Origin of the sequence: Amycolatopsis jejuensis, from assembly GCF_000717335.1 — a bacterium.
GTDB classification, from domain to species: Bacteria; Actinomycetota; Actinomycetes; order Mycobacteriales; family Pseudonocardiaceae; genus Amycolatopsis; species Amycolatopsis jejuensis.
Genome location: NZ_JNYZ01000001.1, coordinates 286,490 through 344,160, shown reverse-complemented (window position 1 = coordinate 344,160; position 57,671 = coordinate 286,490). Strand labels below are relative to the sequence as shown.

44 protein-coding genes and 2 pseudogenes (2 of these 46 running past the window's edge) are annotated in these 57,671 nt (G+C 69.0%); 29 read left to right on the top strand and 17 right to left on the bottom strand.

From position 1 onward, the window contains the following. The 5 genes from OO71_RS01525 to OO71_RS01505 all read left to right on the top strand — a co-directional run. Positions 1-672, top strand: the 3' portion of a protein-coding gene (locus OO71_RS01525) for a ketopantoate reductase family protein (protein ID WP_211260418.1). Its footprint begins 342 nt before the window's first position; the window shows 672 of its 1,014 coding nt (coding positions 343-1,014); the start codon falls outside the window, past its left edge; the stop codon is at positions 670-672. Positions 673-705: 33 nt separating this feature from the next. Next, entirely contained in the window at positions 706-1,467 is a 762-nt protein-coding gene (locus OO71_RS01520) for a helix-turn-helix transcriptional regulator (RefSeq protein ID WP_051790895.1), read from the top strand. Then, the gene (locus OO71_RS01515; protein WP_033287707.1) at positions 1,464-3,065 is read left to right on the top strand and encodes a M61 metallopeptidase family protein; all 1,602 of its coding nucleotides are present in this window, start codon (positions 1,464-1,466) and stop codon (positions 3,063-3,065) included. Before OO71_RS01520 ends, OO71_RS01515 begins: the two co-directional genes overlap by 4 nt. A 181-nt stretch (positions 3,066-3,246) precedes the next feature. After that, positions 3,247-4,644 carry a S10 family serine carboxypeptidase-like protein gene (locus tag OO71_RS01510; protein WP_033287706.1) on the top strand — a complete coding sequence of 466 codons (1,398 nt, stop codon included), beginning with the start codon at positions 3,247-3,249 and terminating at the stop codon, positions 4,642-4,644. Beyond that, positions 4,637-6,007, top strand: coding sequence for a S10 family serine carboxypeptidase-like protein (locus tag OO71_RS01505; protein ID WP_084144638.1), 1,371 nt, complete (start codon positions 4,637-4,639; stop codon positions 6,005-6,007). The genes OO71_RS01510 and OO71_RS01505 overlap by 8 nt, the downstream gene beginning before the upstream one ends. Before the next feature lie 175 nt (positions 6,008-6,182). Here OO71_RS01505 and OO71_RS01500 read toward each other — a convergent pair whose 3' ends face one another. The 8 genes from OO71_RS01500 to OO71_RS01465 form a co-directional block, all read right to left on the bottom strand. Next, positions 6,183-7,223: an NAD(P)-dependent alcohol dehydrogenase gene (locus OO71_RS01500; RefSeq protein ID WP_033287705.1), complete on the bottom strand. Its 1,041-nt coding sequence runs from the start codon at positions 7,221-7,223 to the stop codon at positions 6,183-6,185. Positions 7,224-7,230: 7 nt separating this feature from the next. Next, a complete protein-coding gene (locus OO71_RS01495; RefSeq protein ID WP_033287704.1) occupies positions 7,231-8,895 on the bottom strand; it encodes a flavin-containing monooxygenase in 1,665 nt (554 codons plus the stop codon). 250 nt (positions 8,896-9,145) lie between these two features. Then, positions 9,146-10,747 (bottom strand): glycoside hydrolase family 13 protein, encoded by a 1,602-nt coding sequence (locus tag OO71_RS01490; protein ID WP_033287703.1) that lies wholly within the window; start codon positions 10,745-10,747, stop codon positions 9,146-9,148. A 31-nt stretch (positions 10,748-10,778) separates the two neighbouring features. Next, the gene (locus OO71_RS01485) at positions 10,779-11,648 is read right to left on the bottom strand and encodes a carbohydrate ABC transporter permease (RefSeq protein ID WP_033287702.1); all 870 of its coding nucleotides are present in this window, start codon (positions 11,646-11,648) and stop codon (positions 10,779-10,781) included. After that, positions 11,645-12,604, bottom strand: coding sequence for a carbohydrate ABC transporter permease (locus OO71_RS01480; protein ID WP_033287701.1), 960 nt, complete (start codon positions 12,602-12,604; stop codon positions 11,645-11,647). Before OO71_RS01480 ends, OO71_RS01485 begins: the two co-directional genes overlap by 4 nt. Beyond that, positions 12,582-13,931: an ABC transporter substrate-binding protein gene (locus OO71_RS01475; protein ID WP_033287700.1), complete on the bottom strand. Its 1,350-nt coding sequence runs from the start codon at positions 13,929-13,931 to the stop codon at positions 12,582-12,584. Before OO71_RS01475 ends, OO71_RS01480 begins: the two co-directional genes overlap by 23 nt. Positions 13,932-14,084: 153 nt before the next feature. Further along, positions 14,085-15,101, bottom strand: a complete 1,017-nt coding sequence (locus tag OO71_RS01470; protein ID WP_033287699.1) for a LacI family DNA-binding transcriptional regulator — start codon at positions 15,099-15,101, stop codon at positions 14,085-14,087. Between the two features lie 202 nt (positions 15,102-15,303). Next, positions 15,304-17,502: a discoidin domain-containing protein gene (locus OO71_RS01465; RefSeq protein ID WP_033287788.1), complete on the bottom strand. Its 2,199-nt coding sequence runs from the start codon at positions 17,500-17,502 to the stop codon at positions 15,304-15,306. A 190-nt stretch (positions 17,503-17,692) separates the two neighbouring features. Here OO71_RS01465 and OO71_RS01460 point away from each other — a divergent pair, with 190 nt between their 5' ends. Continuing rightward, a complete protein-coding gene (locus tag OO71_RS01460) occupies positions 17,693-18,112 on the top strand; it encodes a hypothetical protein (protein ID WP_156096111.1) in 420 nt (139 codons plus the stop codon). On the opposite strand, the gene OO71_RS51885 is transcribed toward OO71_RS01460, so the two are convergent. The 3 genes from OO71_RS51885 to OO71_RS01445 form a co-directional block, all read right to left on the bottom strand. Further along, entirely contained in the window at positions 18,113-18,403 is a 291-nt protein-coding gene (locus OO71_RS51885) for a hypothetical protein (RefSeq protein WP_245633534.1), read from the bottom strand. It lies immediately after the preceding gene. A 231-nt stretch (positions 18,404-18,634) separates the two neighbouring features. Then, complete coding sequence (locus OO71_RS01450) at positions 18,635-20,572, bottom strand: potassium transporter Kup (protein WP_033287787.1); 1,938 nt, start codon at positions 20,570-20,572, stop codon at positions 18,635-18,637. A 994-nt stretch (positions 20,573-21,566) separates the two neighbouring features. Further along, positions 21,567-22,514 carry a LysR family transcriptional regulator gene (locus OO71_RS01445; RefSeq protein ID WP_051790892.1) on the bottom strand — a complete coding sequence of 316 codons (948 nt, stop codon included), beginning with the start codon at positions 22,512-22,514 and terminating at the stop codon, positions 21,567-21,569. A gap of 176 nt (positions 22,515-22,690) precedes the next feature. Between OO71_RS01445 and OO71_RS01440 the strand changes: the two genes are divergently transcribed. Genes OO71_RS01440 through OO71_RS01420 form a run of 5 tightly spaced genes read left to right on the top strand, consistent with a single transcriptional unit; the run spans position 22,691 to position 30,740 of the window. Beyond that, positions 22,691-24,328, top strand: a complete 1,638-nt coding sequence (locus OO71_RS01440) for a flavin-containing monooxygenase (RefSeq protein ID WP_033287696.1) — start codon at positions 22,691-22,693, stop codon at positions 24,326-24,328. Between the two features lie 52 nt (positions 24,329-24,380). Further along, positions 24,381-26,393, top strand: a complete 2,013-nt coding sequence (locus OO71_RS01435) for a hydantoinase/oxoprolinase family protein (protein ID WP_033287695.1) — start codon at positions 24,381-24,383, stop codon at positions 26,391-26,393. Continuing rightward, positions 26,390-28,066, top strand: coding sequence for a hydantoinase B/oxoprolinase family protein (locus OO71_RS01430; RefSeq protein ID WP_033287694.1), 1,677 nt, complete (start codon positions 26,390-26,392; stop codon positions 28,064-28,066). The genes OO71_RS01435 and OO71_RS01430 overlap by 4 nt, the downstream gene beginning before the upstream one ends. Continuing rightward, positions 28,063-29,739: a hydantoinase B/oxoprolinase family protein gene (locus OO71_RS01425; protein WP_033287693.1), complete on the top strand. Its 1,677-nt coding sequence runs from the start codon at positions 28,063-28,065 to the stop codon at positions 29,737-29,739. The genes OO71_RS01430 and OO71_RS01425 overlap by 4 nt, the downstream gene beginning before the upstream one ends. Continuing rightward, on the top strand, positions 29,736-30,740 hold the full coding sequence (locus OO71_RS01420; protein ID WP_051790891.1) for a dipeptidase: 1,005 nt from the start codon (positions 29,736-29,738) through the stop codon (positions 30,738-30,740). Before OO71_RS01425 ends, OO71_RS01420 begins: the two co-directional genes overlap by 4 nt. Before the next feature lie 95 nt (positions 30,741-30,835). Here OO71_RS01420 and OO71_RS01415 read toward each other — a convergent pair whose 3' ends face one another. Next, positions 30,836-31,369, bottom strand: coding sequence for a cupin domain-containing protein (locus OO71_RS01415; protein ID WP_051790890.1), 534 nt, complete (start codon positions 31,367-31,369; stop codon positions 30,836-30,838). A 429-nt stretch (positions 31,370-31,798) separates the two neighbouring features. On the opposite strand from OO71_RS01415, the gene OO71_RS01410 reads away from it, so the two are divergent. The 3 genes from OO71_RS01410 to OO71_RS01400 are packed head-to-tail and all read left to right on the top strand — an operon-like array spanning position 31,799 to position 34,832. Continuing rightward, on the top strand, positions 31,799-32,080 hold the full coding sequence (locus OO71_RS01410; RefSeq protein WP_033287692.1) for a DUF3311 domain-containing protein: 282 nt from the start codon (positions 31,799-31,801) through the stop codon (positions 32,078-32,080). After that, positions 32,077-33,585 carry a sodium:solute symporter family protein gene (locus tag OO71_RS01405; RefSeq protein ID WP_156096110.1) on the top strand — a complete coding sequence of 503 codons (1,509 nt, stop codon included), beginning with the start codon at positions 32,077-32,079 and terminating at the stop codon, positions 33,583-33,585. The genes OO71_RS01410 and OO71_RS01405 overlap by 4 nt, the downstream gene beginning before the upstream one ends. Positions 33,586-33,623: 38 nt before the next feature. After that, positions 33,624-34,832: a pyridoxal phosphate-dependent aminotransferase gene (locus OO71_RS01400; RefSeq protein ID WP_033287691.1), complete on the top strand. Its 1,209-nt coding sequence runs from the start codon at positions 33,624-33,626 to the stop codon at positions 34,830-34,832. 533 nt (positions 34,833-35,365) lie between these two features. Here the strand turns inward: OO71_RS01400 and OO71_RS48370 are convergent. Beyond that, positions 35,366-36,350 (bottom strand): annotated as a pseudogene (locus OO71_RS48370) (IS110 family transposase). An 823-nt stretch (positions 36,351-37,173) separates the two neighbouring features. Here OO71_RS48370 and OO71_RS01385 point away from each other — a divergent pair. Genes OO71_RS01385 through OO71_RS01375 form a run of 3 tightly spaced genes read left to right on the top strand, consistent with a single transcriptional unit; the run spans position 37,174 to position 39,316 of the window. Further along, positions 37,174-37,836, top strand: coding sequence for a DJ-1/PfpI family protein (locus tag OO71_RS01385; protein ID WP_169776508.1), 663 nt, complete (start codon positions 37,174-37,176; stop codon positions 37,834-37,836). 23 nt (positions 37,837-37,859) lie between these two features. Next, positions 37,860-38,159, top strand: a complete 300-nt coding sequence (locus OO71_RS01380; RefSeq protein WP_033287688.1) for a hypothetical protein — start codon at positions 37,860-37,862, stop codon at positions 38,157-38,159. Next, entirely contained in the window at positions 38,156-39,316 is a 1,161-nt protein-coding gene (locus OO71_RS01375; protein WP_211260417.1) for an MBL fold metallo-hydrolase, read from the top strand. Before OO71_RS01380 ends, OO71_RS01375 begins: the two co-directional genes overlap by 4 nt. 395 nt (positions 39,317-39,711) lie before the next feature. Here OO71_RS01375 and OO71_RS51880 read toward each other — a convergent pair whose 3' ends face one another. Then, positions 39,712-39,939 (bottom strand): SDR family oxidoreductase, encoded by a 228-nt coding sequence (locus tag OO71_RS51880; RefSeq protein WP_033287687.1) that lies wholly within the window; start codon positions 39,937-39,939, stop codon positions 39,712-39,714. A gap of 91 nt (positions 39,940-40,030) precedes the next feature. Continuing rightward, positions 40,031-40,135: pseudogene (locus OO71_RS51875) on the bottom strand (hypothetical protein); the annotation flags it as partial. Between the two features lie 875 nt (positions 40,136-41,010). Here OO71_RS51875 and OO71_RS01365 point away from each other — a divergent pair. The 12 genes from OO71_RS01365 to OO71_RS01305 all read left to right on the top strand — a co-directional run bounded on the left by OO71_RS01365 (position 41,011) and on the right by OO71_RS01305 (position 53,941). Then, a complete protein-coding gene (locus tag OO71_RS01365; RefSeq protein ID WP_033287686.1) occupies positions 41,011-41,871 on the top strand; it encodes a MurR/RpiR family transcriptional regulator in 861 nt (286 codons plus the stop codon). 152 nt (positions 41,872-42,023) lie between these two features. Further along, positions 42,024-43,136 carry an ABC transporter ATP-binding protein gene (locus tag OO71_RS01360; RefSeq protein ID WP_033287685.1) on the top strand — a complete coding sequence of 371 codons (1,113 nt, stop codon included), beginning with the start codon at positions 42,024-42,026 and terminating at the stop codon, positions 43,134-43,136. A 22-nt stretch (positions 43,137-43,158) separates the two neighbouring features. Beyond that, positions 43,159-44,526, top strand: coding sequence for an ABC transporter substrate-binding protein (locus tag OO71_RS01355; RefSeq protein ID WP_033287684.1), 1,368 nt, complete (start codon positions 43,159-43,161; stop codon positions 44,524-44,526). Beyond that, entirely contained in the window at positions 44,523-45,260 is a 738-nt protein-coding gene (locus tag OO71_RS01350; protein ID WP_033287683.1) for a tyrosine-protein phosphatase, read from the top strand. Before OO71_RS01355 ends, OO71_RS01350 begins: the two co-directional genes overlap by 4 nt. Positions 45,261-45,274: 14 nt before the next feature. Beyond that, the gene (locus OO71_RS01345) at positions 45,275-46,111 is read left to right on the top strand and encodes a metallophosphoesterase (protein WP_033287780.1); all 837 of its coding nucleotides are present in this window, start codon (positions 45,275-45,277) and stop codon (positions 46,109-46,111) included. 5 nt (positions 46,112-46,116) lie between these two features. Continuing rightward, positions 46,117-47,073, top strand: a complete 957-nt coding sequence (locus OO71_RS01340; RefSeq protein WP_245633533.1) for a carbohydrate ABC transporter permease — start codon at positions 46,117-46,119, stop codon at positions 47,071-47,073. A gap of 9 nt (positions 47,074-47,082) precedes the next feature. Continuing rightward, the gene (locus OO71_RS01335) at positions 47,083-47,955 is read left to right on the top strand and encodes a carbohydrate ABC transporter permease (protein WP_084144633.1); all 873 of its coding nucleotides are present in this window, start codon (positions 47,083-47,085) and stop codon (positions 47,953-47,955) included. A 51-nt stretch (positions 47,956-48,006) separates the two neighbouring features. Then, entirely contained in the window at positions 48,007-48,276 is a 270-nt protein-coding gene (locus tag OO71_RS01330; protein WP_033287682.1) for a hypothetical protein, read from the top strand. A 447-nt stretch (positions 48,277-48,723) separates the two neighbouring features. After that, complete coding sequence (locus OO71_RS01320) at positions 48,724-49,851, top strand: NAD(P)/FAD-dependent oxidoreductase (RefSeq protein ID WP_033287680.1); 1,128 nt, start codon at positions 48,724-48,726, stop codon at positions 49,849-49,851. 46 nt (positions 49,852-49,897) lie between these two features. Then, positions 49,898-51,517, top strand: a complete 1,620-nt coding sequence (locus OO71_RS01315; protein ID WP_033287777.1) for a PucR family transcriptional regulator — start codon at positions 49,898-49,900, stop codon at positions 51,515-51,517. A gap of 165 nt (positions 51,518-51,682) precedes the next feature. Beyond that, a complete protein-coding gene (locus OO71_RS01310; protein WP_084144632.1) occupies positions 51,683-52,945 on the top strand; it encodes an MFS transporter in 1,263 nt (420 codons plus the stop codon). A 114-nt stretch (positions 52,946-53,059) separates the two neighbouring features. Further along, positions 53,060-53,941 (top strand): alpha/beta fold hydrolase, encoded by an 882-nt coding sequence (locus OO71_RS01305; RefSeq protein ID WP_033287775.1) that lies wholly within the window; start codon positions 53,060-53,062, stop codon positions 53,939-53,941. A gap of 2 nt (positions 53,942-53,943) precedes the next feature. On the opposite strand, the gene OO71_RS01300 is transcribed toward OO71_RS01305, so the two are convergent. Both OO71_RS01300 and OO71_RS01295 read right to left on the bottom strand, forming a co-directional pair. Continuing rightward, positions 53,944-55,524, bottom strand: a complete 1,581-nt coding sequence (locus OO71_RS01300; RefSeq protein ID WP_033287679.1) for an N-acyl-D-amino-acid deacylase family protein — start codon at positions 55,522-55,524, stop codon at positions 53,944-53,946. Positions 55,525-55,641: 117 nt separating this feature from the next. Beyond that, positions 55,642-57,671: the 3' portion of an alpha/beta fold hydrolase gene (locus OO71_RS01295; protein WP_033287678.1), read on the bottom strand. The gene runs 193 nt beyond the window's last position; only the last 2,030 of its 2,223 coding nucleotides appear in the window; its start codon lies off the right edge, out of view — the gene reads right to left on this strand; its stop codon occupies positions 55,642-55,644.

Below are 57,671 nucleotides of genomic sequence, written 5' to 3'. Positions count from 1 at the left end.
CTGCAGAACGGCATCGACAGCGAGCGGACAGCGTTACGCCGGTTCACCACGGTCGTGGGGGCCAGCATCGCGGTGCGGGCGACGTTCCTGGAGCCGGGCAAGGTGTCTTCGCACGGCGAATCCGCCGGACGCATCTGGCTGGGGAAATACCCGGCCGGGATCGATGCGGCCACTGCCGGCATCGCTGCCGATCTCGCGCGAGCGGGCTTCTCCGTCCGGCCCGTACCGGACATCCTCGGCTGGAAGGCGGCCAAGCTGCTGACGAACCTGATGAACATCCTGGTGGCGCTTTACCGCGCCAGTGAACTGCGCGAGCAAGTCGCTCATCAGGCCGTGCAGGAGGCGCGGGAGGTGTTCGCCACCGCAGGTATCGGGCTGGCCGAAACGGCTGCGGCGGAACGGATCGGCTTGTCGGCGGTGTCCGGCACCGCGGACTCGGGGCGCGACGGCTGGCAGGGCAACTCGACCTGGCAAAGCCTGGCAAGGGGCGCCTCGGTCGAGACGAACTACCTCAACGGTGAGATCGTCCTCCTCGGGAGGATGCACGGAGTACCGACGCCCGTGAACGCCGCACTCCAGCGGGTCGCCGCGCACGCCTGCACCGCCGGACCCGGGCCGGCGAGCCAGGGCGACGACGAACTCAGGGCCGCGCTCGGCCTTCCACGGTCGTGACGAGCACCACATCGGACAGGGAAATGGGGACGGATGTCGAGGACGAACCACAACAGGGACAAGCCGGCGGAACCTGATCGCGGCCCACGCCGTTCGGGATACACCACCGCCGAACGGGCGCACGCGGCGCTGGTGGTCGGGCTTCTCGGGCCGATCGTGCCGGTACTCGCCCAAGCACTCGAACCCCGGACCGAAGTGGTTCTCCACGACCTCACGCGCATGCCCGCGACGATCGCCGCGATCGGGGGCACGATCACCGGCAGGGAAGTCGGCGGGCCGGTCACCGACCTCGGGCTGCGTGCGTTCCGCCCCGGACGAGTCGAGCACCTGATCCGGTACCGGACGGAAATGGACGGCATGGCGATGCGTTCGTCGAGCATCTTCTTCGACGCTCCATCCGGAAATCCGGTCGTGTGCTTGTGCATCAACACCGACATCGCCGCTTTCGAAGAGGCACAGCGCATGCTGAGCGCCGTCACCGCGATCGCCACGCCGGGAAAGACTCGCAGCCCGACTCCGATCGATGCGGAGACCTTTCCCGGTTCGATCGACGCGCTCGCCGAAGGATTGATCCAGGATGCCATCGCGGGGGTCGGCGTGCCGGTCGAACTGATGAAGAAGACCCACAAACTGGACGTCGTCCGCGAACTCGAAAGCCGCGGGTTCTTCACGATTCGCGACGGGATCAACCTCGCGGCTCAGCACCTCTCGGTCAGCCGTCCCACGATCTACAACTATTTGAACGAAGTGGCGGCCGATGAGCCCGGCAGCGCCCTCGGAAGGGACCCAGCATGACCCGACGCAGGCTCGACCTGGTCCTGCAACCCGTGATCGACGCCCCCCGCAGCGGAGTGGCCGTCTCGTACACCGTTGCCGGGGTGAGCTTTGCCGCCGGTGCGACGATCTGCCGGCTGCCCAAGGTGATCGTCGGTATCCCCGGCGCCGAGATCAGGCGGCTGCGGGTCGCCGACCGGGGTGGCACTGTCCCGGTGTCCGAAGCAGCCGGTGCCGCCAACTCGTCCTACACCTATCGCAACTGGATCGCCCGCAAGGAGACGGACGGGGATCTCCACGTAAGCTATTTCGCGCCGGTGCGTGCCGTCGACGCGTGGACCGTGAATGGACCGCTGTTCGACCTGCGCGGTGACTCCGCCGGGATCGAGGGCTCCGGGATCACCTTCCTGGCACTGCCCGAACTGGACGACGAGTTCGCCCTGACCGTGTCCTGGGACCTCACCCGGATGCCGCCCTCGGCCCGTGGCGTGTCGAGCCTCGGCGACGGCACTGTGCTCACCCAGGCGCCGTTGACCCGGCTGACGGAGTGTTTCTACATGGCGGGTGAAGTGTCGCAGTGGCCTGAGCCCGGGCCGGAGCAGGCGGCGGTCATGCACTGGCTGAGCACTCCGCCGTTCGATGCGGCGGCGGTCGCGGACCACGTCGACCGGATCTTCCGTGCGATGAGCGAGTTTTTCGACGACCGGGAGGAGGGTTACCGCGTCTTCGTGCGGCGGCATCCCTACGACGGTGACGGCGGTACCGGGTTCCACCGGTCGTTCGCTTTCGGCTACGGCCCGCACGGGAAGCCGACCGTCGAAAGCCTGTCCGCGCTGCTCGCCCACGAAACGGCGCACACCTGGCCGCGGATGGACGGCGGCCACGGCGAAACCGCTTGGTACACCGAGGGAACTGCGGAATACTACTCGCTCGTCATCCCGTACCGCGCGGAGATCATCTCCGCCGGGGAGTTCGCCCGCCTGGTGAACGAGCGGATCCGGGCGTACTGCACGAACCCGTTGCGGGCCTTGGGAAACGACGATGCCGAAGGGCTTTTCTGGACCGACAGCCGAGCCCTGCGGCTGCCCTACGGGCGCGGCCTCGCGTACTTGCTCAACCTCAATGCACAGCTGCTGGAGGCCAGCGGTGGCGAGCGGGGTGTCGACGACTTGGTGCTCGAGGTCCTGCGCCGGCACCGCGCCGGAGAGGCGGTGACCACCTCCGATTGGGTCGAGCTCGTCGTCCGCGAGCTCGGCGAGCGGGGGAGCGCCGACTTCGCCGCCATGACCGACGGCGAGCCGCTGACCATCCGGCCCGATGCGCTGGGCGACGAGTTCACCGCCGCCGAGGTCGAGGTGCGTGGCACCGAGCTCGGATTCGACTTCACGAGCCTCACCGGCGGCGTGGTCTCCGGCCTGGTACCCGGGTCCCCGGCGGCGAAAGCAGGCGTCCGCGACGGCGACCGGATCGTCTCGGCACCGGCCAGGACAGAGCTCATGGAGAACCCGGGTGGACTCGTCGACCTGACGCTGGAACGCGGCGGGGAGCAGGTGCTGGTGCAGTACGCGGGGGAGGGACCGCCGATCCATGTCCTGCAGTGGCAGGAAAAACGCGGATGAGCTCGCTTCGCCGCGCTGCCTCGCCGGTGAGAGCCACCCGGTGAACCTGCCGACCGGGGGACAGCGTCCCGAAACGGCGTCATCCTGCACCAATCCCAGGTTAGAGGTGAGCATGTCAGAGCCGGTTTCGTCAACGCATACCGTCCACATCGGAGGGACCGGGCAGTCCTATACGGCGCGAGTGCGGGCAGTTCCGCTGGTCGACGACACGGGTGAACTCCAGGGGCACCTCCATGCTTATGCCTATCTCCTGCACGACGACCGGCCCGGCGACCGCCCCGTCGTGTTCCTGTTCAACGGCGGTCCCGGCTCCAGTTCCCAATGGCTGCATCTCGGTGGTCTCGGCCCGCGCCGGGTCGCGCTGCCCGGACCCGGTTCGGGCTCGCTGCCCGGCTACCACCTCGAGGACAGCCAGTCGTCGCTGCTCGGGGTCGCCGACCTGGTTTTCCTCGATCCGCTCGGCACCGGGTTGAGCCGTGCGGTCGACGAAGACGCACAGCGGAGGGTCTACTCGATCACCGGCGACGCACGGGCGTTCGCACAGGTGGTCCACACCTGGCTCGCCGAGGAAGGCCGGATCGGCTCGCCCAAGTACCTTCTCGGCGAGAGCTACGGGACGGTGCGGGCCGCGTTCCTTGCCCGTGAGCTTCTGCACGGCCGCAGTCCCATTGCGATCAACGGCATCATTCTGCTGTCGCAGGGGGTCAACCTTCAGGAAACAGTAGGGCGCGCGGGCAACATCACCGCGCGGGTCACGGCGCTGCCGTTCATGGCGACCACTGCCTGGTACCACGGAGTCGGCTCGCGCGGCCACGACACCGCCGAGAGCGCCACGAAGGCGGCACTGGATTACGCCTACGGCGACTATGCGTCAGTGCTCCTTCGCGGCAGCCTCGCGACAGACGGCGAGGTGGCCACCGCAGCCGCCCGGTTGGCGGAGATCACCGGCGTACCCGCGGATACGTGGAAGCGAAAGCGCTTGCAGCTCACCAAAGCCGAGTATCGCACCCTCGTCCTCAAGGAGCGCGGCCAAATTGTCGGCACGATGGACGCCCGATACGTCGCCGACGCCGAAGACCGAGCTTTCAACGAGCGGACGATCGATCCTGCGCACGCGCGTACCGCACCGGCGTTCGTGGCGGCTGTCGAGCAGTACCTGCGCGAGGAGCTCGGAGTGCCGACCGACGGTGGGTACCGGAGCTTCGACCAGCGTGCGTTCGGCGAGTGGCGATGGTCCGACGAAGGGGTTTCGGCCGGCGGGTACGGCAGCCGTAACCCGTCGCCGTTCAACGCGTTCGAACACGTCGGAGTGCTTTCCTCGTACTTCAAGGAGATCGCGGACTGCCGGTTGTTCGTCGGCACCGGGTGTTACGACACGCTCACGACGGTCGGCGCGGCCAACCACCTGGTGACCCAGTACGGCCTCCCGGCCGACCGGATCACGCAACGGTGGTACGAAGCCGGGCACCTGATGTACACCGACAAGGACGCCGCACTCCGGCTGGCCGGTGATCTGGACGACTTCATCACCGGACATTCCGCGGACAGCCGCCGGGACGGGAAGGCAAAACATGGCTGACCGTCATATGTGTGTCACCGCAACCGGAAAACCCATCGACTACACCGCGCGGTGGACGTCGTACCCTGTTCTCGGCGCTGATGGTGAGGCGATCGCCACTGTTTCCGCCACTGCGTATGTTGCGGAGCCGGTTGACCCTGCCCGTCCGGTCACGTTTCTGTTCAATGGGGGGCCGGGAGCCTCTTCGTCACCGTTGCACATGGGGGCGTTCGGACCGAACATCTTCAGCACCACTGTGGACGGTGGCCGGGAGATAGTGCCCAACCCGCACACGTTGCTCGACTGTAGCGACCTCGTCTTCGTCGACCCGGTGGGAACGGGCTTCAGTCGCGAGCTCGCACCCGACGGTGGGGCGCCGTACCTGACCGTCCACGGCGACGCGGCCAGTGTGGAGGGCCTGATCCGGCGGTGGCTCACCGAGCACGGCCGTGCTCATTCGCCGCTGCATCTGGTCGGCGAGAGTTTCGGCGGGTTCCGGCTCGCGACGCTGTGTGCGAGTATCGCCGATCTGCCGGTGGCTGGGCTGGTATTGATCTCACCGTTGCTCGACGCCACGGCGACCGCACCGGGCAACGACCTCACGCACGCGCTGGAGCTGCCGACGATGGCCGTTGCCGCGTGGTTCCACGGGTTGGCGTCTCCGAATGCCGCCGATGCCGCGGAAGTGTTCGACACTGCTGAGGTGTTCGCACGGGATGACTACCTGCGTGCGCTGCACCAAGGCTCAGCGCTCGACCCCGCGGAGCGGCACCGCGTCGGCGGGCGGCTCGCGGCGTTGCTGGGACTGCCGGTCGAGGTTGTGCTCGACGCGGATCTGCGGGTGGACAGCGAGGATTTCCTGCGTCGCCTGCTCGCCGACCGGGACGAGCTGGTCGGCCGGTTGGACGTCAGAGTCACCGGGCCGATGCCGCCACCGCCGGACCCTGACGGGCCGCCCACTGTCGACGACCCGGCGCTGGGCATGATCGACACCAATGTCAGGCACTCCGACGCGCTCGCCGACTACCTCCGCACCCACGCCGGCGCGACAGCCGAAGGACCGTACGTCTCGCTGTCGCTCGAGCTCGGCTTCCGCTTCGACTGGCGCAGCGCCGACAGAGAGGAGGCGTTCTATGTCAACCAGACCACGCACCTGGTGAAACTTCTCAAGGAACGGCCGCAGGCAAGGGCCCTCCTCATCGGCGGCTACTTCGACCTCGCCACCGTGCTGAGTGGCACCATCCATGCGGCCACCCATTCGGGCATGCCCACCGACCGGACCGAGGTGCTGACCCTCACCAGCGGTCATTCCCTTGAGCCCTCGGTACTTCCGGCCGTCACGGCGGCGGTCCGCAAGCTCATCACCCACGCACCCGGACATTGACCCAGCGCCGTTTGCCCGTCGAGGGCAGGATGGCGAAAGCCGGCTCGTTCTCCGAGCGGCGAGGCCCGCAGCCACCCGAGGTCGCGCGGGCGGTCTCCCCGTCCCCGGCCATCGTCCAGAACCATGTCCCGCAGTTTCCGACCGGGACGCCTTGACGAGGTGCGCCCCCGAACGGTCAGCCGTTGGGCAGGATGACGGCGCGGCCATGGACCTTTCCGGCGTCCAGCCGCTCGTACGCGAGCGGGGCCTCGTCGAGGGGGTAGGTCTCGGTCCGGACGGTGATCGCGCCTGCCTCGGCGAGGGCGATCACCTCGATGAGGTCGCCACGGGTACCCCAATACGGGGCGTACGCGCTCATCCCGGGTGGAACCAGCAGGAAGCCCATCGGCATCGCGCCGCCGCCGAGCCCGACATTGAGCACTCGCGCCTCCGCGGCGGCGGATGCGACGGCGATCCGGCCGGTCGCTTCCACCCCGACGAAGTCGAACACGGCCGCGGCGCCGAGGCCACTGGTGAGCGCGCGGATCGCCGGTGCCGCGGACTCATCGGATACCAGCGTCTCATGAGCGCCGACTTCCCGGGCGAGCGCGAGTTTGCCCTCGTTCACATCGAGCGCGACGACTCGCGCCGGGGTGAGTGCGCGCAGCAGCTGGATCGCGATGTGGCCGAGGCCGCCGACGCCGATCACCGCGGCGGTCGATCCCGGGGCCAGCGCGGGCAATGCCCACTTGACGGCGTGGTACGGGGTCAGGCCGGCATCGGTCAGCGACACCGCGGCGACCGGGTCGAGCCCCGCGCAGGGGATCAAGTGGCGCGCGTCGTCGACGAGCAGGTACTGCGCGAGGGCTCCGGGGGCGCCCAGCCCCGGGGAACGGATTCCCAGCCGCCGGGCGTGGGGGCAGTAGTTCTCCCGGCCCGCCGCGCACGCGGGGCAGGCACCGCAGCCCCAAGGCCCATAGACAGCGACCTGATCGCCGACCGTCACTCCGGTCGCGCCCTCGCCGAGCGCTGCCACGGTGCCCACGCCCTCGTGGCCGAGGGTCATCGGCAGCGGGAACATCAGCTGCTGCGCGGTCATGCGCATCAGCGAGAGGTCGGAGCGGCACAGGCCGGCCGCGGTGACCTTCACCAGTACCTGGCCGGGACCCGGTTCGGGATCGGGGATCTCGACGATCTCGGGAGCCAGGCCGATCGTGCGATACTGCAGTGCTTTCAAGACAATTTCACCTTACCTGGTGGGAGCGAGCCGGACCGCCGGTCAGGACGAAACCTTCGTAGCCGGCCGCAGCAACCGAGTCGCACCGCTTGCGGTATGCGCCGACGCCCCCGGCGTAGGGCATGAACACGCGCGGCTTGCCGGGCACATTGGCACCCAGATACCAGGAGTTCGCCTCGGAGTAGAGCAGTGCCGCGCTTACCTCGTTGACGTGGCGCACCCAGTCCTGCTCGGCTTGTCCGGTCGCCTCGACCGAGATCACGTCCCGTTCGCGGGCATAGCCGATGCACCCGGCGATCCATTCCACGTGCTGCTCGATCGACAGCACCATGTTGCTCAGCACGGATGGACTGCCCGGCCCGGCGACGAAGAACAGGTTGGGGAACCCGGCGCTCTGGAGGCCGAGACAGGTGATCGGCCCTGCCGACCACTTGTCGCGCAGGCTGCGCCCGTTGCGGCCACGGATGTCGATGGCGGCCAGGCTGCCGGTCATCGCGTCGAACCCGGTGGCGAACACGATCACGTCGGCCTCGTGCTCGGTGCCGTTGACGACCACCCCGTGTTCGCTGAGCCGATCGATCGGGTTCTCGCTCACGTCGATCAGGTGGACGTTGCCGCGGTTGAAGGTCGCGTAGTAGCCGGAGTCCAGGCAGACGCGCTTGGCCGCGAACGGGAAGCCGCGAGGGCACAGCAACTCGGCGGTGTCCGGGTCGTCGACCATTTCGCGGATCTTGCCGCGGACGAAGTCGGCGACCCGGTCGTTGGCCACCCGGTCGGTCATCACGTCGCGGTAACTGGTGACCAGGCCGAACAGGGTGCCTGCCGCCCAGGCACGGGCGAAGACCTCCTGCCGCTCGTCGGCGGTCGCCTCCAGCACGCTCGAGCGTCCGATCCGGACCCTGGACACGCCGGCCATGCTGCGGCGGGTGTGGTCGCGCAGCTCGGGGTAGCGGTTCTTGATTTCCTCGACCTCGCCGGGTTCGAGGGCGCGGTTGTGTGCCGGAACCGCGAAAGAGGCAGTGCGCTGGAAGACGGTGAGCCGAGCGGCCTGCTCGGCGATGACCGGAATGGACTGGATGCCGGAGGAGCCGGTGCCGATCACCGCGACGCGCTTGCCGGTGAAGTCCACGCCCTCGACCGGCCAGTTCGCGGTGTGGTACGAGTCGCCGGAGAAGGAGCCGATGCCGTCGATGGCGGGCAGCTGGGCGGACGACAGACAGCCGGTGGCCATGACGCACCAGGTGGCCCGGTATTCCTCGCCCCGCTCGCAGCGCACCGTCCACCGCGCCGCCGCCTCGTCGTAGTGTGCGGCCGTGACGCGGGTGCCCAGCCGGATGTCGCGGCGCAGATCGAAGCGGTCGGCGACGTGGTCGAGGTAGCGCAGGAGTTCGGGCTGCGCGGGGTAGCGCTCGGTCCACTCCCACTCCTGCTGCAGTTCCTCGCTGAAGGAGTACGAGTAGTCGAAGCTTTCGACATCGACGCGTGCGCCGGGGTAGCGATTCCAGTACCAGGTGCCGCCGACTCCGTCACCGGCTTCCAGTACCACCGTGTTCAGACCGGCGCCGCGAAGCTTGTGCAGCAGGTACATCCCGGAAAAGCCGGCGCCCACGATCACGGCATCGACCTGGGTCACCGCCGCAGCTTCCCGGCTGCCGGCGGGCATTTCGGACATGGGGTCTCCACGGTAACCGGGGGTATCAGCTAGATGCCGACTCTTCGTGCCAGCGATGTCGTCGCCTGAAACGCATTCATCGGCTTGCCGTCACCGGATCGACCGGCTGATCCACTCTTGCAACATATCGCGCCGGCCACGAACCATGCGAGGTTCATCAGTGCGCCTTGACTGCACAATCGGGCACGTTGACGTGCCGCCGACGTCCTGAGAAACACCGCCCGAGGGGCACCGAAGCGATCTGCGCGGGTCAGCCTCGCAACCAGACTGCGGTGTCGGACGGCAGCCTGCCGTCGGCAAGTGGAGCGCTCGCCAGCAGCAGCTCTTCGTGGGCGGGCAGCGGAAGGGGTACCGCGCCGAAGTTCAGGATGAAGGTGAATTCCGGTTCTCGCCGGAATGCCAGGATGTCGGGCGCGAAGTCGAGCCACGTCAACGCTGCGGCGCCGAGACCGGGCCGCAACCGCAAGCCGGTCCGGTACAGCGTGAGCATCGAGTCCGGGTCGTCCGCCTGCGCCTCGGCGCTCAGGTCCGCCCACGATGCCGGCTGCGGCAGCCATGGGGTGCCGGTCCCGAATCCGAACGGTGGTGCCGATCCCGACCACGGCAGCGGTACCCGGCAGCCGTCGCGGCCCGGGTCGGCGCCTGCGGTGCGCGTGAACACCGGGTCCTGCCTGAGCTCGTCGGGAAGATCCTCGATTTCCCACAGACCCAGTTCTTCGCCCTGATAGAGGTAGACCACCCCCGGCAGGGCCAGTGTCAGCAAGGCCGCCGCCCGGGCGCGGCGGGTGCCCAGCAGGCGATCCACCGGCGTGCCGTGCCGCCGGTCGGCGAAGGAAAACCCTGTCTCGCCGGACCGTCCGTAGCGGGTGACGTGCCTGGTCACGTCGTGGTTCGACAGTACCCAAGCGGCCGGTGCGCCGACCTCCTCGTGGCTCCGCAGCGTCCGGGTCACGATCTCGCGGAACCGTCCCGCGGTCCACGGGCACACCAGGAAGTCGAAGGTGAAGGCCGAATGCAGCTCGTCGGACCGGAGGTGGCGGGCCACGCGGGTCATGTCCGGCAGCCACATCTCGCCGACGAGGATCTTCCCGCCCGGATAGGAGTCGGCGATCTTGCGCCACGATCGGTAGATGTCGTGCAGCGCCTCCTGATCGGAGTACGGCGTTTCGTCGCCCGGCGCGGTGTCCGGCAGCGCCGGATCCTTCACGAGCCCGTCCGCGACGTCGATGCGGACCCCGTCGACGCCGCGGTCGAACCAGAACCGGAGCACGTCTTCGAACTCGGTGCGGACGTCCGTGCTGTCCCAGTTGAAGTCCGGCTGGTGCGCACCGTAGAGATGCAGGTACCACTCACCGGGGCGGCCGTCGGCCTCGGTCACGCGGGTCCAGGCGGATCCGCCGAACCGGGACGGCCAGTTGTTCGGTGGCTCGTCCCCGTCCGGGCCCCGGCCCGGACGGAACCAGAACCGTTGCCGCTCAGGCGATCCCGGTCCGGCGGCCAGTGCGTCGCGGAACCACCGGTGCGTGTCGGAGCAGTGGTTCGGTACCACGTCGATGAGCACCCGGATTCCGCGTTCGTGCGCTTCGGCGATCAGGTGCCCGGCCTCGGCGAGCGTGCCGAAGACCGGTTCGATGTCGCGGTAGTCGGCCACGTCGTAGCCGCCGTCGTCCATCGGCGACGGGTACCAAGGGGTGAACCAGAGCGCGTCCACTCCCAGGTGCGCCAGATGACCGAGGCGGGACCGGACCCCGGAGAGGTCGCCGACACCGTCCCCGTTCCCGTCGGCGAAGCTGCGAAGGTAGACCTGGTAGATCGCCGCGCTGCGCCACCAATCGGCTTCCGAAACGGTCACTGTGTTCGTCCCTTCGCTGGGGATGGGTGGTTCAGCCCTTCACCGATCCCGCGCCGAGCCCGGCCAGTACCTGCCGCTGGAACACGAGGAAGAGCACGATCATCGGGACGCTCGCCAGCACCATGCCTGCGACGAGCAGATTGAGCGGCAGGTCGGGGGCGACCCGCTGCAGCATCACGCTGAGCGTTTGCCTGCCGGGGTCGGGGAACATCAGCAGCGGCCAGAGGAAGTCCTTCCACGCCGCGACGATCGCCAGAATCGACACCACGGCGAGGATCGGCCGGGAGATCGGCAGGATGATCTTCACGAGGGTCCGCACGGGACCGGCGCCGTCGATGCGCGCGGCTTCCACCAGTTCGTCCGGGATCTGGTCGAAGAACCGCTTGAGCAGATAGATGTTGAAGGCGTTCGCCGCGGCAGGCAGCCAGATCGCGGCCGGTGAGTTGATGAGGTTGACGTGCAGGAGCGGCAGGTCGGTCACCGTCACATAGGTGGGCACGAGCAGCGCCGCGGCCGGCAGCATGAGGGTGACGAGCATCAGCCCGAGTACCACGTTGCCCAGCTTGGGCCGCAGCTTCGACAGCGCGAACGCGGCCGGCACGTCGACGGCAAGCTGGACCAGCCACGCGCCGCCCGCGACGAGCACGGTGTTGAGGAAGTACCTGCCGAGGTCCATCCGGTCCCACGCCTGTCCGAAGGATTCCGGATGCCACTCGCGGGGGACCAGCGTGGCCGGTGACTGGGCCAGCTCGGCAGGGGATTTCATCGCACCGGTCACCGCCCAGTAAAGCGGGAACAGGAAAGCGAACGTGAAGACCACGAGCGTGCCGGTGAAGACCACGGCGTACGCGATCTTGCCGCGGCGGGTGCGCAGGGCGCCGGGGGAGACGAGGGTTCTCACGCGTCCCCCCGATTCGTCAGCCGCACGTACATCACCGAGAAGACTCCGAGAGCCGCGAACAGCAGCAGGCTCATGGCACTGGCCGAGCCGAAGTCGTTGTAGACGAAGGCATAGCGGTACAGCAGGAGGAGCACAGTCACCGTCGAGTCGTCGGGCCCGCCACCGGTCATGACGTACGGTTCGGTGAAGACCTGCATCGTCGCCACGATCTGCAACAGCAGGAGGACGAGCAACACGAACCGCGTGTGCGGAAGGGTCACGTGGCGCAGCCGCCGCCACAATCCGGCGCCGTCGAGTTCCGCCGCCTCGTACAGTTCTCCCGGGATGGTCTGCAGCGCGGCGAGGTAGATCAGCGTGGTGCTGCCCATGTTGGCCCAGGTGGACACGAGGACCAGCGACAGCATGGAGGTCGTGCTGGAGTCGAGCCACGGCAGGCCGGGGAGGCCGGCGACGCCGAGCGCGGAGTTGAACAGGCCGGGACCCGGGTCGTAGAACCACTTCCACATCAACGCGGTGACCACCGGCGGCAACATCACCGGCAGGTAGACGGCGAGGCGGAAGAAGGCTCGCGCGTGCCTGATCTCGTTGAGCAGTACCGCGGTGAAGAACGGTACGGCGAAGCCGAAGACCAGCGCGAACCCGGTGAACAGGAGGGTGTTGCGCCACGCGACGCCGAACAGCGGGTCCGCCAGCAACCGGCTGAAGTTGGCGAAACCCACCCACGACGGCGGGTTCACGAAGTCGACTTGCTGGAAGCTCAGCACTACTCCGCGGACGATCGGGTACCAGGAGAACAACGCGAACACCACGAGCGCCGCGGACAGCAGTCCGTACGCCGTCACGTTCTCCCGGACCGTCCGCCGGAGCCGCGAACGCTCCCGCGCTGCGGTGCTTCGACTGGCTTTCGCGGACGCTGCCGGCCAGTCGAGCACGCTACTTGACCTGCGCGAGGACACCGTCGACCTTTGCGCTGGCCGAAGAAAGCAGCTGATCGATGTTCGCCTCGCGATCGGTGAGCACCGCCTGCATCACGCTGTCGAGTGCAGCGTAGACCTGTTGCGCGGCGGGGGGTTCGACGCTGCCTTTGATCCGGTTCGCAGTGTCCACATAGGACTGGTAGTTCTCGGCGGGTACGTTGGCGTACTTCTTCTTCACCGCCAGCTGCCGGTCGCGTACCGCACCCTGCCAGATGTCGGGCGTCGGCTCGGCAGGCAGACCGACCGGCTGGTTGCCCTCGGCGTACTGTTTGACGTGCTGCTCGAAGCGATCCGGGTTGAGGTACTTCCACTGGATCCAGGTGAGCCCGGCCTTGATCTTCGCCGGCGACGCCTTCGGGTTGACCATGTAGCCCTCACCCCCGAGCAGGGTGCCCCGTCCGCCGGGCATGCCGGCGATTCCGTAGTCCTCGTACTTCCCGTTGAACTGCTTGACGAGTACCGGAACATTGTCCGGCGCCGCCAGGTACATGCCGAGCTGCCCGGCGCCCATCATGCGCTGCACGTCGACGTCCTGCAGCAGTTGCTTGCTGCCCATGGAATTGTCGTCCCAGCGCATGGCGTGCAGCCGGTTCAGCGCAGCCCGGCCTTTGTCGTTGTCGAAATCGGCACGCCACTTGCCGTTGTCCTGGCGGGCGACATCGCCGCCCATCGAGTAGAGCCAGGCGGTGAGGTGCCAGCCGCCCTGGTTGTTCTTGCTGTAGTCGGCGTACCCGGTGATGCCGTTGCCCAGCGCGGCGATCCTCCTGGCGGCCGAGCGGACCTCGTCCCAGGTCGTGGGCGGCCGGTCGGGGTCGAGGCCGGCTTGCCGGAAGAGCTTGCGGTTGTAGACGAGACCCATCGTGTAGTTGGCGGTGGGCAGGCCGTAGAGCCGGCCCGCGGCGTCGCGGAAGGTGTCGAGGAGTTCCGGCCGGATGTCCTTGACGGCGGGCAGGTTCCCGGCTGCCGTGGTCAGGTCGGCTGCCTGGTGCCGGGCGATGAGCTGGGCGGGGTCGGTGAAGTACACGTAGTAGACGTCCTCGAGCTGCCCGCCGGCGAGCTTCGCGGAAAAGGTCTTCGGGTCCATGAACCCTTCGTGCGGCACGATGTCGATGTCCGGATGGGCTTTCTCGAACTCGGCGACGTCCCGGTCGAATACCGCGCGCTCGAACTGCTGGGTGAGGGGCGGTTGCCCGGTGACGGTGATCTGGACTTTGCCACCGGCCTGATCGACGCCGGGGCTCCCGCAGGCGACGAGCCCGCCCAGGACAGTCAGGGCAAGCATGGTTCTGGACCAGTGGTTGCTCATCTCAAGCCTCTCCTCGCGATCGCGGGGGCTTACGGGGCGACGGCAGTCACTCTAAAGTGTGAGACGAACCACTGCAAGATTTGAACGTGATTATGCAACTTTCGGATGCTTCCCTGGCCGCCCGGCTGTTTTCGCCGCGGGGCTCCTGGAGGTTCAGCTTGTCGAGGGCGCCCGCCGCGCGGTCGACCCGCGGACGACCAGTTCCGGCGCGAACAGCAGCTCCTCCGCAGCCACCTCGCCCCCGTTGATGCGTTTCACCAGGAGCTCCACCACGGCACGGCCCATCGCCTCGATGGGCTGGCGGGTGGTCGTCAGCGGCGGTTCGGTGCAGTTCATGAGTGCGGAATCGTCGTAGCCGACCACCGAGATGTCGCCCGGAACTGCGAGGCCCTGCCGGCGTGCCGCCCGGATCGCGCCGAGGGCCAGTAAGTCGCTCGCGCACAGCACCGCCGTCGCGCCTCTCGGGTACAGCCGAGCCGCGGCCGCGTGGCCGCCCTCGATGGAGAACATGCCGTGTTCCACCAGTTCGTCGCGCACCGGCAGCCCCAGCTTCGCCGCGTACGACTGGAACGCCGCCAGTTTCCGCCGCGACGGAACGTGGTCGGACGGCCCGAGTACCAGCCCGATCCGTTCGTGCCCGAGCGAAACGAGATGTCCGACCGCCTGCTCGACCGCCACTGCGTCGTCACACGACACCTGCGGCAGGCCCAGGTGGTCGACGGCGGCGTTGATCAGCACCGTCGGCAGCTTCCGCTCCACGAGGTGGTGGTAATGGGTGTGCACCGCGTCCGCCTGCGCGAACAGTCCACCGGCGAAGACGACGCCGGACACCTGCTGCTGCAGCAACAGCTCCACGTATTCCGCCTCGGACACCCCGCCCGCGGTGCGCGTGCACAGCACCGGGGTGAACCCCTGCTGCGCCAGTGCGTTGCCCATGACCTCGGCCAGTGCGGGGAAAATCGGGTTCTGCAGCTCGGGCAGCACGAGCCCGACCAGCCGGGCCCGGTCGCCGCGCAGCTGGGTCGGCCGCTCGTAGCCCATCACGTCCAGCGCGGTCAGTACCGCGGTGCGAGTGCCTGCCGACACCCCGGGACGGCCGTTGAGCACCCGGCTGACTGTGGCTTCGCTGACCCCCACCTGGCGGGCTACTTCGGCAAGTCGACGCGTCATGGCCGAAATTTTACGGTAAGCCGCTGCAAAAAGCTGATCAGGGGCGGACAGGTCAGGGAATCGGCTCGCAGCAACGACGCACCTGGTGCCGGTCGCCGCACCGGCCCCGGGCGAAACAGGTGGTCCCAGTGCATGGCTTCGATGGCAGCGAACGAGGTGGAGCCGGGTGGCCCGCTCCGGGACACGGGCCGGGCCACCCGGGTCATGCCGCGGCGACCTCCAGTTCGCCGACCTGCCCGGCAGGCCAGCCGGTGTTGGCGGTGACGGTCAGGCGCACGTAACGGGCCGCCGTCGTCCCGAAGCTGGCCGACGCGGTGTTGCCGGAGGCCGGGTCGAACTTCCATCCGCGCGACGGCACGAGGGTCGTCCACGTGCTGCCGTCGGTGCTGCCCGCCACCTCGAGCGTCTGGGTGCGGCCGGTCCACGCCGGGGAACCCGGGAGTTTGATCGTCACCTTGTTCACCGCGGACGGGTCGCCGAGGTCGACGGTCAGGGACTGCGGGAACGCGTTGTTCGTGCTCTCCCAATAGGTACCGGGGTCGCCGTCGACCGCGTTCGCCGGGGGGAACCCACCTTGCGAACCGGTCGCCGCGATGGCCTTGCCGCGCGCGATGTTCGTCCCGGGCTGCGGTGGCTGCGGCGGTCCGGAGCGGGGGGCGGGCCACGAGGAGCAGTCGGCCCAGGTCCCGGTCCAGCCGCTGTTGCCGGAACCGGTGAACGTCATCTTCGGGATCGACGTCGGGTACGGGCAGTTGTAGGTCCCGGTCACCCCGACCCCGGACGCAGTGAGGTTGCTGATCGACACCGTCCCCTGTGTTTGCGCCTGGGCGACGAACGTACCGGTACCGCGCACCGAGACGCCGTCGATGGTGACTCCGCCGATCGGCTTGCCTGCGCCGTTGCCGTCGATGAACTGAATGGCCTCGTAGGGGCTGTCGATCGCGGTGAAGTCACTCACCTTGATCGTGACGCCGCTGATCGCCTGATCCCGGGCGTCGAACCACAGCGCGCCGACCCCGAACTTCCAGTTCGGATCCAGTGCGCCCGCCCGCACTGCGGTGTTGCCGGTCAGCGTGACAGTGCCGGACAGCGGAACCGAGTTGAAGCGGTTCCCCACCGCGTAGCCGCCGCCGAGCGCGTTGGTGTCCTGGACCAGATTGCCGGTCACCGTGTTGTCCGCGCCGCCGTACAGCGCGATTCCGTTGGCGAGGTTCGGCTGTACGACGGTGTTGTTCGCGATGGTGTTGTTCGCATCGGCCTGCCCGTTGGACCACAATGCCAGCGCGTCGTCGCCGTTGTTGCGCAAGTAGTTGTTGCGCAGCTGGGAATTCGTGACAGCGCCGTCGAAGTTCACGCCGTCTGCCTGGGTGTCGAGGATGCGGTTGTTCTCGATCGTCAGGTTCGAGGAGGCACCGTTCATCAGCCACAGTCCGCATTTGGTGTTCTGGATCCACAGCCCGGACACCGTGGAACCGGTGCCCAGCACGCCGTGGAACGCATTGTCCGGGCTGCCGTCGTTGCGCTGGGAAACCGAGCCGAACACGGCGAAGTCGGCGAGCGTGATGTTTCCGGACGCGTTGCCGTTGTTGAACACGTTGTTGCCGTGCAGCACCGAATACCACGGCCCCGCGCCGCGGAGCGTGGTCTTGTCGATGTGCAGGGCGGTGCCGATCTCGAACCGGCCCGGCGGTATCCACACTGTCTTGTTCTGCGCCTGCCCGGCCGCCAGCGCCTTGCCGAACGCCGCCGAATCGTCCGTCGCATCGCCTGGGGTGGCGCCGTAGTCGGTGACCGAGATCGAACCCGCCGGCTGCGTGGCGGCGGGCGCCACCTGTTCGAAATCGGCGAGATCGATGGTCGCCTGCCCGACATCACCCGGGTCGAGCCCGACCCGCACTTTCGCTCCCGGGGCGGCGTCCATGCCGAACAACAGCCGGGCGTCATCGAAGAAATGGTGAGTGGTGGAACCGGTGATCCACGGCGTGTCGGTGTAGGTGTACTGAGACGTCACGGGTAGGCCGTTCGCCAGTTTGGTTCCGTCGACATACACCGACATCCGGCCCGAACTGCCACGGGGAAGATTGAAGTGCACATTGATCGAATTCGCTGCCGCGGGCAGGGTGAATTCGACGTACTGCCCCTGTCCGAGCTGGACGGCCTGCCGTCCCGATGCCTCGGAAGCGACAGTGCCCTGTGTGTAGTCGGGTCCCAGGGCAGTGCCTGTAGTGGTGGAGCATTCGGCCTCGACGGTGCGGAACGCCGTAGTGGCGCCGCCGGACCCGGTGGCCGGACAGGCCGCGGCCGCGGCGGTCCCGGCGGCGGCCACGGCCAGCCCGGACGACACGAGGATGGCCGCGGACAGCAGAACCGGACCGCGAAGCCGGTGGGGAAGGGAAGACATCATCGATCACACTCACATTTCTGGAGAACGGCAGGATCCGCCGGACCGGGGTGCGCGGACGGCGGCGGTGAGAGCGTGCGACGGTGATCATACCGATTTCGGACAAGAGTTCACAAGTGTTGAATGATTTTGCGCAAATTTTCGACGGAAATCGGCAATGCGCTGTCGTGCCAGTGGGTGCAGGGTCGAGGTGCCCGCACTCTGCTCGCCGCTCGGCACGGTGCTGCCGCTTTCGTACTGGGAACTGCGGCCCGCCGCGACGGGGCACGCCCCGCCTCTCGGTCGGCTTGCCGAGCTCTATGAGTGCCGGGTCGCGGATCTCCTGGCGGACGTAGCCGATGTGCACGAGCTGGCCAGGATGGCAACGACCTGGGCGCACGGACGCACGGGCGCGGGGAACGGTGATCTGTCGGGGATCTGGCGCAGCCGCTATGTGTACCCCAGTACGGGCCGAGGCAAGAGCTTCACCGGTGGGCACTATGTTGTTGTGCGACACCATGATCACCGCCTGATCGCCGGTCGCCGGACGTCGGGCAGGTGGTTCGGTTTCGGCCGCGATTTCACGATCAATTCGAGCGAGTGGCGGCCGACGTGGTGCGAGAAGGCCTAGCTAACACAGCACCGCCACAATCGTGCTACCTGGCGCGAAGGTCCCGGCGGCGATTCGGGCGAAGAGGCCGTACATCATTTTCGCTTCGTATACCCAGTCGAGCGCGATCCCATGGCGGTCGTCGAAGGTCAACAGCCGGTCGTGGCCCCGTGCACGTGCCTCCGCGAGGTCGTCGCGCTTGAGCAGGACCCGGACGCCATGCGGGCGGAGACGGTCGTCCTGCAACTCGCCCATCGGAGACGGCAAGCGCAGCGAGATACCGCCGGAGCAGGCGCGCCGTTCCGTGACCACCGTTGCGAGCTAACGCAGTCGCGCTGACGGTCGACAGTGGAGCGCGCAAAAGCAGGCCCCCGTCACTCACCGCATCTTTGAACCAGTTTGTTCCAGCCGTCCTCGTCGACTCCGCCGCCGGCTCGCCTGAGGTGGTCATTGCCGTTCGGCAGGGGAGTGGCGATGCAGTCGAGTCCCGCGTTCCAGTGATCGACAAGGCTCGCCGGTGTGCCTCGTCGAGCTCGATAGTGCTCAGACCTCGATGTGGGAGCCCATGATGATGGTGCGGTCGCGAGGGAGGTTGAAGCTGTCCGCGGCGTCGGCCGCGATCCCGGCGGTGGCGATGAACAGGTGTTTGCGCCAGGCCGCCATGGTCGGCTCGTCGCCTGCCTGCAGTTCGATTTTCGACAGGAAGTAGGTCGCCTCGTCGAGGTCGAGGCGGCCCTCGGTGGCGGCTGGGTCGAGCATCGCCAGCGCTCCCGGTACGTCGGGTTTTTCCACGTAGCCGAACTTCGCGGTGACGTGGGTGATGCCGTCATCGGGGTAGCCGAGTTCGTCGATCACGACGCGGTCGCCGTCGGGGACCCGGGGCACCGGCTGGGTTTCCACCGACACGATGACGACGTGCTCGTGCCGCACGCGATTGTGCTCGACGTTCGCGCGCATGGCCAGCGGCGCGGTCTGCTTGCCCCGGTTGAGGAACACGGCCGTTCCGGGGACTTGCGCGGGCGCCGTGCCGTTGCGGAGCCCGCCGATGAACTCGTGCAGTGAGCCCTCGCGTCGCTCGCGGTCGGCGGTGACGATCGCCCGGCCGCGTTGCCAGGTGATCATGACGGTGAAAGCGGTGAGCCCGATCAGCAGCGGCAGCCAGGCGCCGTGGGCCAGCTTGGTCAGGTTGGCCGCGAGGAACAGTGCGTCCACGGTCAGCAGGATGGTCGCACCGGTGCCGAGTATCCATCGCGAGGTGCCCCATTTGATGCGGGCGACGTAGAAGAAGAGCAGGGTCGTGATGGTGATGGTGCCGGTCACCGCCATGCCGAACGCGAACGCCAGCGCCGCCGAGGTGCGGAACGCGAAGACCAGGGTGAGCACGGAAACCATGAGGAGCCAGTTGACCCAGGGGACGTAGATCTGCCCCATGGTCGACTCGGACGTGTGCGTGATCCGCAGCCGGGGCAGGTAGCCGAGTTGAGCGGCTTGGTAGGCGACCGAGAACGCGCCGGTGATCACCGCCTGCGCGGCGATCACGGTCGCGGCGGTGGCCAGCACGACCATCGGGATCCGGCCCCATTCCGGCACGAGCAGGAAGAACGGGGCGCTGACGTTGGCCGGGTCGTCGAGGATCAGTGCGCCCTGCCCGAAGTAGCTCAGGGTGCAGGCGGGGAACACCAGGCACAGCCAGCCGCGGGTGATCGCCCGGCGGCCGAAGTGCCCCATGTCGGCATACAGGGCCTCCGCGCCGGTGACGGAGAGGACGATCGCGGCGAGAGCGAAGAACGCGATGTCGAAGTGGCCGGCGAGAAAGCCGAGCGCATACGTCGGCGACAGTGCCTTGAGGATCTCCGGATGACCGGCGATCCCGGTCACGCCGAGGACGCCGATGGCGGTGAACCAGGCGATCATGACCGGGCCGAACACCCGGCCGACCGCGGCTGTGCCACGGCGTTGCACGAGGAACAGCACGACGATGATCACCGCGGTGATCGGCACGACGAGACTCTCGAAGGACTCGTCGACGACCTTGAGCCCCTCGACGGCGGACAACACCGAGATCGCCGGGGTGATCATGCTGTCGCCGAAGAACAATGCGGCACCGAAGATGCCGAGCCCGGCCAGGACGAGGGCCGCGCGCCTGCCACGCCGCGCGGTCCGCCGCCGCAGCAAGGTGATCAGGGCCATGATGCCGCCCTCGCCGTCGTTGTCGGCGCGCATCGCGAGCAGTACGTACGTGACCGTGACGATGATCATCACGGACCAGAAGATGAGCGAGACCACCCCGTACACGTTGTCGACGCTGACCGGGACCGGATGCGGGTCACGAGGGTTGAAGACCGTCGACAACGTGTAGATCGGACTCGTCCCGATGTCCCCGAACACCACGCCGAGGGCCCCGACCACGATCGCCAGGCGCACCGCGCCGCGGGTCGACAGCTTCGGGGACACCGCGGGCGCATCCCGCAGATCGTTCACCGTTTCCTCCCTCGACGCAGCCCAGCGGCGGTCTGCTTCCGGGAAGTTACCGGTGCCCCCCGTCATTTCCCGGAACGACGATGGATCCGGCCGTTAAGAAAACATCAAGATCATCGGAATCGGGGCTGGCTGCGGAAGCCGCTGAACCCGCGGCCGTCGCCGCGCTCGCCTGGGCCCGCACACGGTCAAGGGATGGCACCCACTCCGGATGTTGCGTGCGCTGGTGGAAGCCGTCACACGACACGGAGCGGCGTCCGGTCGACGAGGGATTCCGGCTTCACCACCGCCGTCCGGGTGCAGCGCAGTTTCGTGGCGGAAGCTCGTTGCCCGGTTCCGGCGCCGTGCGGGTCCGGCTGTCGGTGGTGCGGTATCCGAGGGCGTCGCTCGGGCGGGTGCCCATGGTTGGTGTTGCCAGGACCGGTCGGCGGTGTGCTCTTCGAGCCAGGGCGCGCAGGCGAAGATCGTGAGGGCACCGTCGATCGAGACGGACCGCCGATGACCCGGAGTACGCAGATTCCGCAGCCGACGGCTCGGCCGCGGGGTAGGCGCTGGGTGCCACCCGTCGCGCACGAGCAGATCGACAACTGCGTACGTTGAAGACAGACCTGGAGACAGACGCTCGTGAAGAGACGGTGACTGCTGCCGCAGGCCTGCGTCGGCCGATGTTTCCAACGGGATCGCGACCCGCCTGCGTGCCTGGGGCGTACCGGATGCCGACCGTGTGCGGTATGACCGCACGGAGGACATTCTCGACGCGGGCGTCGCCGCGAAATTCCATGCAGACGTACAGCGGAATTTCGATGGCCACATCATCATGGAGAACACGGATCCCCCGGACGGACTCGATGGCGGCTCCGTTCCCTTTGGAGAAATGCTGCGGCGTCTGTCCCGAAGACCTTCGAGGTCTGCAGATCGTTCGGGCTTGCTTGGGCAGACACGCGTCTTCGGCTCGCGGCCGGTGCCGCGCCCGAAGGACCCGCGCCGACGGGTGCGTTCACGACCCGTTCCGCAGGTGCGCAGGCTGGTCCGGTACCCGCGCGACGAGGTCCTTCAGGTGCTGGATCGCGAGGTCGATCATCAGCTTGCTACCCGGGGAAAGGGGCGCGTCGGGCCAGTGGACGACGGCGAGGGTGTCGTGGAGGCGTGGTTTCATGGGCACCCATCCGACGCCGGGAGCGAGCCGGGGAAGTTGCTCGTGCAGCAGGATCTTCGGCACGACGGAGTCCCCGAACCCGCTTCCCACGAGCTTGATCGCCGTCTCGATGTCCTCGACCTCGGCGCGGATGTCGAGGGTCATCCCGAGGTTCTGCGCGCGCTTGGCCAGCGCCAGCCGGTACGGGTCCTGGGTGCGCCACTGCGCAAGCGGCAGGATCAGCCGGGCGGCGGCAAGCCGCCGAGCCGTGACGGGTGCGGCCAGGTGGGCGGGGTCCTTGCTGATGTAGACGTGTTCGAGACGTCCGATCGGCCGGACGGCGAGATCGCTGTCGGGAACCGGAAGGGCGACCACGGCTGCTTCGATGTGCCCGCGGCGGACCGCGTCGAGTGCTTCCCTGGTGCTGCGTCCGACGAGTTCGATGCGCAGCCCCGGATGCTGGCGCAGGACGTCGGCGATCAAGTCGGCTTCGATGAAAAGGGGTGCGGTGCCGAAGAGCCCGAACCGCAGGGTGCCTGATTCCAGCGTCGCCGCGCTCCGGACCGCCCTTTCCGCGTCCTCGGATGCGGCCAGCGTCCGTTCTGCGTGCGGGCGCAGTGCGTCTGCCGCCGGGGTGGGGACGATCCTGCGTCCCCGCCGCAGGAAGAGCGGGGTCTTGAGGACCCGTTCGAGCTGGCGGACCTGTTCGGAGAGAGTCGGCTGGCTGAACCCGAGGTGGACGGCCGCCGAGGTGAAGGATCCACACTCGTACGTGGCGAGGAAGCACCGGAGCTGATGGGGGGAAAGCATAGGAACTCCCTTGGGTAAGCAAGGCAAGAGACGGTAGTTCACCGCGCTTCGGTCTGCCACATTGGGAAGAACGAGCAGGTGGCGCGGTACCTGCGCCGCCATCCGCACGGACCGGCTGCGGTAACGGGTCCTGCGGCAGACCACCCTGCCGTCCCTGGCGAGAGGACAAGGAAGCGATGCCGACTGTGCGAGCCGATGCCGTCGAAGTCGATGCCGTGGTGATCGGTGCGGGGTTCAGCGGCCTTCGCGCGCTGTACGAACTGCGTGACGAGGTCGGGCTTTCAGTCCGGTTGCTCGAGGCGGGCAGCGACGTGGGCGGGGTGTGGTACTGGAATCGCTATCCGGGGGCACGCTGCGACAGTGATTCGTTTACCTACTGTTACTCCTTTTCGAAAGAGCTGCAGGAGAAATGGAGCTGGAGCGAGCGGTACGCGACCCAGCCGGAGATCCTCGAGTACCTGCATTTCGTGGCCGAGATGTTCGATCTGCGCCGCGACATCCGGCTGGACTCGAGGGTGCGCTCGGCCGTGCGCGACGAGCGGGAGAATCGCTGGCTGGTCGAGACCGCGGACGGACAGCAGTACCGGTGCACGTATCTGGTCACCGCCGTGGGCCCGTTGTCCTCGGTGTTCACGCCGCCGTTCCCGGGCTTGGACTCGTTCGGGGGCGAGCTGTATCCGGCCGCTCGCTGGCCTGCCGAACCGGTCGGGTTCACCGGCAAGCGGGTCGCGATCGTCGGCACCGGCGCCACGTCCATCCAGATGACGCCGATGGTGGCGGCGGCGGCCGCTCGGCTCACGGTGTTCCAGCGCACCGCGCCCTACGTGCTGCCTGCTCGCAACCGGGCGCACGACCCGGTTTCCCAGCAGGAGATCAAGGCCGGTTACGACGCGATCTGGGCACGGACCAGCCGCCAGACCTTCGCACTGGCGATCGAGGACACCGACCGGCTCTTTGCCGAGTGCACCCCCGAACAGCAGCACCGGGTCATGGAGCAGGCATGGGAGCTCGGCGGGTTCCGCTTGATGTTCGAGGCGTTCGCCGATGTGATGACCGATGAGGCCTGCAATGAGGCCGTCGCGGGATTCGTCCGCGAGAAGATCCGGGCAATCGTCGACGATCCTGCGGTCGCCGAGCTGCTGTGCCCGAAGAACAGCCTGACCCGGCCGCAACTCGGCCATTTCTACTACGAGACGTTCAACCGGGACAACGTCTCGCTGGTCGATGTCAGCGCGGATCCCATCGCGGAGGTGACCGCATCCGGGATCCGGACCACGAGCGGGCGGGAGTACGGGTTCGACGTCATCGTCTTCGCGACCGGGTTCGACGGCGGCACGGGCGCCCTGAACGCGATCGACATCCGAGGCACCGACGGCCGGTTGCTCCGGGATGCCTGGCGGGACGGGCCCCGCGCGTACCTCGGCCTCGGTGCCGAAGGGTTCCCCAATCTGTTCATGAGTTTCGGGCCGCAGTCGTTGTTCGCGAACGCTCCGGTCGTCAGCGAGCACACCGCGCGCTGGATCGGCAGGGCGATCAGCTACCTGCGTGACCACGGGTACCAGCGGATGACCCCGACGCCGGAAGCTGTGGACAGCTGGGTGCGGCACGTGGCGGACGCCTACTACTCGACGGCGTTCAAACACGGCGCGAGTTCTCGATCCTGGCTGGTGGGCGCCAACATTCCGGGCAAGCCGATCGCTCCGCAGCTCTATGTCGGGCACGCCGCAGGCTATTTCGCCCGGATCGCCGGGGAAGCCGACGCGGGCTTCCCGGGTTTCGACATCCCCGGCCGGGAAACCGGGGCCCTCCGGTGACCGCGACCGGACCGAGGCGCATCCATTCCGAACCCGACCAGTGGAGGCAGCAGTGACGGCAAGGCTCAGTGTCGATGTCGGGGGTACGTTCACCGATTTGATGTACTGCGACGAGGAAAGCGGGGTATCCGTCGTCGCCAAGGGGCCGACCACACCGGGGGCGCCCGACAAGGGGATCACCGCACTCGTGCGATCCAGCCTGAGCACCGCCCAGCTCGCCGCCGTGTCGCATTTCCTGCACGGCTCGACGGTCGGGATCAACGCGTTGCTCGAGCGCACCGGCGCGGTGGTCGGCATGCTTACCACCGCGGGGTTCCGCGACGCGCTGGAGATCCGGCGCGGTGACCGGGGGGAGGCCACCTACGACATCCTGTGGCGGACGCCGGAACCGCTGGTACCGCGTCGGCTGCGCTGCCCGGTACGGGAACGCGTGGCGGCCGGCGGTTCGGTGCTCACCCCGATCGATCTCGCCGACGTACGCGCGGCTGCCGCGGTGTTCGCCGAAGAGGGGGTGGAATCCGTGGCGATCACGTTCATGAATGCTTACGCCGCACCAGAACACGAGGTCTCGGCTGCGGAAGCGCTGCGCGAGGCCGGTTTCGCCGGGGAGATTTCGTTGTCGCACCTGGTGTCCGGCGAACTCGGACTCTACGAACGGACGTCGACGACGGTGATCGATGCCTACGTCCGTCCGCTGATGGCGGCCTACCTGCGGGACCTGGCAACGGAGCTGGGCGAGTCCGGGATGCGCGGCGAATGCCTGATCACCCGCTCCGGCGGCGGTGCGCTGCCGTTCGCCGAGGCCGGGGTCCGCCCGTTCGAGACGATCATCTCCGGGCCGGTGGCGGGCGCGATGGGGGCGGCGAGCCTCGGTGCGGGCAGGGGAATCAAGTACGCGATCACCGCGGATGCCGGCGGCACGAGTTTCGACACCTGCCTGATCGTCGACGGCCGGCCGCAGACCAAGTACCAGGGTGAAGTGCTCGGCATGCCGATCCAGTCGCCGTGGGTGGACGTGCGCTCGGTCGGCGCGGGGGGCGGGTCGCTTGCGTCCGTCGATGCCGGTGGCCTGCTCCGGGTGGGGCCGCAGAGTGCGGGTGCGGTGCCGGGACCCGTGTGTTACGGACGGGGCGGTACGGAACCGACGGTCACCGACGCCGCGGCGGTCCTCGGCATGCTCGGGGAAGGCAAGCTCGCCGGTGACCTGATCCTCGACCAGGCAGCGGCCCGTACTGCGGTCGCCGGACTGGGTTCCCGGACCGGGCTGGACGCCGACAGCGCCGCAGCGGGCATCATCCGCATCGCGAACGCGGAGATGGCCGCGGCGGTCCGCACGATCACGGTCGAGCAGGGCATCGATCCGCGGGAGGCGGTGCTGATCGCGTTCGGCGGGGCGGGACCGCTCTTCGGCGCCCTTCTCGCGGACGAGCTGGGGATCCGGGACACGCTCGTTCCGGTGCACGCGGGCAACTTCTCCGCGGTCGGGCTCCTCGGCCAGGGCATCGCCCGCTCGGCGGCGCGGACGTTCATCGCGCCGTTCGGCCCCGCCGCGCTGAGCCGCGCAGGGGAACTCGCGGCCGGCCTGTTCGCGGCGCTTCCCGACGGTGACGAGCGCGAGCTGGCGTTCGACATGCGCTACGCCGGCCAGTACCACACCTTGACGATCGGCGTGCCGAACGTGCACGGGCTGCCCGGCGCCGGCGCCGACGGCGTCGTGGACCTGTTCACCGCGAGCTATGCGGCCACGTTCGGCGACACGTTGCCCGGACCGGTGGAAATCGTCGCGGTGCGGGCCACCACCCGGTCGGCGCTGGTCGAGGTTCCGGTCCCGGCCGGGGCAAGCGTCACCGCCGCACCTGCCTCGGTCAGGGCGTACTCGTTCCGCAAGGCCGAGCGGGTGGATTTCCCGGTGGTCGAACGGGCGGCGCTGCGCGTGAGCGAACCGGTTCCCGGCCCGCTGATCGTGACCGAGCAGACCACGACGACCTATGTGGACACCGGTTTCACCGTCGAAGCACAGCCGGATGCCACCCTGCTGATCCGCAATCTCGAGGTGCCGCGATGACCGCCGGTGCCATTGCCGCGGAAGTCATCCGCCACGGGCTCGGCAGTGCCACCGAACAGATGCGGCTTGCGTTGCGGCGCATGGCGTTCTCCCCGGTGATCCACGAGGCCAACGACTTCGCGGCCGGACTGCTCGACCGGCATGCCCGGCTGCTGGCACAGGCCCGCTCGATGCCGGCGTTCCTCGGCACGCTGGGCATGGCCACCGAGGCGATCGTCGCGGCCTGCGGCGGGGAGGACACGCTGGCCCCCGGCGATGTCCTCGTCTCCACCTACGCCTACGACACCGGATCCCACCCGCCGGACATGACGTTCGTGGTCCCCGGGTTCGTCGACGGGCAGCTTGCCGGGTACGCGGCGGTCAAGGCGCACGTCACCGACCTCGGCGCGAAGGACACGGCCTGCACGGACACCACGGACAACTTCCAGGAGGGGCTGATCCTGCCCGGGGTGCGGCTTTTCGCGGCCGGGGAACGCCGCGCCGACGTGCACCGGATCATGCTCGCCAACTCGCGGGCGCCCGAGGCACTCGCCGGTGACCTGGCCGCCATCGTCGCCGCCGCCCGGATGGGCATCGACCAGTTGTGCCGGATCGTGACGCGGCACGGGTCCGCCGGGTTCACCGCAGCCACCGAGGTGATGTTCGACCACGGCGAGAAGGTGGTCCGCGACGTGTTCGCCGGTATTCCCGACGGGCGCTACACCGGGCACGCCCAGCTCGACGACAACGGCATCACCGACGAACCGATCCCGCTCGGGATCACGGTCGAGGTGTCCGGCAGCGACGTCACCGTCGACCTGACCGGCGCGCCCGCAGCGGCGAGCGGCCCGATCAACTGCCCTCGCGCGATGACCGTGTCGGTCGCGCGCGTCGCGGTCATGTCCCTGGTCGGCGGAGGGGAGTCGGTCAACGAAGGCTTTTTCCGGCCGCTGCACGTGCGGACCACCCCGGGGACGATCTTCCACGCGGTGAGCCCGGCCCCGGTGTTCCTGTACGCCTGGGCGGCGGTCGCGGTCGCCGACGGGCTGCACCGGGCGCTGGCCACCGGGCTGCGCGAACGGATCCCCGGGCGCAGCGGCGGGGACATCTGCGCGACCGTCTTCATCGGCCGTGATCCGGAGACCGGGCGATTCTGGATGGACGGGACCGATCACGGTGTCGGCCAAGGCGCCTCGGCACACGGTGACCAGGGCGCGCCACTGATCCACATCCTGACCTCGGGCCTGCTGACGGCCTGCCCGGAGGCGATGGAGGCCCGCGGCGGGCTGCGGGTGGAGAGTTACGGGCTCGCCCCCGACTCCGGCGGCGCCGGCCGCCATCGCGGGGGGCTCGGCGTCGACGTCGTCTACCGCACGCTCACCGGCTGCACGCTCAGCATGCTGTGGGAGCAGACCCGCACCCCGGGCTGGGGACTGCACGGCGGCGGGGACGCGCGAGTGAACGCCTACCGGGTGGTCCGGCCCGACGGCAGTGTGCACGAGTCCGGGAAGCTCGGCGGGTATCCGCTGCCCGCCGGGTCCGTGGTCGAGGTGCGCACCGGCGGTGGCGGTGGCTGGGGTCCGCCGCAGGAGCGCGATCCGGCGGCGGTGCATGCCGATGTGCGCGAGGGGTATGTCAGCGAAGCCGCCGCACGCCGCGATTACCCGCACGCGTTCGAAGGAGGTAACCGATGACTGCCGACCCGGTGCTGGCCGAGGTGGTCCGGCATGGGCTCACCGCCGCTGCGGAACACCTCCGCATCACGTTGCGCCGCATGGCGTTCTCCCCGGTCATCCACGAGGTCAACGATTTCGCCGCCGGGTTGTTCGACCGGCAGGCCCGGCTGTTGGCACAGGCGCGTTCGGTGCCCGCGTTCCTCGGCACGCTGGGCGTCGCCATCGAGGCAGTGGTCGCCGCGGTCGGCGGCGAGGAGGCACTGGCGCCGGGCGACGTCCTCGTGTCCACCCTCGCCTACGACACCGGTTCGCACGCCCCGGACGTGACGTTCGTGCTGCCCGGGTTCGCCGGAGAGCGGCTGATCGGGTACTGCGCGGTCAAGGCCCACGTCACCGATCTCGGGGTCAAGGACGCCGCGGCGACCGACACGACCGACATCTTCCAGGAAGGCCTGATCCTGCCCGGCGTCCACCTGCACCGGGCCGGGCAACGGCAGGACGACGTCTACCGCATCCTGCTCGCCAACTCGCGGGCACCGGAGGCGCTCGCCGGGGACGTCGCCGCGATCTTGGCAGCCGCGCGGATGGGGCTCGACGAGCTCGGCCGGATGATCGACCGACATGGTTCGGCGACGTTCGAGGCGGCCGTCGCTGCGATGTTCGACCGGGGTGAAGCCATTGTCCGGGAACTGTTCGCGCAGATCCCCGACGGACGATACGTCGCGCATGCGGCACTGGACGACAATGCGGTCACGAGCGAACCGGTTCCGCTCACCGTCGCGGTCGAGGTCTCCGGAAGCGACCTCACCGTCGATTTCACCGACGCACCCCCGATGCAGCCAGGGCCGATCAACTCCCCTTACGCGATGACCGTGTCGACCGCGCGGGTGGCCGTGATGTCGCTTGCCGGCGGTGCGGAATCGTGCAACGAGGGCTTCTTCCGCCCGCTCCGGGTGAAGACGACGCCCGGCACGATCTATCACGCCGTCGCGCCGGCTCCGGTGTTCGTCGCAGGCTGGGTGGCGACGGCGACGTACGACGCGATCCATCGCGCGCTCGCCGATGTCCTGCCCGAGCAGGTCCCTGCGCGCAGCGGTGGCGACGATTGCGCGACAGTGTTCATCGGCCGGGACAGCGCGACCGGGCAGTTCTGGATGGACGGCATGGATCACGGGGTGGGCCAAGGCGCCTCGGCCCGTGGTGACCAGGGCGCACCCGTCATGCACGCGATGGCGTCCGGGGTGCTCACCTGCTGCCCCGAAGCGATCGAGGCCCGCGGTGCCCTGCAGGTCGACCGGTACGAGCTGGCCCAGGACTCGGGAGGGGTCGGCCGGCATCGGGGCGGGCTGGGGATCGACGGCGCCTACCGGGCGAAGAAGGACTGCGCGCTCAGCATGTTGTGGGAGCAGACCCGTACTCCGGCGTGGGGACTGCGCGGTGGGCGTGACGGCGGGTTCAACGGCTATCGGGTCCACCTTCCGGACGGTACTGTCCACAGTGGCCGGAAGCTGAGCTCCTTTCCGCTGCCTGCCGGGGCAGTGGTCGAGGTTGCCACGGGCGGCGGTGGCGGCTGGGGTCCACCGCGGGAACGTGATCCGGCAGCGGTGCGCGCCGACGTGCGCGAGGGGTACGTCAGCGAAGGCGCCGCCCGCCGTGACTATCCGCACGCGTTCGAAGGAGGTAACCGGTGATCGCCGATGCGCACCTCGACCTGCTGCAGGACCTTTCCCTGCGCGACCAGGATCCGGACGTGTTCGCGCGGGACTGGCTGCCACAGCTGCAGGCCGGCGGCGTGGCCGCGCAGGTGTGCGCCGTCGCGTGTGAGGACCGGGTGAATCCGGGCGCGAACCTCGTACAGGCATTGCGCCAGGCGGCCGCGTTCCGGCAGGCCTGCCGGCGCAACTCCGGCCAGGTCCTGATGGTCGCCTGCCGGGCCGATCTCGACACCGCTCTCGAATCCGGCCGGATCGGCATGGTGCTCGCGCTGGAGGGAGTCGACGCGGTCGGCCGGCATCTCGGAGTCGCCGACGCACTCGTGGACCTCGGGGTCCGGATGGTCGGCCTCACCTGGCAGTTCCGCAACGACGCCGCGGACGGCGCTGCCGAGCCGCCTGCGGGAGGACTCAGCACCTTCGGCAGGCAGCTGGTGGCCCGGCTGCTCGACCGGGGTGTGATCCTCGATGTCGCGCATGCTTCGGAAGGCACTTTCGATGACGTGCTCGACCTCGTCAGTGCCCACGGCGGCAATGTCCTGTGCAGCCACGGAGGTTGCCGGGCGCTGCTCGACGAACCACGCAACCTGTCCGACGATCAGCTCAGGAGGCTGGCCGCGGCGGGCGGGGTGATGGGCATCGCCGCTGTACCGCACATGCTTTCCGCCGATTCCCGGGACCTGCCGGTCATGGTCGGCCACATCCGGCACGCGGTCGAGGTGATGGGCGCCGAGCACGTCTGCCTCGGCGGAGACTTCTTCGCGCAGTTGCTTCGCTCCATGCCTGCCGCGGTAGCCGCGATCGCGGCTACCGCCGAGCCCGGTGCCGAAACCGATGTCGGCGCGCTCGACGGGCTGGCGGGGCCCGAGGATTACGGCACGCTGGTCTCCGCACTGCACGAGACCGGCCTTCCGGCCGCCCAGGTGGAGGATGTACTGCACGGGAACCTGATCAGGTTCCTGCGGCGATCACTTCCCTGACGAGGTGGCCGAGGTGCTTGCCGGGCAGGACCCATCCCGTTCCGCCCGCCCGGCGGTACCCCGCAGCCGGGCAGGCAGCCCCGAGTGGGTCCCGGTCAGGGCCGGACCCCAGGCGGCGCGATGATGTTGATCTGCGCCTTCTCGGCGGCAGCGGTGAGTTTCCGGGCGGTTTCCTCGTCCATCTGCCACCCGCGCTTCGGCCCGTCGTATTCGGCGGGCTCGGACACCTCGCGGAGAAAGTTCTCGAATCCGGTGGGCGAGGTGAGCAGCAGATACGTGACGCCGGCTTCGGGGTCGGCCTGGAGCGTGTGCGGGACGCCGACCGGGAGCAGTACGGCATCACCCGGGCCCGCGGTGAATTCGCGGCCGACCGACCAATAGGTGATCGACCCTTCCAGGACGAAGAACATCTCGTCCTCGACGGCGTGCTCGTGCAGCGGCGGGGTCGCGCCGGGGGCCATCTGCTGCCAGGCGAGCAGGAGCTTTCCCTCGGTGTGCGAGGCGTCGAAGATGATCTGGACGTTGTCGCCGAGGAACCACAGCGAGTCGCGATCCGCCTTGCGGATGTGCTGGGCTCGTTTGGCCTTGACGAGGGTTTCTTCGTCGTAACTGCCGGGCTCGGTTGCCATTTTTCGTTCTCGCTCTCGGGTGAACGGACGTGTTCCGAAGTGGAAGGGAGCAGTGAAAATATGCGAATGACTATTCGTGACAAGGGCTTCTACCTCGTAGTATCTGAGACTAGATTAGCGACTGCCTGATCGCAAGTGGGATTCCGGCAACGACCGGGCGCGCGGACCGGTCGACCTCGGATCTTCCTGGAGCGAGCGAATATTCGCAGTAGTTGACAACGACAAGTCTGCTCTCTAGTTTTCTGGTGAGGGGCAGCGATTCTGTCGGATCCACCGTCGCTGCGCGGGCGGATGACAGCGAGAGTTCGTTCGCAACTTGGCGCGGGCAGGCCAGGGCGAGGGATTTCGGCCATGGCGGAAGTCCTTGCGGCGAAAGAACATCCGGCCCGGTACCGAGCAGCTTTCCCGCGCGGGAAAAGGAGACTTCTCATGGCATCCCGCAGTTCCGGAGCGAGCAGCAGGCACCGCTGGCTGCTGCTCGTGCCGCTCGTCTGGCAGCTGGCGATGGCCGGGGTGGTCAACGACGTCCCGTGGGCCCCGCTCGGCCTGCCGTTTCCGATGGTCTGGCAGATGGCCGGTGTCCTCGTCTGCGTGGGGGCGCTGAGGCTGGTGTTCGTGCTCGACCGGCGGGGCGGCCTGGAGCGGGAAGAGGCGGAGTTTCTCGCCCGGACCACCACCGGTGATCACGTCGGCGAGGGAGCCGCATCGTGATTCAGGCGATTGTCGTCACCATCGTGCTCGGCACTGCTTTCGGGGCGATCATGCCGGCCCGGAAGGGCGCTCGCTCCGCGAGCTTCACCGAATGGGCCGTCGGCGGGCGGCGGTTCGGCAACGTGCTCTTCTGGTTCCTGAATGCCGGCGAGTCCTACAGCACGGCAGCTGTCTTCGGCATCTCCGGCTACGCATGGGCGGCCGGTGCGCCTGCTTACCTGGCGTTCACCACGTTGCCCGCGGTGTATGTGGCCGGTTATTGGATCATGCCGAAGATCTGGCGCAGTGGCCGGCGATTCGGTCATGTCACGCAGGCGGATTTCCATGCGGCGCGGTACCACGCGCAGTGGCTCGGTGTGGTGACCGGGATGGTTGGCATCGCGGCGTTGATCGTCTACGTGCAGATCCAGCTGATCAGCGTCAGCATGATCGTGCGGCTGGCGGTGAGTGACGTCGCGCCGGACCTCGCGGTGGTCATTGCCGGGGTGGTGATGCTCGCGTTCGTGACGGTGACCGGACTCCGTTCCGCCGCTTTCGCCGCCACGGTGAAGGACATCCTGATGGTGGTCGTGCTCGTCGTCCTGGTCGTTTCGGTGGCCGGCAAGGTCGGTGCGACCTCGCTGTCCGATGTCTTCAGGACGACCGGGCAGGAGCATCCGGGATGGTGGCAGCTGCCCGGCGGCGACCCGCACTCGGGGATGACCGCCGGCTGGCTCATCACGTCGTCGTTGAGCGTCGGGCTGGGCAGCTGGATGGTGCCGCAGGCGTTCCAGTACTGCTACTCCGCAGGCACGGCCACGACGATCCGCCGGACCAACGTCTGGATGCCGCTCTACGGACTGTCCTGTTTCCTGGTGATCCTTCTCGGTGCGGCCGCGCTCGCGGCAGGCACGCGGCCGGAGGGGGGCGATCCGAACGCGGCACTACTGACCTTCGTCACGGCTTCCTACCCGCCGTGGGTGGTCGGATTGCTGGCAGCGACCGGATTGCTGCTCGCACTCGGACCGGGTTCGGTGACGTTGCTCAGCGCGGCTTCCACCTTCGCGCGCAATGTCGCGCAGCCCCTGCGCCCGGCGATGCCGGACCGCGGCAACCTTCGCGTTTCGCGGGTGGCCCTTGTGGTGATCACGGCGATTGCAGTCTGGGTGACGCTGCACAACTCCGGCTCGCTGGTGACCGTGCTGCTTCAGGCGAATGCAGCGCTGGAAATGCTGGCTCCGGCGGCGTTCCTCGGCTTCCTGTGGCGGCGGACCACCGCGATCGGCGTCCTCGCCGGGCTGGTCGCCGGGTCGGTGTCGTTGCTGACGCCGTTCGCCGCCGGGTTCTGGAAGACGCACCTGCCCTCCGTCGACGCCGGCCTGATCGCGCTGCTGATCAACACCGGGGTGGTGGTGCTCGTCAGCCTGGTCACCTCGAAGCCGCCGCCGGCCGCGATCGAAGTCGGGCTGGGCCTCACGGCGAACGACGTGCCGGGCCCGCACCCTGTGGCCGGGCCCGGCCGATGATCGCAACCCGAGCGTTTCCCTTGCAGACTGGAGGTCAGATGACATCGGTGCGCCATCTCATGGATCCCGCCTACGCCGCGCGGCGGGCCACGGAGGCCGACGATCATTGGGGTGGGATTGACACGGCGAAGGTGGCGATGCTGTGCATCGCGGACCCGTTCTGGCCGGACGACTGCACCCCGGAGCACGTCCGGGCGGCGGCGATCGAATCCTTGCAGGCGGACGGCGCGCATTACAGTTCGCCGATCGGGGAGCGTGCGCTGCGGGTGGAGATCGCGAAGCGGGTCGCGCGGGTGAACGGCCTGGAGGTGGATCCGGATCGCAACGTCACCGTCGCCGGCGGGTCGGTGCCGTTGTTCGTCCACGCCATGCGGCCGTTCCTCGAACCCGGGGCGCAGAACGAGATTCTCACCCCGACGCCGTCCTGGGTCACGAACTTCGAGATCGGCCCGCTTGCCGGCGGCGTGACGGTCCCGGTGCCGACGTATCCCGAGGACGGGTACGATCTGCGCATCGACGAGTTCGCACGTCGGCTGACCCCGCGCACGAAACTCGTGCTGATCGCGAACCCGAACAATCCCACGGCCACGCTGTACAGCCGCCGGGCGCTGGAACAGCTTGCCGCGTTCGCCCGGGAGAATGACCTGATCGTGGTCACCGACCAGGCTTTCGAGGACACCGTTTTCGATGGCTGCGAGATGACCGAGATCGCTGCGTTGCCGGGAATGGCGGAGCGGACGATCCTGATCAGCTCGCTGTCCAAGGGGATGGCGCTGTGCGGGTACCGGATCGGGTACGTGGTGGCGTCCGAGGAGATCACCGACGTCCTGCATTCCTCGGCGGCACACATTCTCGGCGCCCCGAGCACGGCGGCACAGGCGGCCGCGGTGGCGGCGCTTCGCGAGCCGCAGTTCGTCGAGGCCTACCGCGCCGAGTACCGCAAGCGAGCCGACGCGATCTGCGCGATGCTCGACACTGTCCCGGATCTCGGGTATACGAAACCGCAAAGCGGGTATTACCTGTGGCTTGACGTTTCCGCGTTCGGCAACGCCCGCGAGGTCACCGAGTACCTTCTCCGGGAAGCGTCGGTATTGCTGAACGAAGGGGACACCTGGGGGAGCAGTGACCATCTCCGGCTGGTCTATTCGACCTTCGCGGACCGGAACCGCTGTCTGTCGGCGATCGAGCGGATGGTCGACGCCTTCGCCCGGCATCCGAAAGCCGCGGTGAAGGGGAAATCCCGGTAATTCTCCTTGCGGCAGTGGCCGCTGCTCCGTTCAGGACAGCCGGAAAACGGTCGGGTCGGTGGTGGTGAAGGGTGACCAGCCGGGGTCTCCGTCGCGGACGAAACGGCCGAGGCGGTCGCCGAACGAATTCCGCGTCGATGCCGCGTAACTGCGGTGCCTCGGCCCAGGCTTCCGCAGTGCCGAAGACAACGGCAGCTCGACGCAGTGGCGCGCGCCGAATGGTCCGGCGCGCCAATCGAATTGGTGGACGAAGCAGGTTTCCCGCGTTTTTCCCGTTGCTGGGCCGCGGCGACCGCGGCGGTGGTGAACTCGCTGTCGGTGAGGGCGGCGCCGAGGACCCGGCCGGGAGCCTGGCCGTGCTCGTGAACCGCATAGATTCGAGCACCATCGCCGAACCGCCGATCCAGTTCGGCGATCACGTCAGGGCATGGAGGTCCTGGCTTGCGTTCCGATCCAGTGCCTCGAGCGGGCTGGTCCACGGCAATTCCGCGGTCGCCGTCGGGGTACAGCGGGGGGTGTCCCGATGAGTTTGGTCAAGGGGCGGTCGGCTCGGGTGGTGTGAGGTGTGCTGTCCGGTCGGGTTGGTAGTGGGTGTGGTTGCGGAGCATGGTGTAGAGGACGTCGCAGCGGCGCCGGGCGAGGCAGATCAGTGCGCGGCTGGTTGGGTCTGCCGGCGAGGCGAACGCGGCGAGGAAGAACGCGCGTTTGGGGGCGCGGTTGCCGGTTCTGGCGGGGTGTTCGCCTTTGATGCTGGTTCCGGAGCTGCGGGTGACGGGGGCGATGTCGGCGTGGGCGGTCAGGTGTGCGGTGGACTTGAAGTTCGAGGCGTCGCCGATCTCGAGCAGGATGCGGGCGGCGGTCCTGACGTCGATGCCGGGCAGCGATGGCAGGACCTCGGAGAGGGGGTGCGCATCGAGTATCCTCTCGACCTCGTCGGCGATCTGTTTCCGTTGCTGCAGGACGGTTTTCCGGCTGTCGGCCAGTCGCGGGAAGACCAGGTCCGCTGGGGCGGTGGCCGTTTGCTCGCCGAGCGCGGAGATGATCGCGTCGACCAGTTGGCTGCCTATGCGGGGCGCGTGGGCGGTGGCGATCGCTGATCCGGGTTGTTTCGGTTGCGAGGTCGTCGTCGAACCCGACGAGCACCTCCAGTTCGGCCAGGGCGTTGTCGCCGAGATCGACCTGGCGGAGCGGGTGCGGCAGCGATCGGGCGGCGTCGGTTTTCGCGCGGCCCGGGTGGAGGTCGGCGATGCGGCGCATCGCGAGTCCGGGCAGGTAGGCGACCTGGTGCCCGGTGGCGCGGGCGACCCCGACGGGCAGTGCCCCGATGGTGGCGGGCTGGTCGACCATGACCAGCAGTCGTCCGTGCCGGGCGAGTTTGTCGAACAGGGACTGCAGTTTCGGTTCGCTGTTGGGCAGCGGCCCGTCGTGCAGCCGCTCGTCCTCGGCGGTCACACCGACTGCGTGATGGGCGCCTTTGCCGACGTCCAAGCCGAGGAACACCGTGAAATCGCTGCTCATGCACCATGCCATTCAGCCAGGGCCGTGGTGATCGCCAGTCGGGCATCGAGCGCCGGCACCCACGCCTGCGAAGAGGCCTGCCATCGGCGGTCTTGTCCCTATCAGCGGTCGATCGATGCCACCAGGCCCGGGGACACCACCCCCGGATCATGCCTGCAACAGGGGGACAAAGTCATGCCGAACCCGGCGACCACGGTCCCCGCCTCGGGGACCACGAAGCCGGTAACGGGTGAACTTCCTTCGCGTGCAGGGCACGAATCCGGCCACGTTCATCGGTCACGGTGAGTCCACATCGGCAGTGTCCGATGCCGACGTCGCGATGATGCGCGCCGTCGACGAAAGCCACACCGCCGATTCCGTTGAGTGGCACGGATCGTTGGGCTCTTCCCGGTGCGATCGGCTGGCGCCTCGGTGAAACGCAAGCTCGCCCGAGCCCGCACCTAGGGATGTCGATGTCGGCGCCGGCTCGTTCGGCCGAGGCGAGATCGTGGAAGGACTCCGGGAGGTCGCCGGGCCAGTAGATCAGCTCGGTCTTGACGGCCGGCCACCGTTCCCGGCGCCTTGATCGGTCAGCCGCCTACGTCACGACGGCCGCCCGGCCCGCGGCCGGGATCGCGGACGTCCTCCCCGCGGAATTGCACGACGGTCACCGGGGCATTCCGCGCCGCGTCGACGGGGTCTTGCATCCGGCCGAGGGTCCCGTGCGCCGGCGTGGCCTTCCCGGTGGCGGGTTTCCGCCGGATCCTGGCATGAATCAGCGTGTCCGGGTGGTGCGGCCGGCTCTACCGTCGATGGCGTAGTCCGGTCCGCCATGGAGGGCAGTGTGCACGTTCAGATTGTCTTGTTCGACGGTTTCGACCCGCTCGATGTCATCGCGCCGTTCGAGGTGTTCCATGCCGGGGGTATGGCGAGCGGAGGCGTGGTCACGGTCGAGCTCGTTTCCGCCGAGGGTGCCCGTGAGGTCGTGAGCGGTACCGGCGGGTTGTCGTTGCGGGCGAATGGCGTGCTCGATCCCGCTCGGGCGGGGGTGGTGCTGGTTCCGGGCGCGGCGGGCCCGATCGGGGACATGTCCGATGTGGACGGTGCGGAGGAAACCATTCCGGTCCTGCTCGGCCGGGCGGTGGAAACCTCGTTGCCCACGCTGCTCAAGGCAGCTCTGGCGCAGCCGGACGTTCTGTTCGCCACCGTGTGCGGCGGCTCGCTCATCCCCGCCATGGCCGGGTTGCTGGAGGGCCGGTATGCGACCACGCACCACGAAGGGCTCGATCTCCTCGATGCGACCGGGGTGCATGCGGTGCGGGCGCGGGTCGTCGACGACGGGGATCTGGTCAGCGGCGCCGGGGTCACGTCGGGGCTCGATCTCGGTCTGTACCTGCTTGAACGCGAGATCGGGCCCCGGGTGGCGCACGCGGTCGAGGAGTTGTTCGCGCACGAGCGACGCGGCATCGTGTGGCGCAACACCGGACCCGAGCCGGCCGGCTTCTGAACCTCTCTGGAAGGGAATAGCTCTTGTCTCCCAAGGAAATCTGGGTGCTGACCATCTCCACGCCGATCGGGCGGATCACCGCGAACATCGACCTGTTCGAGGAGGACGGCAGGTGGCGCGGCACCGCGAGCGGAACCGGTGAAGAGGTCGAGCTCACCGACCTCGTCCGCGACGGCAACCGGCTCACCTGGCGGCAAGCCGTCAATCGCCCGTTGCGGTTGAACCTCGCCTTCGACGTGACAGTCGACGGCGATGTTCTTGCCGGGACGTCGAAAGCCGGCCGGCTGCCGCCGTCGAAAGTGGCCGGGCGGCGCCGCCGGTGATCTCGACGGGTTCTTCGAAGGCCGACCTGTTCCTGCGTGCCGCCACGCGGATCCCCGGTCGCCGCCGGTTTCTCCATCTGGTCGGCGCTGCGGCGGCCGCGACGACGCTGGCGGCCGCGACACCCGCGCGCCTCGCGGCCCGGACCCGCGTGGTGCTGCTCGGGACCGCGGGCGGCCCGACCGTGCTGACTCCCGACCGGGCCGGGGTGTCCACCGCGGTCGTCCACGACGGCCGGATCTACCTGGTGGACCTCGGGATCGGGGCGTACTGGCGGCTGGTGCGCAGCGGTCTCGCACCGGGGCCGGCGGCGGGGGACCTGCTCGGCAACGTCCGCGGGATCTTCTTCACCCACCTGCACAGCGACCACGTCGCGGATTGGCCGGCGCTGTACGTGACCGGCGTGTCCAACGCGATCGGCCGCACCGGACCGCCGATCCAGGTCTGGGGCCCTCCCGCGCGCCCGGCGCTGCCGCGGGTGTTCCCGCCCGGGCGCCCGGCGCCGCCGGTCGTCGGCCCCGCCGAACCGGGGCCCGGCATCACGGACCTCACGGACCATCTCGGCCAGGCCTTTGCCGCCGACCTCAACGACCGCGCACGGGACAGCGCCCTCGCCGGCCCGGAAAGCGTGTTCCACGTCCAGGACATCGACCTCGCCGGGATCTGGACCCCGGACCCCGAAGGACGGCCGCCCCGGCTGCGCACCCCGATCCGGGTGTGGCAGGACGGCGAGGTCACGGTCACTGCGACCCTCGTCGACCACCACCCGGCCGCCCCGGCTTTCGCCTACCGGTTCGACACGCCGGACGGCTCCGTGGTGATCTCCGGCGACACCGGTGTCAGCCCGAACCTGATCGACCTCGCCCGCAACGCCGACTACCTCGTGCACGAGGTGATCGACCCGCGGTTCGTCGACGAACTCGTGACCCGCCTGCCCCCGGACCGAGCCGGGCCGATGCGCGAACACCTCCTCGCCGCGCACACCACAATCGACCAGGTCGGCGCGCACGTCGCGGAACCGGCCGCGGTCCGCACCTTGGTACTGAACCACCTCGTCCCCGCCACCACCCCGGAACACCGCTGGCGGGACGCCCAGCGCGGATTTTCGGGGCGGCTCATCGTGGGGAGTGACCTTCAGGTGCTGCCGCTGGGCCGATGATGGCCGCCACCGGAAGTGCGGGCAGGCGATCGAGTTCCTGAGCTCTTCGTGGAACGCGCCGCACCGTTCCGTGAGCCCCGGGACCGGCCGGATACCCCGGTCCGCACGGAATCGGCTTGCCCGGGTGGCACTGCCTTCGGGGCAAGTGCAGCCGGCCACCAGCGTGATGAACGTCCACACCATCGGTTCTGTTGCCTGGAATGACGCCGGGCCCGTCCCTTGCGCCGCCCTATATCGGCTGTGGCGTGTCCCGGTCTTCGCCGCGGCCGAGGCGATCCCACTGCCGGGCGTGAAGTGGCTTCGGCGGGCGGTACCCAGCTGTCCACAAAGGACGTTCTCGACCTGAGCGGCCACGACCTCCTTTGTGGACAACGCCGAGTCCCCGGCGCCGAAGATCAGCTCGATGCCCCGGCCATCTCCCCGGCGATCATTCCGGATCCGCCGTCGATCCATCCGCCGTCGATCACGAGGCTCGAGCCTTGGCGGTACGAGGCGGCGGGGGAGGCCAGGAACACCACGGCGGAGGCGATGTCGCCGACCCTGCCTGCCGGGGCGGCCGCGAGTACCTGTCCCTCGGCCGAAACGGTCCGACGGGTGCTCCATGATGGTGTCCGGTGCGGCATCGCCGGCAAGGCCGACGCTGAGGGTGTCGACGCGCTCCGCCGAGCACGCTTCGAGTCGTTGCTCATTGCGGCCGACGAGCAGGACTTTCGTACCCGCCCGGTGCCTCTCCCGGGCGATCTCGGCGCCGATGCCGGAACTGGCGCCGGTGACCACGGCCACCTTGCCGTCCACTGTGGAGGCAGGGGCGGACTGCATGCGTTGCGCGCTTTCCGTCGGCGGCTGTGTCATGGTTCGACCGGTTGACGATCAAGCGGGACAAGCTTTCCCGCTCCGGAGTAGCCGCGGCAGCGGGGATCACCGGCGCCGGGCCAGGATGATCGCGTTGTCCGTCCGGTCCGGTTGCTTCCCGTGGCCTGGTTTCGGCGTGCGGGATGTCCCATTGTTCCGGGTCGAGTGCGAGCTGCGTGCTTTCCTCGTCAGTGCTGAGGAAGCGGTACAGGTCGCGGGGGACGTTGCCCCAGGGCGGCAAGTCCGCGTGCGAGGTGATGAGCAGATGCCCGGGCGGCGTCGACGGGTACCTGCCGTCCGTCCTTCAGCTGCACCACTGTGTCCCCGACGATTTCGGTGACGGGTTCGGAGTCGGGACGGATGCCGCGTGCGCGGGTCCTGGCCTCGGTGCGAGGTGGCGGTTTGCCGGAAGACGATCTCCGGGACACCGTCGCGACGCTGGCGCCCTCAAGGCTGGCATCATTGCTGTCATGGGGCGGAGGGTGCGAGCCGGAGGCCGGTGTCCGTGGTGCCGACGTGGCATGGTGCGCCGGACCGCGGGGCGGCACGGGTTTTTCCTGGGCTGTTCCAGGTGGCTTCCGGACGGCTCCGGTTGTAACGCGGCATGGAAGCCGGACGGTTCCCGCATCCCGGTCCGATCTCGTCGGAGAGTCCCCGGCCGGTGGCCGCGGACCCGATTGCGGGATCTCATGATCCTCGTCGGGATCGGGTTGATTGCCGTGTTGCTCGTCGGCATCGTCGGTGCTCTCGTCAGGTTGGTCTGGTGAGTGCCGGATCTCCCGCAGTACACATCCCCGCGCAATCGCCACCCCCACGTCCCTCCACGGTGGTATGTATGTGCCATGAGTGACCAGCCTGCAGGCAGCACCCTCGCCGTGATCCGGGCTGCGTTGCCCGCCTTGCTGCCCAGTGAGCAGCGGGTCGCCGAGGTGGTGCTGGCCCGGTCTGCCGAGGTCATCGACTGGTCGGTGGCCGATCTTGCGGCGGCGGCGGGGACGTCGTCGGCCACGGCGGTGCGGGCTTGCCAGCATCTGGGCTTTCGCGGGTTTCAGCAGTTGCGGCTGCTGCTGGCACGGGACGCCGGCAACGCGGCCCAGCCGGCCAGTCCGGAGTTCGGGCCGGGGGACTCGCCGGAGACGATTGCGGCGGCGGTGTTCGCCACGGCCGGTGGGGTTCTCGCCGGGGGGATGGGGGCGGTCGAGCCTGCTGCGTTGCGCAAGGCGGTCGACGTGCTCGTTGCGGCTCGGCGGGTGGTGTTCGTCGCCAATGGCGGGTCCGGGTTCGTTGCGCAGGCGGCGGCGTTTCGGTTCACTGCCAACGGGTTCATTGCCGAGGCGCCGGCGGAGGCGATCAGCCAGCAGATCGTCTGCCGGTTGCTCACGGCCGAGGATGTCTGCGTCGCGATCAGTTCGAGTGGGGTCAACGAAGTCACCTTGCGCGCTGCCGAAGCCGCGGCGAAGGCCGGGGCCACGCTCGTCGGGGTGACCTCGTTGACGCACTCACCGCTGACCGCGCTCGCTGACCTCACCCTGGTCACCGGTACCGCGCCCTTCCAGCGCAACGACGTGTTCGCGGGCCCGATGGCGCAGCTCGCGCTGCTGGTTTCCCTTCAGCTCGCGGCCGGGTTCCGCCGCCCGGACCGGTCGTCGGAGGTCCTCGACGAGGTGTGGCAGGTCATCACGTCGGACACGCGGCGTAGCTGAGGTTCACCCGGGCCGGGGTAATCCTGTCCGGGGCGTCGCGGAATCCTCAGCCGCGCGCCACCCGCTGTTCACGTCCTTCGCCGACACTTCCCGTGTAAGCGCGTACCAGAGATCGTAAAATCTGTGGAACGCGGATTCATGGAGGGAGCGTCGTGGGACAGATTCAGCTCGAGGGCCTCACCCGCCGGTTCGGCGCCGTCACCGCGGTCGACCGGGTGCACCTGGAGATCGGCGACGGCGACTTCGTTGCGCTGCTGGGCCCGAGCGGATGCGGGAAGACGACGCTGCTGCGGATGATCGCCGGGCTGCTCGCGCCGAGTGCCGGCCGGATTTCCGTCGACGGCCGGGACGTGACGAATCTGGCTCCCAAACGGCGTGACCTGGCGATGGTCTTCCAGAGCTACGCGCTCTACCCGCATCTGACGGTGGCCGGCAACATCGGGTTCCCGCTGCGGGTCCGGCGCCGTCCGCGCGCCGAGATCCGCGACCGGGTCGCCGAAGTGGCCGCCCAGCTCGACCTGTCCGAGCTGCTTCGCCGTCGCCCCAAGGAACTTTCCGGCGGGCAGCGCCAGCGCGTGGCCCTCGGCCGGGCTCTGGTACGGGAACCCAGTGCATTCCTGATGGACGAGCCACTGTCCAATCTGGACGCCAAACTGCGCACCGCCACCCGCGCGGAACTGGCTGCGCTGCACCGCAGGCTGGGTTCCACGTTCGTCTACGTGACGCACGACCAGGTCGAGGCGATGACGATGGCGACCCGGATCGCGCTGCTCGACGGCGGGCGGCTGGAGCAGGTCGGCACGCCGGCGGAGGTCTACGACGAGCCGGCGTCGGTGTTCGTCGCCGGGTTTCTCGGGTCGCCGCCGATGAATCTTCTGCCGGCCACCGCGCGCACGATGGGCGAGCGCGTGCGGGTGCTCGCCGACGCCGTCGACGTTCCACTGTGGACCGGAACCACGCCGGAACAGCAAGTGGTGCTGGGCATCCGGCCCGAGCACCTGTCCTTCGCCCCGCTCACCGAGGAGCCGGGTACCCGCCCGCTGCTGCGGGGAACCGTGGCTGCGCTGGAAAACCTGGGCAGTGAAGAGGTCGCCCTCTGCGCCGTCGGGGACGCCACCGTGGCCGTGCGCGGCCCGCGCCCGCTCGGAGTCGTCCCCGGTGAGCCGGTCGCCCTGACGGCCGCGGCCGACCGGATCCACCTTTTCGACGCGCCGAGCGGACGCCGGCTCGTCTGGCAGCCGGAAACCGTCCTGGCCGCCGCCTGACCCCTGTCTGAGGAGAAATTCCATGAGATCCCTTCGCCGCTCCCGCGCGGCCGGACTGCTCGCCGCCGTGGCTTTGTCCGCCACTGCCTGCGGTGGGCTCGGCGCGACCGCGAGCAGCAGCAACGCCGTCGCGCCGGTCCCGGAACTGGACGCGAGCCAGCACGTCGACCTCACCTTCGAGAGCTACAACCTCGCCACCGCCGGGACCTGGACCACCACCGTCAACGACCTGCTCGCGCGGTTCCAGCGGAAGCACCCCAACATCACCGTGCACGGCCAGCCGCCGCAGGGCGGGGGCAGCGCGGCCACCGGAACCGTATCGAGCGTGCAGAGCCAGCTCATGGTAGGCAAGGCGCCGGACGTCGCCCAGCTGACCTTCGGCGATCTGGACTACGTCGTCTCGAAGCTCAAACCCAAGCCACTGGCGGATCTGGTGGGCGCCGATGCGGTGCAGAACGCCCTCGGCGGCACGCATCCGATCCATGAGCGCGCCCGGAACCTCGCGTCGATGGACGGCAAGGCCTACGGGCTCCCGTACGTCTTCTCCACGCCGGTGCTCTTCTACAACGCCGACCTCTTCCGCAAGGCCGGGCTCGATCCGGCCAAACCGCCGTCGACCTGGGCCGAGGTCCAGCAGGCGGCGTTCGCGATCAAGAACGCGACGGGTTCCGCAGGCGCGTACGCGGACTGCTTCACCAAGACCTCGGGCGACTGGTGCCTGCAGTCGGTCATTCGCTCCAACGGCGGGGCGGTGCTGTCGGCCGACCGCAAGAAGCTCAGCTTCGCCGACGGGCCCGCCGCGGACGCCCTCGCCACGATGCAGCAGATGGTCAAGTCCGGGGCGACGCCGGACTTCACGCAGGCGCAGGCAATGGAGGCGATGGGCCGCGGGCAGCTGGGCATGCTGCTCGAGTCGAGCGCGCTGCAGGGCACGCTTCAGCAGCAATCGACCGGGAAATGGGAGCTGCGGGCAGCGCAGGAACCCTCGTTCGGTACCCGTCCCGCCATCCCGACGAACTCCGGGTCCGGGCTGTTCATCTTCTCCGAGGACAAGGCGAAGCAGCGTGCGGCATGGGAGCTGATCACGTTCCTGACCAGCGATGAGGCCTACACCCAGATCTCGTCGAAGATCGGGTACCTGCCGCTGCGCACCGGGCTCGTCGACGATCCGGCGACGCTCAAGCCGTGGGCCGACCAGCATCCGATGATCAAGCCGAACCTGGCACAGCTGGACCGGCTGGAACCGTGGGTATCGCTGCCCGGGGACAACTACGTGCAGGTCCGCGACCTGATGCTGCAGGCGGTCGAGAACGTGGTGTACCGCGGCGCGGACGTGCGCAGCACCCTGACCGCGGCACAGGTCCGTGGTCAGGAGCTGATGGCGAAATGACCACTGTGGACAGTTCCCGGCATCTCCCGCTGGCCGGCACCTGGAATGTCCGCGATGTCGGGGGCTACCCGACCCGCGGCGGCGGTACCGTCCGCTGGCAGCAGCTGTTCCGCGCCGACGCTTTGTCCGGAATGGACGAAGCGGGCGTCGCCGAGCTCATCCGCCGTGGCCTGCGCACGGTGATCGACCTGCGGGAACCGGCCGAACGCGAGAACGCGCCCGATCCCTTCTCCGGTCCGCAGCCCCGGGTGCTGGCGCGGCCGGTGTTCGACGGCCGGATGGGCTCCGGCGGCCATCCCGAGCTGGAAACCGTCTACGAGCGGATGGTGGACGACTTCGGCGCGCAGCTGGCGTTGGTGGTACGGGACCTCGCGCGGCCGGGCGCGCTGCCCGCGCTCGTGCACTGCACGGCAGGCAAGGACCGCACCGGTGTCCTGGTCGCGCTCGTCCTCACGATCGCCGGGGTGGACCGCGACGTCATCGCCGCCGACTACGCGCTCACCGGCGAGTATCTCGGCCGCGAGTTCGTCGCAGCGGCGCAGGCCCGGCTGGCCGGATACGGGGTACCGCAACGGGTGCAGGACAACCTGATCTCCTGCCCGCCCGAACTGATCCTGCGCACGCTGGACCGGATCGACCGCTCCCACGGCAGCGTCGAGAACTACCTGTACACGCACGGTGTGCCCACTGAAGAACTGACCGCGCTGCGGACAGCGCTGGTCGAAAACCTGTGACCGGAAAGGACATCATGAGCACCCCTACGCACACCATCGTCCAGATCAGCGACACCCACATCGTTCCCGAGGGCGCACTGCTGCACGACAAGGTCGACACCACCGCGAACCTCACCGCGGCGCTCGCCGGGGTCGAGGCACTCGGCACGGTGAAGGTGGTCGTGCTCACCGGCGACCTGGCCGACACTGCTGACCAGGCTGCGTACCGGCGGCTGCGCGCGATCGTCGACGAGTTCACGGCACGCACCGGCATTCCGGTGCTGTTCATGATGGGCAACCACGACGAGCGGGCCGCGTTCCGCACCGGTTTGCTCGGGGAAGAGCCGAGCATCGAGCCGTACGACCACAGCAGTGAGTACGACGGGTTGCGCGTGATCGTCATGGACAGCACCGTTCCCGGCCACCACCACGGCGAGTTCACCACCGGCCAGCTGGACTGGCTGCGCGACGAGCTCGCCACCCCGGCACCCGCCGGGACCGTGCTCGCCCTGCACCACCCGCCGATGCCGATGGCCGTACCGCTGATGGAGGAGCTGGGCTTCCGCCACACCAGCGAGCTCGCCGACGTCATCCGGGGTACCGACGTCCGGATCGTGCTGAGCGGGCACGCCCACCACGCCGCGGCCACGGTGCTGGCCGGAATCCCGGTGTGGATCAGCGGGGCCACCGCTTACACCCAGGACGGGTTCGCCGGCCCGGAGGTGCTCCGCGGCGTCGTCGGTGCGGCGTGCACGCGGGTCGACGTCTACCCGGACCTGGCGACGGCCACCTCGGTCCCGGTGTCCCCGGCCGGGACCGTCTACGAGGTCAAGGTCAGCGAGCTGCTGACCCTGGCCGGTCAGCCGCACTGAGCGCCGTGCTCGTCGTCGCTCCGGACTCCGTGCCGGTGCCCGCCGCCGAGGGGCGCAGCTCGCGGCCCTCGGCGGCGGGGCGCCTGCGCGGCTGGCTCGTCCCGCTGCTGTACCTGGCGCCTGCGCTGGTGTTCCTCGGCCTGTGGACCTACCGGCCGCTGCTCCAGACCTTCCAGCTTTCCTTTTACCACTGGAATCTTCTGCCGACTTCGCCGATGACCCCGGTCGGTACGGAGAACTACACGCGGGTGCTGTCGATGCCCGAGCTGGGTCAGGCCGTCCGCAACACCCTGGTCTACATCGTCGGGCTGCTGCCGTTCACGGTCGTGCTCCCCACAATCGCGGGGCTGCTGACGCGTCGGGTCCGCGGACGCGCGAAGACGGTGTACCAGGCACTGATTTTCCTGCCCACGCTGGTCACCCCGGTGGCGAGCGCGGCGGTGTGGCGCTGGCTGTTCGACCCGCAGAGCGGTCCGGTCAACGGCGTGCTCGGCCTGCTGGGCATGGCGCCGGTGAACTTCCTGCGCGACGAGCACGCGGCGATCGGTGCGATCATCGTGGTGTCCGGGTGGAGCCTCCTCGGGTTCGCGACCCTGGTGATTTCGGCCGGGCTCACCGGGATCAGCGCCGACTACCCGGCCGCCGCCTCGCTCGACGGCGCGTCCCGCTGGCAGATCACCCGGTGGATCACGCTGCCGCTGCTGTCGCCGACCGTGCTGTTCCTCGTGCTCACCACCACGTTGCTGTCGGTGCAGATCACCTTCCCGCTCATCGACCTGCTCACCGAGGGCGGCCCGGACGGAGCCACCACGAACGTCTACTACCTGCTGTGGCAATCCGGTTTCCGCAACTTCGACGCCGGGTTCGCGGGCGCCGCGGGGACGGTGTTCTTCGCCGGGTTCGGGCTCGTCGCACTGCTTTTCGTGTGGCTGTCCGACAAGCTCAGCTTCTACGACAACTGAGGAAGACCGATGCCTCTCGCCGTACTGGACCCCCTGCCGGAACTGGCGCCGCCGGACGACCGGCCGGTGGGGGAGACCACTCGCCGCCGCTCCTGGTCCGGGCATCTGGTGCTGCTCGCGCTGGCCGTGTTCGCGGTGTTCCCGATCTACTGGATGTACTCGACGTCGGTGCGCCGCCCGTCCGACGTGCTCGACGGGGCGTGGCTGCCGTGGCCGCTGTCCGGGCAGAGCTACGAGTACGTCTGGAAAGTCCTCCCGATCGCGAAAATGCTGGGCAACACGTTCCTCGTGGCGGCCTCGACGAGTGTGCTGCAGCTGGTGGTGGCCCTGCTCGCCGCGTACGCGTTCGTCGCCTGGACCTTCCCCGGACGGCAGCTGCTGTACCTGCTGCTGGTCGGCGCGTGGCTCGTGCCGTTCCAGGTCACGATGATCCCGAACTACGTGTACTTGTCGCAGCTCGGCCTGCTCAACGCACTGGCCGGGGTGGTGGTGCCGACCCTGTGCTCGACGATGGGGATCATGTTGCTGCGCCAGCATTTGCAGGCATTCCCGCGCGAACTGCTGGACGCCGCCCGGATGGACGGGCGCTCGTCGTGGCTGACGTTGTGGACGGTGGTGGTCCCGAACCTGCGGCCCGCACTGGCGTCGCTGACGATCCTGCTGTTCATCTCCGCGTGGAACGACTACTTCTGGCCGGCCCTGGTCCTGCAGCGCGCGGATTCCGTGCTGCAGATCGGAATCCGCGGCTTCCTGTCCGCGGAGGGCAACAACTGGGGCGCGGTGATGGCGGCGTCCGGGATTGCGTGCTTGCCGATTTTTGCGTTGTATTTGGTGTTGCAGAGGCAGGTGATGGACGCATTTGTCCGGTCCGGGCTGCGGTAGCGGCGGCGAACTCAGTGCTCACGTTGTGGCCGCGGCGTTCGTCTACCCGGTATGGACGACGAACTGCACAAGTATGCGAGCACAGTTGCCCGCGAGCCAGCGGCCGACTGTCACTGGGCGGTACACCTGGTGACCTGTCCCGAATGCGGCAATGTCGCCACCATCGAATGGGAATCCCGGATCGGCGGCGTCCTCCACGCCAAGGTGCACTGCATCGACCGGCACTGGTTCTTCATGCCCGCTGACCCGATCACCTGCTTCGGCTCGGATCGCTCGTACCGGAATCCCAATGGCGAGGGCGCCACGCGTGATCACCGGTAGACATCCGCCTGGCACCGGGGATGCGCTCCGTACCGCGTTCAGCGCAAGGGTACCTTCGGGACACTTCTCGATCTCGACGACATCCTCAAAGACCCTGACTACGTCATGGAAATTGATGCCTCCGCGGAGGTCCGGCTTCCGGACGGCTGGCTGGTGTGCGGCGAAGGGCCGCTCGGTTCGAATGGGTTCTTCGCCCGCTTGGACACAGCACGTGATCTGGTGTGGATCGTCGTTCTCGAAGATGCAAACCCGTTTCGGCAAGTTCGTCACCATTGATCTGGAGCAGGTCGCGAAGGTGGTCCACCGGGACGTCGTACAGTTCGCTGCCGCGGCCGAGGTGGTTGGTGACCGGCACCGAATTCCGGCCCGGGGATTCATCGCGGGGTACGATGCGGCTTTCCGGCGCCGGCGGCAGTCTGGGGGGAACCGGCGGAGACGGAGGCACCTGTGCGGTCGTATGACGTCCTGATCATCGGCGGGGGGATTGCGGGGGTCTCGCTCGCGTACGAACTTGCGGCGGACCGGGCGGTGGGCGTGCTGGAGAGGGAACCGGCGCTCGCGGCGCATGCCACCGGCCGGTCGGCGGCGACGTTCGTCGAAAGCCTCGGGGACGGTCAGATCCGGGGTCTCACCAGGGCGAGCCGCGTGTTTTACGAGAGTCCTCCACTGCCGTTCGGGCAGCAGCTGCTTCGCCCGATGGCGCTGCTGCTGACGGCGGTTCCGGGGCGGGCGGAAGTGCTGCAGCGGATGCAGGCGGAGATCAGAATCGGGTCCCCGGACGTTCGGTTGGTGGACGACAAAGAGGTGCGCGAGCTCAATCCTTTGCTGCGGCCCGGATACGCCGAGCTGGCGTTGTTCGAGCCGGACGCCATGGAGATCGACGTGCATGCGGTGCACCAGGGCTATGTGCAGGGGCTGCGGCAGCGCAACGGAATCATCCGGACTCGCGCGAAGGTGGTTTCCCTGGTACGCCGGGGTCCGGTGTGGACGGTCACCGACGCCGCGGGGGAGAGCTACGAGGCACCGGTGGTGGTGAACGCGGCCGGGGCGTGGGTGGACGGGGTCGCGCGGCTGGCGGGGGCCGCCCCGATCGGCGTTCGTCCGCTGCGGAGGACGATTTTCCTTGTCAGCGGGCCGGGCGACGTCACCGGGGTGCCGTTGACTGCCGACGTCGACGAGGAGTTCTACTTCAAACCGGAAGGCGGGCACCTGCTGTGTTCCCCGGCGGATGAGACGCCGATGGCGCCGTGTGATGCGCGGCCGGACGAGGTCGCCATCGCCCGTGGTCTCGACGCGATCAACGAAGCCACCGTGCTGAACGTCCGGCATGTCCGGAATTCCTGGGCCGGGTTGCGGAGTTTCGCGCCGGACGGGCATCCGGTCGTGGGCTTCGACGAGCGCGCCGACGGGCTTTTCTGGTTTGCCGGCCAAGGCGGTTTCGGCGTGCAGACGGCCCCGGCGCTGGCCCGGCTCGGGGCGGCGGTCCTGCGGGGCGAGGCGGTGCCCGCGGACGTCGCCGCGGCCGGGGTTTCGCTCGACCTGGTCGGGGCGGGCCGCTTTGCCGTGGCGGGCTGACCTGCCGACCTTGCTCGCGTCGCGCGGCCGCACCTATCGTGACCGGGTGACGAGGGTGAGCCTGCCGAAGGTCCTGGCAGATCTGGGCGGGACGCTGTTCGAGCCGGCGGCGGGGGAGCCGCAGCGGGTCGGCGAGGTCGGCGAGGTCGGCGACCTGGTGATCTACGACGCCGCCGAGAAGCCGGAGATCCCGCCGGGCGCGGTGGTTCTCGCGGTCGGGGTGCACGACCCGGACGAGATGGTGTCCATGCTGGGGAACATCGGCAGCGCCGCGGCGGTGGTGGTCCGGGCACCGGCCGGCGCGAAAGTGCGCGGGGCGGCGGAACGAGCCGGTGTCGTGCTGCTCGTCGCGGCCGCGGACGTGCCGTGGATGCAGCTGGCCGAACGGCTGCAGGCGGCGCTCGGTGGCGGCGGACTGTCCGCGATGGACGCCGAGACACTCGGCGGGCTTCCGGCCGGTGACCTGTTCGCGCTGGCGAATGCCATTGCCGCGCAGCTGGACGCGCCGGTCACGATCGAGGACCGCGAGTCGCGGCTGCTGGCGTTTTCCGATGGGCAGCTCGGTCTGGACCAGTCGCGCGTCGAGACGGTGCTGGGGCGGCAGGTGCCGGAGCGGTACCTGGACGTGCTTGCCCGGCACGGCGTGTTCGACGAGCTTTTCGGCAGCGACCGGCCGGTCGACGTGGACCCCGGGCTGCCGGGGCTGCCGCCGGGACTGATGCCTCGCGCGGCCATCGCGGTCCGGGCCGGGGACGAGGTGCTGGGGTCGATCTGGGCCGCGGTGCACGAGCCGTTGTCGGCCGAGCGCAGCGCCGCACTGACCGACGCGGCGAAACTGGCTGCGCTGCACCTGCTGAGGGTGCGTGCCGGGTCCGATGTGCACCGCAGGCTGCGGGCGGGCCTGCTCAGCACCGCGCTGGAAGGGGGCGCCGGTGGCCGGGCGGCGCTCGACCGGCTCGGGCTGGCCGGCGGCCCGGTCGTCGTACTGGCGCTCGCGCTGCTCGAGGACGGTGCGTCGTCGGTGGTCGCGGAGACCCGGCGGGAGGCCGAGCGGCAGCGGCTCAGCGACGGGTTCGCGATGTACCTGGCGGGCGTGCATCCGCGCAGCGCGGTCGCGCTGGTCGAGCAGGTGGTGTACGGGTTGCTGCCGGTCGGGGACGAGGTGGCCGAGCCGGAGGACCGCGCGGCGGGCATCGCGCGGACGTTTCTCGGCCGTCTCGGGACGAGTGGCGAGGCCGTGCTCGCCGTCGGACCGTGTGCCCACCGGTTCACCGAGCTCGCGGCCGCGCGGAGCCGGGCCGGACGGGTTCTCCGGGTCCTGCGGGCCCGCGGGAAGGGCGGCGTGGTCGCCCGGTTCAGCGAGGTGCACGCCGACGTGGTGATCCTCGAAGCGCGCGACGCCGCCGTCGCGCAGGGCGACGTGCCCACCGGCGCGATCGCGCTGCTGCAGGCCTACGACGAGCGTCATCACAGCAATCTGGTGGCGACGCTCGCCGCGTGGCTCGATGCGCTCGGCGAGGTCAACACGGCCGCCGAAACAGTGCACATCCACCCGAACACGTTCCGCTACCGCCTGCGCCGGGTGTCCGAGGTCGGCCGGATCGACCTGACCGACAGCGAGCAGCGGTTCGCCGCGATGCTGCAACTGCGGGTCCTGCGCGGATAGCCGGGGTTCGTTCCCGGTCACCAACCGCGGCCGCCCGGTTCTCCCGGCACGCCGAACCGTCCGTGCCGCTGCGCCTCTAGCCTGGAATTCCATCGACGGCACCTGCGCGGTGCCCCTCCGGGATCCGACAACGGAGTCAGGTTCGAGGAAAGGCCGCCCGAAATCATGAACGACATGCTGCTCGGCGGCGGACGCCGGACCGGGCCGGAAACACACCGGGTCCGGCGCACCGGGATCACGATCGCGGTGATCGTGTGCCTGGCTTACACGATCGACTACGTGGACCGGGCGGGCATCGCGATGCTGCTCCCGGCGATCGGCACGGAGTTCGGCGTGTCGAAAGCATTGCAGGGCTTGCTGGTCACGGTGTTCGCCGTGGTCTATATGGTCTGCCAGATTCCGGCGGGCATCCTCGCCGACCGCGTGGGGTCCCGGCTGGTCCTGCTGGTGACGCTGGTGCTCTGGTCGGGCTTCACCGCGGTGAGCGGAATCGCCGGGACGTTCGCGCTCTTGCTGCTGGTACGCGGGGCTTTCGGGGCGTGCCAGGGATTCTTCCCGGCGGCGGCGTTCAAGGTGGTGTCCGAGCGGACCTCGCCGCAGAACCGGGCGACCGTGCTCGGCGTGGTGATGTCGTCCTCGGGGATCGCCGGGGTCGTCGCGCCCTTGCTCGTCGCGCCGCTGCTGGCCGCATTCGGCTGGCGGGGCTCGTTCTTCTGGCTGGCCGGCGGGGGCGCCGTCATCGGGGTGCTGCTGTGGGCGTTCATTCCGCGGCCGCTGCCGAGCGCGGTCCGGGAATCGCGGCAGCCGGACCCGGAGGTGCCGGTGCGGGCGGCGCGCCGGGCAGTGTTGCGGTCGCCGAAGGTGTGGTTGTTCGCGGGAATGTTCTGCGGATTGAACTTCACCTCCTACGGGCTGATGACCTGGGTACCGAGCTATCTGATGGACAGCCGCGGGCTCTCGATCGGCGAAACCGGGATCGTGGCGGCAATTCCGATGCTGGCGAACTTTCTCGTGTCGATTGCCGGTGGCTGGTTGTTCGACCGGTACTTCCACGCCCGGGCCCGCTGGTATCTCTTCCTGACGATGCTCGGCTCGGCGGCCATGCTGGTGCTGATGACGTTCGCGGGTACCACCACCGAGTTCGTGGTGTACGAAACGCTGGCCATCACCATCGGCGGGCTGGCGACGATGGCGTTGCTCGCGATGCCGATGCGCACGCTGCCGTCGGCGCACGTGGGTGCCGGAATGGGTGTCTTCAATTTCGGCGGCCAGGTCGCCGGGGTCGCCGCGCCGTTCCTCATCGGACTGCTCGCGGACCGGTTCTCGTTCGCGGCCGGGTTCGGGTTGCTCGCGGCGGCGGGTCTGGTGTCGGCCGGGCTGGCGTTACGCGTCCCGCGCCGGGCGGACCAGCTGGTGTTTGCCGGATGACGCAAACGAGGTGGGGTTGTCCCTACCGCGCAATAGGTGGGCAGCGGCATCGTCTTCCCGCGTAAGCGCTGCGATGCTGATCAAGGAAGTTTTCCTGGTGTGAAAGGGAGTTCGGTGACTGATTCTGATCCCCGGCGGAAGTGGCTGCGCAGGCCCGTGGTGGCCTCGGTGGTGGTGGCCGTTGCTGCCGGGGCCACCGCCTGCAGTGCCGAAGCCGGACCCGCACCTGCTCCGGCGCCGGCGGTTCCCCAGGAGCACGTCGTCCCGGTGAATGGGCACAACCTGGCGTTTTCCGTTACGCCAGGCCACGAACCGGCCATCGTCCTGGATGCGGGCGGCGGGATGGATTCGACGGAATGGAAGAAGGTCGCTCCGGAACTGGCGGCGAAAACCGGGGCCGAGGTGATTGCGTACGACCGGGCCGGGGAAGGCAAGAGCGACGAGGTACCGGGGCCGTGGCGGGCCGACAATGCCGCGGCCGACCTCGCGGCCGGGCTGACGCAGCTCGGGGTCACGAAACCGGTGATCCTCGTGTCGCATTCGCTGGCCGGGGAAGTCGCTTTTTCGTATACCCGCAGCCATCCGGTTGCCGCAGCGGTGCTGGTCGACGCCAATCTGCCGCAATTCTTCACGCCTGCGGAAACGGCGAAGCTGGTGGCGTTGAATGAGAAGCAGCTGGAAGAGGTGAAGAAGGCGCCGTCCACGCGGCAGACGCGGCAGCTGATCGCCCAGGCTGACGGCTACGGCCCGGTGCACACCGCCTATCACCAGCTGACCTGGCCGTCGGCGATCCCGGTGACCGTGGTCGGTTCCGCGGACACGCCGTTCCCGACGCCCGAGGACGCGCAGCTGTGGCGGCAGGCGCAGCAGGATTTCGTGCACGCGGCGGCGAACCGGAACTACGTGCTCGCGGAGCGCAGTTCCCACGACGTCCCGCTCGACCGGCCGGATGTGGTGATCAAGGCGGTCGAAGACCTGGCGAAGCAGGTCCACTGAGCTTACCGGCCGCGCCTCAGGGCGCGGCCGGCCAGTTCGCCGGTCGGCTTGCCGTCGGCGAACGCAATCACCCCGTTCACGAGCACGTGCCGCATCCCGGCGGCGTAGGCGTGCGGATTCTCGTACGTCGCCAGGTCCCGCACCTCTTCCGGCCGGAAGATCGCCAGGTCCGCAAAGGCGCCTTCGCGGACCTGGCCGCGGTCGGTGAGCCGGAGGTGGTGCGCGGGGAGGCTGGTCATCCGGCGGACCGCTTCCTCGAGGGAGAGCACGCCCGCCCGCACGTAATGGCCGAGCACACGGGCGAACGTGCCGTACGCGCGCGGGTGCGTGGGCGCGTCGGTGAACGGCGGGACAGCCGACGGCGCATCGGCGTCGGAGCCCACCGAGACCCAGGGCTGTGCGAGTGCGAGACGGATGTTCGGCTCGGAGATGGCGAAGTACGCGGCCAGGAGACCCGGCTCCTCGACGACCAGGTCGAGGAGTGTTTCGATCGGATCCCCGCCGCCGCGCCGCTCGTGGACCTCGGCGAGCGTGGCGCCCTGGTGCGCACTCCCGAGCAGGGCGATCCCTTCCGCACCATCGGAATCGCGGTAGAGATTCTGCCAATCGGCCGCCGGTGCGGCGATTGCCGCGCGGATCTCGCGCCGGGATGCCGGATCGGCCAGGCGGGACAGCAGTTCCGCCATCCCTCCACTGTGGAATTTCGGCGGAATGCAGGCGGCCAGGTCGGTGCACCCGGCTTCGTACGGGTAGACGTCGGCGGTGACCTGCAGACCTTCGGCCCGTGCTTCCTCGATCAGCTTCACGGCTGCGGGCATCAGTGGCCAGTTGGCGCGCCCGGTCACCTTGAGGTGGTAGACCTCCGCCCGGACGCCGGTCCGCCGCGCGATGCCCACCAGTTCGCCTGCGGCGTCGAGAATGCGGTCGCCTTCGTCGCGGATGTGGGAGATGTACAGCGCGTCGTGGCTGGCGAGCACGCGAGCGTACGCTTCGAGCTCCTCGGTGGACGCGTAGCTGCCGGGCGCGTAGATGAGCGCGGAACCCAGCCCGAGTGCGCCGTCGGAGAGCTCGTCGTCGAGGAGTGCGCACGCCTTGGCGAGTTCGTCCTCGGTCAATGCGCGACGGTCAGCCCCGGCGTGGATCGCCCGCAGATTCTCCGCCCCGACGAAACTGGCGACGTTCGGCCCGACTCCGGTCGATTCGAGGTGCGTGAGGAAGTCCCGCAGCCGGTGCCAGCCGGTCCGGACCCCGGCTGCCACCGGCCTGCCGTCGAGCACCGCGGGCAGCCGCCCGGACACCGGCCCCGGTGAATGTCCCTCGCCGAACACCTCGGTGGTGACGCCCTGGTACAGATCGGACAATCCGCGCGGATCCTGCTGCAGCGAATAGTAGGCATGGCTGAGCACGTTGACGAACCCCGGCGCGACCACGCAGCCGTCCGCCCGCAGCTCGGGCCCGTCGCCCTCGGGAACCGTGCCGACCCGCACGATCCGGTCGCCGTCGATCGCGACGTCAGCGGAAAACGGCGGCGCCCCGGTCCCGTCCACGACGATCCCGGCCCGGACTACGAGACTGAACGACATCTGCCCTCCTGGTTTCCGCTCGATCCTGGCAGAAATGGCGCCGGGACCTGAGGTACGGGAGGACAAGGTTGGGGCGTCGGGTTGGTGCCCAGCTCCCAATGCGGACCGGGGCCGAGGTCAGCCCTTCTGCAAATGTGTGCGGAAGAACGTGGTGACCTTGCGCCAGAAATACGCGTCGTGCACCCCGTCGAAGCCGTGGAACTGTTCCGGCAGCACGACGAACTCGTGTGCCTTTCCCGCCCGGATCAGGGCTTCGCTCAACTTCATGCTGTCGGTCCAGGTGGCGTGGTCGGAGGTGCCGCAGGCGAGCAGGAACTCGGCTTCCATCGACGACGCCAGCGGGTACGTCTCGGCCTTCCGGTAGGCGTCCCGGTCGGTCTGGGGGAAGCCCAGGTAGCACTCGTACAGCACCGAGGAGTACGGGTCGAACCCCGGCGCGGACGACACGGCGGCAGCGTAGAGGTCGGGGCGTTCGGCGGCCAGGCGGAATGCGGAGTATCCGCCCCAGCTGTGCCCGATCACCCCCACCTTGGCATCGGAAAGGAAGCTGTGACGCTGTTTCAGCTGCTCGACAGCGGCGGCATGATCCGGGACGAGGCCGCCCGTCCAGTCGTGGAAGGCCGTGTCGTGGAAGGCTTTCGACCGTTCCGGGGTGCCTCGCCCGTCGACCACGAACGTGACGTAGCCCAGCTGCGCCAGTGCGTGCGCGGCTCTGCCGAAATGGCCGAGGAAGCTGTGCGGCGCAACAGCGATCTGCGGTCCCCCGTAGACGTATTCGACGAGTGGGTACTGCTTTGTCCCGTCGAAGTCCGCGGGGAAGAAAAGCACGCCCCAGAGCTCGGTCTCGCCGTCGGCGGCGGTGACCGTGAACTGCTGTGGCGGTGTCCATTCCAGCTGCGAAGTGTCGGCTGCCGACAGCTCGCACAGCAGCGATCCGTCCGACCGGCGCAACACGCTGCGCGGCGCGTCCGCCGGGGTCGACCAGGTGTCCACGAGCGCCTCGCCGCTCGGGGCGAACATCATCGAGTGGACACCGGGCTGCTCGGACAGCTGCTCGATCGGGCCACCGGCAAGGGGTACCCGCGCGAGATGGAGGTCGTAGGGACGGGCCTGGTCGAGGCGTGCGCTCACGTACGCATAGTGCTCGTCGACGCGGTGCACGTAGTCGACCGGCCATTCGCCCTCGGTCAGCTGGCGGACCAGCGTGCCGTCGAGGCCGTACAGGTACAGGTGTTTCCAGCCCGAGCGCTCGGACAGGTACAGCAGCTGCGTGCCGTCCGGGGTCGGGAACAGGCCGATCTTCCGTCCGAAGTAGACGTCGTGGTGGATCCGGAGGAAGCTTTCCCCCTCCTCGCTGAACACCGGGCGGGTCGCGCCCGTGGCCGCGTCGGCGAGCAGGACGTCGACCCGGCGGCAGTCGCGGCTCAGCACGAAGACGACGAGCTGCGAGCCGTCCGGGAGCCACGCCGCGTGCACCGGGTAGCTGTCAGTGGTGTCACCGAGGTCGAGCTGCACCGGCGGGCGGCCGTAGACGTCGAGGACGTGCAGCGTGGTGCGTTCGAGGGGGCCGCCTGCCTGCGCGTGGTATCGCTGGACCAGCTCGTCCTCGCGCTTGAGGTAGTGCACCTGGGGCGCCTGGTGCACCCCGCGGTTGTCGACCTGGTACACCGCGAGCCGTGAGCTGTCGGGCGACCAGTTGCACACCGGGAACGCCATCCCCAGCGCGGTCAAGGCCGGGTCGACGAGGTCGAAGCGGTACTCGTGCTCCGGGCTGCCGCCGGTGGTCAGCGGCACGGGACGGCCGTCGGCGGCCGAGCGCAGGATGATGTTGCCCTCGGCGGTGGAGACGAGCAGTTCCCCGTCCGGCGAGGTGAGTTCGTCCGCCTTCTGCGGATCGATCAGGGGAGCGGTGCGCAGGAATTCCCGCGGGGTGCGCCGGGCGGTGTCGGACAGTCCATAGTGGAGGTCGGCCGCGCGTTCCGCGGGCGGCTTGGTGACCGCGCCGCCATCCAGGTCGACCATCAGCCGGGTCGGACCGGCAACTGCGGCCAGCAGCCGGGGCCCGGCGAAGGCGACGTGGTCGAACGGCAAGCCGCGCCCGGCGGGAGTCTGCCCGGTCGCCTCGCGAACCGCCTCGCGCAGCGCGG

Bases quoted from the DNA above. Each gene is read 5' to 3' on its own strand.
- OO71_RS01400 (WP_033287691.1), top strand. From the start codon at position 33,624: ATGACATCGGTGCGCCATCTCATGGATCCCGCCTACGCCGCGCGGCGG.
- OO71_RS01495 (WP_033287704.1), bottom strand. From the start codon at position 8,895: ATGTCCGAAATGCCCGCCGGCAGCCGGGAAGCTGCGGCGGTGACCCAG.
- OO71_RS01330 (WP_033287682.1), top strand. From the start codon at position 48,007: ATGGACGACGAACTGCACAAGTATGCGAGCACAGTTGCCCGCGAGCCA.
- OO71_RS01355 (WP_033287684.1), top strand. From the start codon at position 43,159: ATGAGATCCCTTCGCCGCTCCCGCGCGGCCGGACTGCTCGCCGCCGTG.
- OO71_RS01505 (WP_084144638.1), top strand. From the start codon at position 4,637: ATGGCTGACCGTCATATGTGTGTCACCGCAACCGGAAAACCCATCGAC.
- OO71_RS01300 (WP_033287679.1), bottom strand. From the start codon at position 55,524: ATGTCGTTCAGTCTCGTAGTCCGGGCCGGGATCGTCGTGGACGGGACC.
- OO71_RS01410 (WP_033287692.1), top strand. From the start codon at position 31,799: ATGGCATCCCGCAGTTCCGGAGCGAGCAGCAGGCACCGCTGGCTGCTG.
- OO71_RS01425 (WP_033287693.1), top strand. From the start codon at position 28,063: ATGACTGCCGACCCGGTGCTGGCCGAGGTGGTCCGGCATGGGCTCACC.
- OO71_RS01470 (WP_033287699.1), bottom strand. From the start codon at position 15,101: ATGACGCGTCGACTTGCCGAAGTAGCCCGCCAGGTGGGGGTCAGCGAA.
- OO71_RS01515 (WP_033287707.1), top strand. From the start codon at position 1,464: ATGACCCGACGCAGGCTCGACCTGGTCCTGCAACCCGTGATCGACGCC.
- OO71_RS01350 (WP_033287683.1), top strand. From the start codon at position 44,523: ATGACCACTGTGGACAGTTCCCGGCATCTCCCGCTGGCCGGCACCTGG.
- OO71_RS01345 (WP_033287780.1), top strand. From the start codon at position 45,275: ATGAGCACCCCTACGCACACCATCGTCCAGATCAGCGACACCCACATC.
- OO71_RS01335 (WP_084144633.1), top strand. From the start codon at position 47,083: ATGCCTCTCGCCGTACTGGACCCCCTGCCGGAACTGGCGCCGCCGGAC.
- OO71_RS01415 (WP_051790890.1), bottom strand. From the start codon at position 31,369: ATGGCAACCGAGCCCGGCAGTTACGACGAAGAAACCCTCGTCAAGGCC.
- OO71_RS01465 (WP_033287788.1), bottom strand. From the start codon at position 17,502: ATGTCTTCCCTTCCCCACCGGCTTCGCGGTCCGGTTCTGCTGTCCGCG.
- OO71_RS51880 (WP_033287687.1), bottom strand. From the start codon at position 39,939: ATGCCGCACCGGACACCATCATGGAGCACCCGTCGGACCGTTTCGGCC.
- OO71_RS01365 (WP_033287686.1), top strand. From the start codon at position 41,011: ATGAGTGACCAGCCTGCAGGCAGCACCCTCGCCGTGATCCGGGCTGCG.
- OO71_RS01310 (WP_084144632.1), top strand. From the start codon at position 51,683: ATGAACGACATGCTGCTCGGCGGCGGACGCCGGACCGGGCCGGAAACA.
- OO71_RS01430 (WP_033287694.1), top strand. From the start codon at position 26,390: ATGACCGCCGGTGCCATTGCCGCGGAAGTCATCCGCCACGGGCTCGGC.
- OO71_RS01440 (WP_033287696.1), top strand. From the start codon at position 22,691: ATGCCGACTGTGCGAGCCGATGCCGTCGAAGTCGATGCCGTGGTGATC.
- OO71_RS01475 (WP_033287700.1), bottom strand. From the start codon at position 13,931: ATGAGCAACCACTGGTCCAGAACCATGCTTGCCCTGACTGTCCTGGGC.
- OO71_RS01445 (WP_051790892.1), bottom strand. From the start codon at position 22,514: ATGCTTTCCCCCCATCAGCTCCGGTGCTTCCTCGCCACGTACGAGTGT.
- OO71_RS01520 (WP_051790895.1), top strand. From the start codon at position 706: ATGTCGAGGACGAACCACAACAGGGACAAGCCGGCGGAACCTGATCGC.